The organism is Acidovorax sp., assembly GCF_046294525.1.
Lineage (GTDB): Bacteria > Pseudomonadota > Gammaproteobacteria > Burkholderiales > Burkholderiaceae_C > Acidovorax.
Genome location: NZ_JBKBKQ010000016.1, coordinates 56,077 through 112,440 on the forward strand (window position 1 = coordinate 56,077; position 56,364 = coordinate 112,440).

General features: G+C 66.8%; 51 protein-coding genes and 1 pseudogene (2 of these 52 cut by a window edge). 25 read left to right on the forward strand and 27 right to left on the reverse strand.

Features of this window, described 5'->3' with window-relative positions; all coding sequences use genetic code 11:
- Positions 1–777, reverse strand: the 5' portion of a protein-coding gene (locus ACK4HJ_RS15155; RefSeq protein ID WP_409833104.1) for a helix-turn-helix domain-containing protein. Its footprint begins 417 nt before the window's first position; only the first 777 of its 1,194 coding nucleotides appear in the window; the start codon lies at positions 775–777; its stop codon lies off the left edge, out of view.
- Between the two features lie 178 nt (positions 778–955).
- Between ACK4HJ_RS15155 and ACK4HJ_RS15160 the strand changes: the two genes are divergently transcribed.
- The 7 genes from ACK4HJ_RS15160 to ACK4HJ_RS15190 all read left to right on the forward strand — a co-directional run bounded on the left by ACK4HJ_RS15160 (position 956) and on the right by ACK4HJ_RS15190 (position 8,928).
- The gene (locus ACK4HJ_RS15160) at positions 956–1,426 is read left to right on the forward strand and encodes a (2Fe-2S)-binding protein (RefSeq protein ID WP_409833106.1); all 471 of its coding nucleotides are present in this window, start codon (positions 956–958) and stop codon (positions 1,424–1,426) included.
- Between the two features lie 46 nt (positions 1,427–1,472).
- On the forward strand, positions 1,473–3,860 hold the full coding sequence (locus ACK4HJ_RS15165; protein WP_409833108.1) for a xanthine dehydrogenase family protein molybdopterin-binding subunit: 2,388 nt from the start codon (positions 1,473–1,475) through the stop codon (positions 3,858–3,860).
- Between the two features lie 15 nt (positions 3,861–3,875).
- Complete coding sequence (locus ACK4HJ_RS15170) at positions 3,876–4,673, forward strand: FAD binding domain-containing protein (RefSeq protein ID WP_409833110.1); 798 nt, start codon at positions 3,876–3,878, stop codon at positions 4,671–4,673.
- Positions 4,674–4,849: 176 nt separating this feature from the next.
- On the forward strand, positions 4,850–5,758 hold the full coding sequence (locus ACK4HJ_RS15175) for an AAA family ATPase (RefSeq protein ID WP_409833112.1): 909 nt from the start codon (positions 4,850–4,852) through the stop codon (positions 5,756–5,758).
- 10 nt (positions 5,759–5,768) lie between these two features.
- Entirely contained in the window at positions 5,769–6,983 is a 1,215-nt protein-coding gene (locus tag ACK4HJ_RS15180) for a vWA domain-containing protein (protein WP_409833113.1), read from the forward strand.
- A gap of 39 nt (positions 6,984–7,022) precedes the next feature.
- Positions 7,023–7,661: a CoxG family protein gene (locus ACK4HJ_RS15185; RefSeq protein ID WP_409833115.1), complete on the forward strand. Its 639-nt coding sequence runs from the start codon at positions 7,023–7,025 to the stop codon at positions 7,659–7,661.
- A 181-nt stretch (positions 7,662–7,842) separates the two neighbouring features.
- Complete coding sequence (locus ACK4HJ_RS15190) at positions 7,843–8,928, forward strand: XdhC family protein (RefSeq protein ID WP_409833117.1); 1,086 nt, start codon at positions 7,843–7,845, stop codon at positions 8,926–8,928.
- 51 nt (positions 8,929–8,979) lie between these two features.
- Here ACK4HJ_RS15190 and ACK4HJ_RS15195 read toward each other — a convergent pair whose 3' ends face one another.
- The 4 genes from ACK4HJ_RS15195 to ACK4HJ_RS15210 all read right to left on the reverse strand — a co-directional run bounded on the left by ACK4HJ_RS15195 (position 8,980) and on the right by ACK4HJ_RS15210 (position 11,782).
- Entirely contained in the window at positions 8,980–9,498 is a 519-nt protein-coding gene (locus tag ACK4HJ_RS15195) for a low molecular weight protein-tyrosine-phosphatase (RefSeq protein WP_409833119.1), read from the reverse strand.
- 3 nt (positions 9,499–9,501) lie between these two features.
- Positions 9,502–10,191: a glutathione S-transferase family protein gene (locus tag ACK4HJ_RS15200; protein ID WP_409833121.1), complete on the reverse strand. Its 690-nt coding sequence runs from the start codon at positions 10,189–10,191 to the stop codon at positions 9,502–9,504.
- 176 nt (positions 10,192–10,367) lie between these two features.
- Positions 10,368–11,102 carry a response regulator gene (locus ACK4HJ_RS15205; protein WP_409833123.1) on the reverse strand — a complete coding sequence of 245 codons (735 nt, stop codon included), beginning with the start codon at positions 11,100–11,102 and terminating at the stop codon, positions 10,368–10,370.
- Positions 11,099–11,782, reverse strand: a complete 684-nt coding sequence (locus tag ACK4HJ_RS15210) for a response regulator (protein ID WP_409833125.1) — start codon at positions 11,780–11,782, stop codon at positions 11,099–11,101. The genes ACK4HJ_RS15205 and ACK4HJ_RS15210 overlap by 4 nt, the downstream gene beginning before the upstream one ends.
- 148 nt (positions 11,783–11,930) lie before the next feature.
- Between ACK4HJ_RS15210 and ACK4HJ_RS15215 the strand changes: the two genes are divergently transcribed.
- From ACK4HJ_RS15215 to ACK4HJ_RS15230, 4 genes are all read left to right on the forward strand, one after another.
- A complete protein-coding gene (locus ACK4HJ_RS15215) occupies positions 11,931–12,302 on the forward strand; it encodes a response regulator transcription factor (protein WP_409833127.1) in 372 nt (123 codons plus the stop codon).
- An 80-nt stretch (positions 12,303–12,382) separates the two neighbouring features.
- The gene (locus tag ACK4HJ_RS15220; RefSeq protein ID WP_409833205.1) at positions 12,383–13,078 is read left to right on the forward strand and encodes an HD-GYP domain-containing protein; all 696 of its coding nucleotides are present in this window, start codon (positions 12,383–12,385) and stop codon (positions 13,076–13,078) included.
- A gap of 38 nt (positions 13,079–13,116) precedes the next feature.
- Positions 13,117–13,926, forward strand: coding sequence for an ABC transporter substrate-binding protein (locus ACK4HJ_RS15225; RefSeq protein WP_409833129.1), 810 nt, complete (start codon positions 13,117–13,119; stop codon positions 13,924–13,926).
- Between the two features lie 2 nt (positions 13,927–13,928).
- Positions 13,929–16,460, forward strand: coding sequence for a PAS domain S-box protein (locus tag ACK4HJ_RS15230; RefSeq protein WP_409833131.1), 2,532 nt, complete (start codon positions 13,929–13,931; stop codon positions 16,458–16,460).
- A 108-nt stretch (positions 16,461–16,568) separates the two neighbouring features.
- On the opposite strand, the gene ACK4HJ_RS15235 is transcribed toward ACK4HJ_RS15230, so the two are convergent.
- From ACK4HJ_RS15235 to ACK4HJ_RS15260, 6 genes are all read right to left on the reverse strand, one after another.
- On the reverse strand, positions 16,569–16,739 hold the full coding sequence (locus ACK4HJ_RS15235; protein ID WP_409833132.1) for a hypothetical protein: 171 nt from the start codon (positions 16,737–16,739) through the stop codon (positions 16,569–16,571).
- Between the two features lie 36 nt (positions 16,740–16,775).
- The gene (locus ACK4HJ_RS15240) at positions 16,776–17,825 is read right to left on the reverse strand and encodes a transglutaminase-like domain-containing protein (protein WP_409833134.1); all 1,050 of its coding nucleotides are present in this window, start codon (positions 17,823–17,825) and stop codon (positions 16,776–16,778) included.
- Between the two features lie 164 nt (positions 17,826–17,989).
- Positions 17,990–18,613 carry a histidine phosphatase family protein gene (locus ACK4HJ_RS15245; RefSeq protein WP_409833136.1) on the reverse strand — a complete coding sequence of 208 codons (624 nt, stop codon included), beginning with the start codon at positions 18,611–18,613 and terminating at the stop codon, positions 17,990–17,992.
- Complete coding sequence (locus ACK4HJ_RS15250) at positions 18,588–19,565, reverse strand: MBL fold metallo-hydrolase (protein ID WP_409833138.1); 978 nt, start codon at positions 19,563–19,565, stop codon at positions 18,588–18,590. The genes ACK4HJ_RS15245 and ACK4HJ_RS15250 overlap by 26 nt, the downstream gene beginning before the upstream one ends.
- A gap of 140 nt (positions 19,566–19,705) precedes the next feature.
- A complete protein-coding gene (locus ACK4HJ_RS15255) occupies positions 19,706–20,074 on the reverse strand; it encodes a hypothetical protein (protein WP_409833140.1) in 369 nt (122 codons plus the stop codon).
- Positions 20,075–20,122: 48 nt separating this feature from the next.
- Positions 20,123–20,887: an IclR family transcriptional regulator gene (locus ACK4HJ_RS15260; protein WP_409833142.1), complete on the reverse strand. Its 765-nt coding sequence runs from the start codon at positions 20,885–20,887 to the stop codon at positions 20,123–20,125.
- An 89-nt stretch (positions 20,888–20,976) separates the two neighbouring features.
- Between ACK4HJ_RS15260 and ACK4HJ_RS15265 the strand changes: the two genes are divergently transcribed.
- From ACK4HJ_RS15265 to ACK4HJ_RS15295, 7 genes and pseudogenes are all read left to right on the forward strand, one after another.
- Positions 20,977–21,822 (forward strand): SDR family oxidoreductase, encoded by an 846-nt coding sequence (locus ACK4HJ_RS15265; RefSeq protein WP_409833144.1) that lies wholly within the window; start codon positions 20,977–20,979, stop codon positions 21,820–21,822.
- Entirely contained in the window at positions 21,819–23,162 is a 1,344-nt protein-coding gene (locus ACK4HJ_RS15270) for a flavin-containing monooxygenase (protein WP_409833146.1), read from the forward strand. Before ACK4HJ_RS15265 ends, ACK4HJ_RS15270 begins: the two co-directional genes overlap by 4 nt.
- Before the next feature lie 4 nt (positions 23,163–23,166).
- Positions 23,167–24,093 (forward strand): bile acid:sodium symporter family protein, encoded by a 927-nt coding sequence (locus ACK4HJ_RS15275; RefSeq protein ID WP_409833147.1) that lies wholly within the window; start codon positions 23,167–23,169, stop codon positions 24,091–24,093.
- Positions 24,090–25,106 (forward strand): NAD-dependent epimerase/dehydratase family protein, encoded by a 1,017-nt coding sequence (locus tag ACK4HJ_RS15280; protein ID WP_409833149.1) that lies wholly within the window; start codon positions 24,090–24,092, stop codon positions 25,104–25,106. The genes ACK4HJ_RS15275 and ACK4HJ_RS15280 overlap by 4 nt, the downstream gene beginning before the upstream one ends.
- Complete coding sequence (locus ACK4HJ_RS15285) at positions 25,103–26,014, forward strand: EamA family transporter (protein ID WP_409833151.1); 912 nt, start codon at positions 25,103–25,105, stop codon at positions 26,012–26,014. Before ACK4HJ_RS15280 ends, ACK4HJ_RS15285 begins: the two co-directional genes overlap by 4 nt.
- Positions 26,015–26,023: 9 nt before the next feature.
- Positions 26,024–26,659: an ATP-binding cassette domain-containing protein gene (locus ACK4HJ_RS15290; protein WP_409833153.1), complete on the forward strand. Its 636-nt coding sequence runs from the start codon at positions 26,024–26,026 to the stop codon at positions 26,657–26,659.
- A gap of 30 nt (positions 26,660–26,689) precedes the next feature.
- Positions 26,690–26,890: pseudogene (locus ACK4HJ_RS15295) on the forward strand (hypothetical protein); the annotation flags it as partial.
- 12 nt (positions 26,891–26,902) lie between these two features.
- Here ACK4HJ_RS15295 and ACK4HJ_RS15300 read toward each other — a convergent pair.
- From ACK4HJ_RS15300 to ACK4HJ_RS15345, 10 genes are all read right to left on the reverse strand, one after another.
- Complete coding sequence (locus ACK4HJ_RS15300; RefSeq protein ID WP_409833154.1) at positions 26,903–28,045, reverse strand: ankyrin repeat domain-containing protein; 1,143 nt, start codon at positions 28,043–28,045, stop codon at positions 26,903–26,905.
- A gap of 30 nt (positions 28,046–28,075) precedes the next feature.
- Positions 28,076–28,912 (reverse strand): LytR/AlgR family response regulator transcription factor, encoded by an 837-nt coding sequence (locus ACK4HJ_RS15305; RefSeq protein ID WP_409833155.1) that lies wholly within the window; start codon positions 28,910–28,912, stop codon positions 28,076–28,078.
- On the reverse strand, positions 28,909–29,967 hold the full coding sequence (locus ACK4HJ_RS15310; RefSeq protein ID WP_409833157.1) for a sensor histidine kinase: 1,059 nt from the start codon (positions 29,965–29,967) through the stop codon (positions 28,909–28,911). Before ACK4HJ_RS15310 ends, ACK4HJ_RS15305 begins: the two co-directional genes overlap by 4 nt.
- Before the next feature lie 17 nt (positions 29,968–29,984).
- Positions 29,985–30,287, reverse strand: coding sequence for a 2TM domain-containing protein (locus tag ACK4HJ_RS15315; RefSeq protein ID WP_409833159.1), 303 nt, complete (start codon positions 30,285–30,287; stop codon positions 29,985–29,987).
- A 237-nt stretch (positions 30,288–30,524) separates the two neighbouring features.
- Positions 30,525–31,520 (reverse strand): alpha/beta hydrolase, encoded by a 996-nt coding sequence (locus ACK4HJ_RS15320; protein ID WP_409833161.1) that lies wholly within the window; start codon positions 31,518–31,520, stop codon positions 30,525–30,527.
- A gap of 82 nt (positions 31,521–31,602) precedes the next feature.
- Positions 31,603–32,673 carry an alpha/beta hydrolase gene (locus tag ACK4HJ_RS15325; RefSeq protein WP_409833162.1) on the reverse strand — a complete coding sequence of 357 codons (1,071 nt, stop codon included), beginning with the start codon at positions 32,671–32,673 and terminating at the stop codon, positions 31,603–31,605.
- Positions 32,674–32,684: 11 nt separating this feature from the next.
- The gene (locus ACK4HJ_RS15330; RefSeq protein ID WP_409833164.1) at positions 32,685–33,749 is read right to left on the reverse strand and encodes an alpha/beta hydrolase family protein; all 1,065 of its coding nucleotides are present in this window, start codon (positions 33,747–33,749) and stop codon (positions 32,685–32,687) included.
- A gap of 18 nt (positions 33,750–33,767) precedes the next feature.
- Entirely contained in the window at positions 33,768–34,073 is a 306-nt protein-coding gene (locus tag ACK4HJ_RS15335) for a 2TM domain-containing protein (RefSeq protein ID WP_409833166.1), read from the reverse strand.
- A gap of 54 nt (positions 34,074–34,127) precedes the next feature.
- Positions 34,128–34,709, reverse strand: coding sequence for a DUF6622 family protein (locus ACK4HJ_RS15340; protein WP_409833168.1), 582 nt, complete (start codon positions 34,707–34,709; stop codon positions 34,128–34,130).
- Between the two features lie 54 nt (positions 34,710–34,763).
- Positions 34,764–35,174, reverse strand: a complete 411-nt coding sequence (locus ACK4HJ_RS15345; RefSeq protein WP_409833170.1) for a DUF2306 domain-containing protein — start codon at positions 35,172–35,174, stop codon at positions 34,764–34,766.
- A gap of 308 nt (positions 35,175–35,482) precedes the next feature.
- Here ACK4HJ_RS15345 and ACK4HJ_RS15350 point away from each other — a divergent pair, with 308 nt between their 5' ends.
- From ACK4HJ_RS15350 to ACK4HJ_RS15380, 7 genes are all read left to right on the forward strand, one after another.
- On the forward strand, positions 35,483–36,811 hold the full coding sequence (locus ACK4HJ_RS15350) for an efflux RND transporter periplasmic adaptor subunit (RefSeq protein ID WP_409833172.1): 1,329 nt from the start codon (positions 35,483–35,485) through the stop codon (positions 36,809–36,811).
- Between the two features lie 9 nt (positions 36,812–36,820).
- Positions 36,821–39,925, forward strand: coding sequence for an efflux RND transporter permease subunit (locus tag ACK4HJ_RS15355; RefSeq protein WP_409833174.1), 3,105 nt, complete (start codon positions 36,821–36,823; stop codon positions 39,923–39,925).
- Positions 39,922–43,104 (forward strand): efflux RND transporter permease subunit, encoded by a 3,183-nt coding sequence (locus tag ACK4HJ_RS15360; protein WP_409833176.1) that lies wholly within the window; start codon positions 39,922–39,924, stop codon positions 43,102–43,104. The genes ACK4HJ_RS15355 and ACK4HJ_RS15360 overlap by 4 nt, the downstream gene beginning before the upstream one ends.
- A 100-nt stretch (positions 43,105–43,204) precedes the next feature.
- Entirely contained in the window at positions 43,205–44,569 is a 1,365-nt protein-coding gene (locus tag ACK4HJ_RS15365) for an efflux transporter outer membrane subunit (protein ID WP_409833206.1), read from the forward strand.
- Positions 44,570–44,676: 107 nt separating this feature from the next.
- Entirely contained in the window at positions 44,677–45,501 is an 825-nt protein-coding gene (locus ACK4HJ_RS15370) for an undecaprenyl-diphosphate phosphatase (protein WP_409833178.1), read from the forward strand.
- A gap of 383 nt (positions 45,502–45,884) precedes the next feature.
- Complete coding sequence (locus ACK4HJ_RS15375) at positions 45,885–46,388, forward strand: MipA/OmpV family protein (RefSeq protein WP_409833180.1); 504 nt, start codon at positions 45,885–45,887, stop codon at positions 46,386–46,388.
- A 139-nt stretch (positions 46,389–46,527) separates the two neighbouring features.
- Complete coding sequence (locus tag ACK4HJ_RS15380; protein ID WP_409833182.1) at positions 46,528–47,862, forward strand: diguanylate cyclase domain-containing protein; 1,335 nt, start codon at positions 46,528–46,530, stop codon at positions 47,860–47,862.
- Between the two features lie 42 nt (positions 47,863–47,904).
- Here the strand turns inward: ACK4HJ_RS15380 and ACK4HJ_RS15385 are convergent, their stop codons facing one another.
- The 6 genes from ACK4HJ_RS15385 to ACK4HJ_RS15410 all read right to left on the reverse strand — a co-directional run.
- Complete coding sequence (locus tag ACK4HJ_RS15385; RefSeq protein WP_409833184.1) at positions 47,905–49,389, reverse strand: FAD-binding oxidoreductase; 1,485 nt, start codon at positions 49,387–49,389, stop codon at positions 47,905–47,907.
- Positions 49,390–49,500: 111 nt separating this feature from the next.
- Positions 49,501–51,264 (reverse strand): diguanylate cyclase domain-containing protein, encoded by a 1,764-nt coding sequence (locus ACK4HJ_RS15390; protein WP_409833186.1) that lies wholly within the window; start codon positions 51,262–51,264, stop codon positions 49,501–49,503.
- 97 nt (positions 51,265–51,361) lie between these two features.
- A complete protein-coding gene (locus ACK4HJ_RS15395; RefSeq protein ID WP_409833187.1) occupies positions 51,362–53,149 on the reverse strand; it encodes a diguanylate cyclase domain-containing protein in 1,788 nt (595 codons plus the stop codon).
- Positions 53,150–53,172: 23 nt separating this feature from the next.
- Positions 53,173–54,711: an oxygenase MpaB family protein gene (locus ACK4HJ_RS15400; protein WP_409833189.1), complete on the reverse strand. Its 1,539-nt coding sequence runs from the start codon at positions 54,709–54,711 to the stop codon at positions 53,173–53,175.
- Positions 54,708–55,532: a carotenoid biosynthesis protein gene (locus tag ACK4HJ_RS15405; protein ID WP_409833191.1), complete on the reverse strand. Its 825-nt coding sequence runs from the start codon at positions 55,530–55,532 to the stop codon at positions 54,708–54,710. Before ACK4HJ_RS15405 ends, ACK4HJ_RS15400 begins: the two co-directional genes overlap by 4 nt.
- A gap of 128 nt (positions 55,533–55,660) precedes the next feature.
- On the reverse strand, positions 55,661–56,364 hold the 3' portion of the coding sequence (locus ACK4HJ_RS15410) for an alpha/beta hydrolase (protein WP_409833193.1). The gene runs 169 nt beyond the window's last position; the window shows 704 of its 873 coding nt (coding positions 170–873); its start codon lies beyond the right edge, outside the window; the stop codon is at positions 55,661–55,663.

The following is a 56,364-nucleotide window of genomic DNA, read 5'->3' on the forward strand; positions in this document are numbered from 1 at the left end:
CACCAGCTGGCGGGCCATGCTGTTCGCGCCCACCACACAGCCATCGGCGTCGAGTGTGAGCAGGCCATCGCCTTCACCGCCCAGCGTGCTGCCAGGCCAGTTCATGCGCAGCAGCAGGGCGTGGGGGCGCTGCAGCAGCAGTGCGTCTTCCATGGCGCGGGCCGAGCGTGCCACCAGGTGCCGCAATTCTGGCCGCTCGGGTACGTCGATGCCGGTCAGATCCAGCATGCCCACGCAGACACCTTGGGGGTCGAACAGCGGCGCGCCCGCGCAGCTGTAGCTGCCGTTGTCGTCCAGGAAGTGTTCTCCCCGGTGCAGCCACACCGGCTGCAGCTCGGCCAATGCCGCGCCGATGGCCGTGGTGCCCACGGCGGCTTCCGAGAGGTCGATGCCCACGCGGCCAATGCTGCCGGCCCGTGGGTCGCTATGGTCGCAATGGCCCTGCACGTCGACCACGGTGCCATGGGCGTCCGTCAGGATGGCGAAGTAGCGCATGCCTGCGATGGCGCGCGTGAGTTGCTCCAGCACGGGGCGGGCTGCACACAGCAGGGCCTGGTTTTTCTCCAGGCTGTGGCGCAGCGCCGGGGCACTGACGGCCTCGAACACCACACGCTGAGTGGGGTCCATGCCCTGCGCCAGGCAGCGTTGCCACGATCGCGCAATCCAGGGCTCGACTTCCGCGCGCAGGGGCGCTGCGCCATCCGTCAGCAGCGTCTGGCGGGCCTGCGCAATCAACGCGTGGCGGTGGGCGGCGGAAGCGGGAGCAGTGGGCAGCATGGTGAACCGAATCCTTGGACTGCGCATGATGCGCCGGTGTGCGCTGCAACATGTTTCATTTTGAGAATATCCGGTGAGGGTCCCCTGAAATCTAGGGTTGTCCCTAGGGATGGGTGGTGGGGTGCGGCAGAAGATGCGCGAGGTCAGTCCAGCCAAAACCTATTCAGGAGACAGCCAGATGCAAGTCCAGTTCACGGTCAACGGGCGCGCTGCCAGTGTTGACGTCCCTCCCAACACCCTGCTTGTCCATGCGCTGCGAGAGCACCTGATGCTTACCGGCACCCATGTGGGCTGCGACACCAGCCAGTGCGGCGCCTGCACCGTGCATGTGAACGGCCGCGCAGTCAAATCCTGCGCCATGCTGGCCGTGCAAGCCCAGGGGGCCGAGGTGACCACTATCGAGGGCATGGCCGCCGCAGATGGCACCATGCACCCCATGCAGGCGGCGTTCAAGGAGTGCCACGGCCTGCAGTGCGGCTTCTGCACCCCCGGCATGGTGATGAGCGCCGTGGACCTGTGCAAGAACCACCCCAACGCCAATGAAGGCGAGATCCGCGAGCTGCTCGAAGGCAACATCTGCCGCTGCACCGGCTACCAGAACATCGTGCGCGCAGTGCAGGTTGGCCAGAAGGCCATGGCCGGCGCCTGAGCGCGCCCGCCGTCCCTACGCCAGAACAATCCAAGGAGACAAGACCATGGGTGCATCCGACTTTTCCAAGCTGCCGCACATTGGCGAATCGCTCAAGCGAAAGGAAGACTACCGCTTCCTGACCGGGGCGGGCCAATACACCGACGATGTGGTGCTGGCTGCGCAAAGCCACGCGGTGTTCGTGCGCTCGCCGCACGCGCACGCCAAGATCAACAGCATCAACACCAGCGCCGCCAAGGCCGCACCGGGTGTGCTGGGTGTTTTTGTGGGCGCCGATGTGGCTGCCGACAACATCAACGGCCTGCCCTGCGGCTGGCTCATCACCAGCACCAATGGCGAGCCCATGAAGGAGCCGCCGCACCCCATCCTGGCGCAAGGCAAGGTGCGCTACGTGGGCGACCATGTGGCCATGGTGGTGGCCCTCACGCAGCAACAGGCGCGCGATGCGGCCGAGCTGGTGGAGGTGGACTACGACGTGCTGCCCGCCGTGGTCAGCGTGACCGATGCCGCCGCTGGAAGCGTGGCGGGCGCGGCCCTGCACGACATCGCCCCCGACAACCACTGCTACAAGTGGGCCATCGGCGACAAGGGCGCTGTCGATGCCGCGTTTGCCAACGCCGCGCACGTCACCAAGCTCGACCTGGTCAACAACCGCCTCATCCCCAACGCCATGGAGCCGCGCGCGGCCATCGGCAGCTACAACCGAGCGAGCGACGAGTACACGCTGTACGTCAGCAACCAGAACCCGCACGTGGAGCGGCTGCTCATGACGGCCTTCGTGCTGGGCCTGCCCGAGCACAAGGTGCGCGTTATCGCGCCGGACGTGGGCGGCGGCTTCGGCTCCAAGATCTTCTTGTACGCGGAGGACGTGTGCCTGACCTGGGCCGCGAAGAAGCTCAACCGCAACATCAAATGGGTGGCCGACCGCAGCGAGGCGTTCTTGAGTGACGCGCACGGCCGCGACCATGTGAGCCATGCCGAGATGGCCATGGACAAGGATGGCAAGTTCCTGGCCCTGCGCGTGCACACCGACGCGAACCTGGGCGCGTACCTCAGCACCTTCTCGACCGCGGTGCCCACCATCTTGTACGCCACGCTGCTCGCAGGCCAATACACCACGCCGCAGATCTACGTCGAGGTCGATGCGTGGTTCACCAACACCGCGCCCGTCGACGCGTACCGGGGCGCAGGCCGGCCCGAAGCCACCTATTTGCTGGAGCGGCTGGTATCTCGCTGCGGCTGGGAAATGGGCTTGGGCCAGGACGAGATCCGCAAGCGCAACTTCATCACCCAGTGGCCCTACCAGACACCGGTGGCGCTGCAGTACGACGTGGGCGACTACCACGCCTGCATGACGCAAGCGCAGCAGCTGGCGGACGTCGCGGGCTTTGAAGCGCGCAAGGCGGCTAGCGAGGCCAAGGGCCTGAAGCGCGGCATCGGCTACAGCAGCTACATCGAGGCCTGCGGCATCGCTCCGTCCAACATCGCCGGTGCATTGGGCGCACGCGCCGGGCTGTTCGAATGCGGCGAAGTGCGCGTGCACCCCACGGGTAGCGTGACGGTGTTCACCGGATCGCACAGCCATGGCCAGGGCCACGAGACCACCTTTGCGCAAGTGGTGGCCGCACGCCTGGGCATTCCGGTGGAGAACGTGGACATCGTGCACGGCGACACGGGCCGCGTTCCGTTTGGCATGGGCACCTACGGTTCGCGCTCCATCAGCGTGGGCGGCGCGGCCATCATGAAGGCGCTGGACAAGATCGAGGCCAAGGCCAAGAAGATCGCGGCGCATTTGATGGAGGCGAGCGACGCCGACATCGACTTCAGCGGCGGCGAGTTCACCGTGCGCGGCACGGACAAGAAGATCCCGTTCGGCCAGGTGGCGCTCACGGCCTATGTGCCGCACAACTACCCGCTGGACAAGCTGGAGCCGGGCCTGAACGAAACCGCCTTCTACGACCCCACCAACTTCACCTTCCCCGCAGGCACCTACATCTGCGAGGTCGAGGTGGACCCCGCCACAGGCGCCACGCGGGTGGACAAGTTCACCGCTGTGGACGACTTCGGCACCATCATCAACCCCATGATCGTGGAAGGCCAGGTGCATGGCGGCCTGGTGCAGGGCATCGGCCAGGCGCTGCTGGAGAACTGCGTGTACGACCGTGAGACGGGCCAACTGCTCACCGGCAGCTTCATGGACTACGCCATGCCGCGCGCGGACGACTTCCCCGAATTCAAGCTGGGCCATGTATGCACCCCCTGCACGCACAACCCGCTGGGCACCAAGGGCTGCGGCGAGGCCGGGGCCATTGGCTCGCCGCCCGCGGTGATCAACGCCGTGCTCGACGCGCTGCGGCCGCTGGGCGTGAAGGAGTTCGACATGCCCGCGTCGCCGCACCGCGTGTGGGAAGCCATCCAGCAAGCCAAGGCCTGAGGAAGGAGACAGACCATGTACGCATTCACCTTTGAAGCGCCTTCGTCCACCGCTGCCGCCGCGCAGCTGATCGCCCAGGGCGGCAAGCTGCTCGCGGGCGGGCAGAGCCTGCTGCCCTCGATGCGGCTTCGCCTGGCCAACCCCGAGAAGATCGTGGATTTGAACGGCATCGCCGAGCTGGCGGGCATTCGCCGCGAGGGCAACGCGCTCGTCATCGGCGCCATGACGCGCCACATGGATGTGGCGAGCAGCGCGGAAGTGAAGGCCGCCATCCCCGCGCTGGCCGACCTGGCCGCCCACATCGGCGACCGCCAGGTGCGCGCGCGCGGCACGCTGGGCGGATCGGTGGCCAACAACGACCCCGCCGCCTGCTACCCGAGCGCCGTGCTGGGCCTGGGGGCGACGGTGGTCACCAACCGGCGCGAAATCGCGGCCGACGACTTTTTCGTGGGCATGTACACCACGGCGCTGGAAGAGGGCGAAATCATCACCGCCATCCGCTTCCCCATCCCGAAACGTGCGGCTTACATGAAGTTCAAGCAGCCCGCCTCGCGCTTTTCGCTGGTGGGCGTGTTTGTGGCGCAGACGGACGGCGGTGTGCGCGTGGCCATCACCGGCGCGGCGGCCAGCGTGTTCCGCCACGCGGGGCTGGAGGCCGCGCTGAACCAGAGCTTCACGCCCCAGTCCGCCGCTGCGGTGAAGATCGACTCCAGCGATCTGAACAGCGACATCCATGCGAGTGCGGCGTACCGCGCCAACCTCATCAGTGTGCAGACGCAGAGGGCGGTGAAACAAATGCTTGGCGCCGCGTAGCTGCATAACCCACGTAGGTCGGGTTAGCCCGAAGGGCGTAACCCGACGGGCTGTTCGCAGTGCCCCTGCAGTGGGGTCGGGTTACGCCCTGCCGGGCTAACCCGACCTACTTTTTTGAATCAAATTGGCCTCTGGCGCTTATCTGATGAACGCTGGCAGCTATAAAAGTTGAAGCAATGAATTCCCCTGCCTCTGTGGACGCCCTGCTGCAGGCCCTGCAAAACGTGGGCTACTTTGCCGACCGGCGGCTGGCCACTGCGGTGTTCCTGGCGCTCAGGCTGCAGCGCCCGCTGCTGCTGGAGGGCGAGCCCGGCGTGGGCAAGACGGCGCTGGCCAAGGCGCTGTCTGAAGTACTCTCGCGCAGCCTGATCCGCCTGCAGTGCTACGACGGCCTGGAGCAGCGCGAGGCGCTGTACGAATGGAACTACGCCGCCCAGCTCTTGCACATGCGGGCTGCGGAGGGACAGGGCAGTGCCGACATGGCGCAGGTGGAGCGCGAGGTCTATCAGGACCGCTACCTCATCCGCCGCCCCCTGCTGCAGGCCCTGCAGGCGCCTGCGCCCGGCGCCGTGCTGCTGATTGACGAGGTGGACCGCGCCGACGAGCCCTTCGAGGCCTTCCTGCTTGAATACCTGGGCGAGTACCAGGTGAGCATCCCCGAGATCGGCACGGTGCGCGCCAGCGCCACGCCCGTCACCATCCTCACCAGCAACCGCACGCGCGATCTGCACGATGCCGTCAAGCGCCGCTGCCTGTACCATTGGCTGGACTATCCCGACCGTGAGCGCGAGCTGGCCATCGTGCGCGCGCAGGTGCCGGGCGCCAGTGCGGCGCTGGCGCAGCAGGTGGCCGAGTTCGTGGGACGTCTGCGCAGCCAGCCGTTTGCCAATGCCTTCCAGCGCGCGCCGGGCATTGCCGAAAGCGTGGAATGGGCCAAGGCGCTGGTGGCGCTCGACACCCTCGTGGTCGACCCGGAAGTGGTGTCCGACACGGGCGGCATCTTGTTCAAGCAGCGCGAGGACGTGGCGGCGCTCACGCGCGACATGGCGGTGCAGCTGCTGCAGCCCGCCGACGCTGATGCATGAGAGCCGTCCCATGGCTGAGGGCGCGATGGTCTCCCAGCTCGGCGACGCCCGCACCGGCAAGCTCGCCGACAACCTGAGCGGCTTTGGCCGCACCCTGCGCCGCGCCGGTGTGCGGGTGGACGCTGCCCGCATGGCGTTGGCCCAGCAGGCCGTGATGCTGGTGGGCCTGCAGCGCGAGGATTTCAGCGCTGCGCTGGAGGCCGTGCTAGTCAGCCGCGAGCAGGACCGGCTGGTCTTTCGCGAGCTGTTCGATGCCTACTTCAAGAACCCTGACGTGGCCCAGAAGCTGCTGGCACAGATGCTGCCCGGCTCCGAGTCCAAGGCCGAGCCCGTCAAACGCCGCCCGCGCGTGAGCGAGGCGCTGGCCCCGGTGCGCGCCGCGCGCAACGCACCGCCGCCGCGCGAAGAAGACAAGGTGGACTTCGATGCCGCGATGACGGCCAGCGACCTGCAGCGCCTGCGGCAGGCCGACTTCAACCAGCTCTCGGCCAGCGAGTACCTGCTGGTGGAGCGCCTCGCGCGCGAGATTCCGTTGCCCCTGCCGCACTACGCTGCCCGCCGCACGCGCCCTGGGATGCGGGGCAGCCGCCCACACTGGCCGGGCGCCATGCACCTGGCCGCGCGCAGCGGTGGCGAGGTGCTGCGTGTGCCATTGCTGCAGCGGCGCCAGCAAGCCCTGCCGCTCTTGGTGCTGGTGGATGTGTCGGGCTCCATGGAGCGCTACGCGCGCCTGCTGTTGGCCTTCCTGCACGCCGCCACGGCGCCGCGCCATGTGGGCGCCACCGTGCGCCGCGACGTGCTTGCGTTTGGCATGGGCTTGACCGACCTCACACCCGCCTTCCGCCTCGCCGACACCGACGCCATGCTGCAGGTGGCCAGCCAGGCCATCAACGACTTTGCCGGTGGCACACGCATGGGTGACAGCCTGGCGCAGCTGCGGCAGCAGCATGCGCGGCGTCTGGTGGGGCGGCGCACGTTGGTGCTGCTGATCAGCGATGGGCTCGACACCGGCGCGCCCGAGGCGCTGACGCAGGAGCTGGCTTGGCTGCGCCGCCACGGTGGCCGCCTGCTGTGGCTCAACCCCTTGCTGCGCTTTGACGGCTATGCGCCCACGGCGCGGGGCGCTGCCGAGCTGCACCGCCAGGCCCACGGCATGCTTGCCGTGCACAACCTCAGCCGCTTGCAGGACCTGGCAGCCAGCCTGGCCAGCGTGCTGCGGCAATGACCGATTTAAGACATAACCAGACACCAGGAGCAACCCACCATGGAAATGCAAGCCAGCCGCACCCTTGCCGTGAGCCAGCAGCAGGCCTGGGAAGCGCTCAACGACCCCGAGGTCCTCAAGCTGTGCATCCCCGGCTGCGACAAGGTCGAGCCCACGGGGGACAACCAGTACGCCGTGGCCATGGCCCTCAAGATCGGCCCCGTGTCGGCCAAGTTCGCGGGCAAGATCACACTGTCGGACATCGTGCCGCCCGAGAGCTACAACATCGCCTTTGACGGCTCGGGCGGCGTGGCGGGGTTTGGCAAGGGCAGCGCCCAGGTCAAGCTGGTGCCCTTGGCTGTGGATGGGGTAGGGCAGGCCAGCTGTGAGCTGCACTACACGGTGCACGCCACCGTTGGCGGCAAGATCGCCCAACTGGGCCAGCGGCTGATCGACGGCGCGGCCAAGTCCATGGCCGAGGACTTTTTCAAGCGCTTTGATGAAGAGATGCAGCGCCGCCATCCGCGCCCCCAGGGGGAAGATGGCTCCCCAGCGCCCGCATCTGCCACGGCGGGGGATGCGCCGGTGCCTGTATTGGCGGCGGCGGCTGATGGGCCAAATCCCGACGGCGGCATACCGGTATGGGTGTGGGCTGCAGGGGCGGGCGCGCTGATCCTGCTAGCGTGGTGGTTGAATTAGAGGTCGCCCCCCTGTGTCGCTCCGCTCCTTCGCCCCCTCTCTCGCTTCGCTGCGCGGGAGGGAGGATGCCGCCAGCGCAGCGGAGCGGCCCTTGCGCGGCGGCCGCGGGCCTGCGCTGCGGCAGTATCAGAGACGGGACACTAGCAAAGGGCATCAATGAGTTGTAGTGGATGGATGAACGATGGAAAACCTGGATGTGATGGTGTTGCGCACGCTGCAGGGCTGGCGGGCCGCGGGGCGTCGGGCGCTGCTGGCCACGGTGGTGCGCACGTGGGGCTCGTCGCCACGGCCGGTGGGATCCATCATGGCGCTGTGCGAAGACGGCGCCGTGGTGGGCTCGGTGTCCGGCGGCTGCATCGAGGACGACCTGATTGACCGGCACACGCGCGCCTATGCGCAGGTGGCGGGCGCGTCGGCCCAAGACGCCACGAGCCGTCGCATCCCCAGCGGGCCGCCCACGTTCGTCAAATACGGCATTACTGCGGACGAGGCCCACCGCTTTGGCCTGCCCTGTGGCGGCACGCTGGAGCTGCTGCTGGAGTACGACCCCGACCCCGGCGCGCTGACGGATCTGATCCGCGCCCTGGAGGCCGGCCGCCTCATGCAGCGCACGGTGCGCCTGTCCGACGGCGCCGTGACGCTGCACGCTGCGGCAGCGCCCGCCGAACTGGTGGTGGACGATGTGCAGCTCACCAACACCTTCGGGCCGGAATACCGCATGCTGCTGATTGGCGCGGGCCAGCTGGCGGAGTACCTGGCCACCATGGCGCTCTTTAATGGCTTTGCGGTCACGGTGTGCGACCCGCGCGAGGAATACCGCGGCAGCTGGAACGTGCCTGCGGCCACGGTGGTCAGCGACATGCCCGATGACGTGGTGCTGGCCTTCAAGCCTGACCGGCGCAGCTGCGTGGTCGCCCTCACGCACGACCCCAAGCTCGATGATCTGGCGCTCCTTGAGGCGCTGAACACCGAGGCGTTCTATGTGGGCGGCATCGGGTCACGCCGCAACAACGAGGCGCGCCGCGCCCGGATGATCGAGCACTTCGACCAGACGGAGGCCAGCTTGGCGCGGCTTCGCGGGCCTATCGGCATCTACATCGGCAGCAAGACCCCGCCCGAGATTGCAGTGAGCGTGATGGCCGAGATCCTGGCCGTGAAGAACGGCGTAACCCTGCCGCGCGACATGGAAGTCGCACAGGCCAAAAATGACCGAGAGATGGTGCACAACGACGCTGGCGCGCTGGTGTGCGGCGTGCGTGTGGCGTAGATCCACGGCTGCACAGTTGCACCGTTGCAAAGTGGGACAGCTGCGGTGGCGCTAAGTGCGTAGCTGCGCCCGGTGCTGCAACTGCTGGCGCACGTGTTGCAACAGACCTTCGCAGGCGTCTTCCACCAGGTCCAGCACTTCGTGAAAACCAGCAGCGCCGCCGTAGTACGGGTCGGGCACCACAGGGCTGTCGAACTGCTGGCAGAACTCGGTCAAGCGCCGCACTTTGCGGGCGTGTTCGGGTGGGCACAGCGCCTGCGCCAACGCCAGGTTGTCCCAGTCCATCGCCAGCACCAGATCGTGACGTTCAAAGTCGCCGGCGAGCATCTGCCGCGCTCGCAGGTCCGACAGGTCGTAGCCCCGCAAAGCCGCATGCCGCTGCGTGCGGTGGTCCGGCGCCCTGCCCGGGTGGTAGTTGTGGGTGCCTGCCGAGTCCACGCGCACCTGGCTCTGCAGCCCGCTGAGTGCCACCTTGTGCCTGAAAACGCCGTGCGCCGTGGGGCTGCGGCAGATGTTGCCCATGCACACAAACAGCACGGAAAACGGCGCCGCCCTCACATCCATCTGCATGCCTCAGGCACCCATCACCACCGGCCCGCCCTGGGCAATGCCGCGCTGGTACGCGGGCCGCGCCTGCATGCGCTGCTGGTAGGCCTGCAGGTGGGGACAGTTGCGTGCTTGGCTGGCCCGCGATAGCACGGCCTCCACCGCAAAGCTCATCTGGAAGTCGGCCATGGTGAGGTAATCGCCCGCAAACCAGCGGTGGGTGGCCAGGTGCTGCTCCATGAAGTCGAGCGCCGTGTTCACGTTGGGGTCGATCACCTTGTCCTGCACCTTGCCGCACAGCACCTTGGCAATGGGCTTGACGAAGAACGGCATGGGCTGGGTGGGGATGGTCATGAACACCAGCTTCATCACCAGCCAGTTCATGAGCGAGCCCTCGGCGTAGTGCATCCAGAAGCGGCACTGCCGGTATTCGGGCGTGCCGCGTGCGGGCTCCAAGTGGGCCAGTTCGCCGCCGGCCTGCGCCCCGTAGGTCTCCACCAGGTATTCGATGATCGCGGCGGACTCGGCAATTACTTCGTCCCCGTCTGTGATGACGGGGGACTTGCCCAGCGGGTGGATCTTCTTGAGTTCAGGCGGCGCGAGCTTGGTCGCCTTGTCGCGCTGGTAGATCTTGAGTTCGTAGGGTACGCCCAGTTCTTCAAGCAGCCAGAGAACGCGCTGCGAGCGCGATGTTTCGAGGTGGTGGACGGTGATCATGTGCGCATGTTAGAGCCTGTTCATTAACTCTTAACTGGCGCTCAGAAGATGTGAATGGATACGGCGTGCCCGAGCAGGCCGCCAGTACGCGGCCGGTCGAGGAGCCTGTCGGACTTGGAGAGTCGAAAGCGAAATTGACCCCAGCGAGGTCAGATTTTTGCCGGGTTCGCAGGTTGTCAAAGCTGCAGCAGCCACGACCGGAGCGCGGGCCAGTGGAGGCGGCATGCTGTTGCGTCGCCCTGTGCTGCCAGCTCTTCCAGCTGACGCGCAGCACAGCTTTGTGCGGGATGACCCAGGGTGAGAAGCACGGTACCCAGGCTGTGCGCCAGCCGGCGCAGCGCCTGCCAGTCCTGGTTCGCGCAGGCTGCGTCGCCCTGGCGCACGTCGGCCGGAAACTGCTGCAGGCAACTGCTGCGGTAGGCCTCAAACAAGAAGGCATCGCCAGCAAAGTGTGTGGCGATGGCTTCGACCTGCGCGGTGCTGGGGTCCGATTGGGCCGCGCTACCTGGGGCTGCGTGGCTGCCGAGGGCACCTGAGGGCAACGCCAGCGCGTCGCGCACACACATCTCCAGGTCCGACACGGAGGCGGGCTTGGACAGCATGCGCCACACCTTCAGGGCCTGCAGCTGCTCGCGCACGGCGGGGGTGAGACCCGCGCTGAAGACCGCCACCGGCACGGCGGCGGTCGGGCCGGGTGCACAGGTCAGGCGCTGCACCAGCTCCATGCCGGACTCCCCAGGCAGCATCAGGTCGGTGATGATGAGCCGCACACCCCCCGAGCGCAGGTTCTGCAGGGCGTCGGGGACATTGGTGCAGCACACAAGCTCCATCGGCAGCTCGTCCAGAGCCATCTGCACAAACCGTGCGATGGATGCGTCGTCCTCGACCAGAAGCACCCGGGGCAGGGTCATGGTGTGGTCCCGGCGGGTTGCAGGCAGGCCGTGAGGGCGGCAGGCAGCTCGGCCACCAGACGGGGCTTATGGATCACCTTCACGCCTTGCAAGGCAAAGGCGTAGGGCTCGCGTTGCTGTTCGTCCAGCGAGGTCACCACAATGAGCTGGCTGCGCGCAAACTGAGGCTGCGAGCGCAGCGCCGTGATCAGTGTGGCCCCGTCAATGCCGGGCAGCAAAATGTCCACGATCAGCACGTCGGGCTGTGTCTGGCCATACAGCGCCAGTCCCGCAATGCCGTCGCTGGCCACGTGCAGCACCACACCCGGAAAGTGCTGCTGCACGATCAGGCCCACCAGGTTCTGGAAATGCACCGAGTCTTCGATGAGGAGGATCTGGGGCGCGCCGGCAGTCCGCTGCGACTGAGGCTTTGAAGGGCGGCCGGCAGGTCCGCCTGCCGCCAGCGGGGACGGCGCCGTGGATGGCGCTTCTGCGCCCGGGTAGCCACGTGCGTTGATCCAGCGTTCGACCGAAGCGCGCGAGATCCGGCGGTGCCCGCCGGGGGTTTTCCACGCTTCCAGCTCATTGCGGTCCACCATGAGCTGGACCGAGCGCACGGCCATGCCGAGCAACTTGGCGACTTCCAGTGTGGTGTAGTGATCAGGGAGTGTGGGATCGGGATGGTGAGAGCTTGTGAGCATGGCACTTGCATTTTCTACCGAAAAATCCTTCTTAAGCACTTGTAAGTGATAAATATGATTGATATGATTCTTCTGAAGGCAAAAATCCTTTCAAAATTTTGCGGTTTTGATTTCAACCGCCGTGAATTGCTCAGCAAGAGAAGCCCCCATGAAGAAAATATTGATCGTCGAAGACCACGTTGACATCCGAAAACTGCTCAAGATGACGCTCGAATTTGATGATTTCGTCATCCACGAGGCCGCCACCGGTGATGAAGGGTGGGCCTTGGCGCAGGAGCTGCGCCCGCACATCGTGCTGCTTGATGTGATGATGCCGGGGGCGCTGAACGGTCTGGACGTGTGCCGCCGTATCAAGGCGGACCCCAGGACCCGCCATGCCAAGGTAATCATGCTCACGGCGCGTGCGCAGGCTGCTGACCGGCAGGCAGGCGCCCTAGCGGGGGCGGACGACTACCTGATGAAACCGTTCAGCACGCTGCAGGTGCTGGAAACGATTTACCGCATGGAGGCGGCCCTGTGAGCAACGACTGCCGCTTGCGATCAGAGTGCCCTCTGGCCGGCGGCCAGGTGCGGCGCTACGAGCAAGCGGCGGGTGATCAGATGGAAATGTTCGTGGCGGACACTCGGCGCATGTACCACGAGCGCAACGAAGCCCTGAAAGAGGTGACCCGTGCGCACCATGCCGCGCTGTTGCAGTTGTCGATGGCGGCCGACCTCAAGGATGACGACACCGGGGTGCACATCGTTCGCATCGGGTATCTGGCGGAGGCCTTGGCTTTGCTGGCGGGGCAGGACGCCCGCTACGCCGGCATGTTGCGCAAGGCAGCACCCATGCACGATGTGGGCAAGATCGGGATTCCGGACAGCATCCTCAAAAAGCCCGGCCCGCTCAGCCCCGAAGAACGCCAAGTAATGAACCGCCACGCCGCCATGGGCGCGGACATTCTGGGGCGCTCCCACATCCCTGTGTTTCAGATGGCCGCCGAAGTGGCCTTGACACACCACGAACGTTTTGACGGCTCGGGCTATCCTCACGGTTTGGCCGATGCGGACATCCCCTTGTCCGGCCGCATCACTGCCGTGGTGGATTTTTTTGACGCGTTGACCATGGACCATGTGTACCGCAAAGCATTGCCAATGCAGCAGGTGCTGGAGATGATGCTGGCAGAGCGGGGGCGTGCTTTCGACCCCGATCTGGTGGATGTCTTCGTGGAGCATGCCGCCCAGATCAACCAGCTGCGCTGCAAGATCACGGATGAGCGGCCCAGCTTTGACGCGCTGGTGGATGCTCCATGAACTCAGCGACTGCGCCAAACCGACAGGGGATTGAGTCTGTGAAACCTTTGCTACGCATCTTGGGTGTGGCAACCGCCGGTGTAGCCAGCGCTGTCGCGGCACTCCTGTCCTGGCCTGCCACAGCAGGGCAGGTCCTGCAAAAGGTTCAGGCCGAATCCATTGTGAAGGTGTGCATCTGGCCCGGGTATTACGGCGTCACCTATCGCCACCCCCGCACGCAGGAGCTCGTAGGGATTGACATCGAGTTGTCGGCTGAACTGGGGCGGGACCTTAAGGCACGCGTGGATTATGTGGAGTCGTCTTTTGCCACGCTGGTGGACGACGTCACGCAAGGCCGCTGCGATGTGGCCATGTTTGCGATCGGCATCCTGCCCCAGCGTGCGGAGAGGCTGGCCTTCTCGCAGCCGTATCTGCGCAGCGACATCTACGGCGTCACCACCAAAAGCAATGCGGTGGTGAAGCAGTGGGCCGACATCGACCGGCCCGGAGTGTTGGTGGGGGTGCAGGCCGGCACGTTCATGGAGCCGGTGATGGCGCAGAACCTCAAGAAGGCCACCCTGGTGACGGTGAGGCCTCCCGCAACCCGTGAGCGCGAGCTCGTTGCCGGGCGCCTGGATGTGTTCATGACCGACTTCCCCTACAGCCGCCGCTTGCTGGACAACGCTGACTGGGCGCGCTTGGTCGAATCCCCGCAGCCCTTCTTCGTGCTGCCGTATGGATATGCCGTGAAGCCTGGCGACGCACAGTGGCTGGCCACCATCGATGCCTTTGTGGCGCGCATCAAGCGTGATGGCCGGCTCAGGGCGGCGGCGGGCCGCCACGGGCTGGAAGCCATCGTGGTGCCATGAGCATGCAGTGGTTTCCCGTGTCGTTTCCGAGTGGCCTGCGCGCGCGCTGGGGCCGTACCAGCCAACTCGTTCTGATGGGAGGCGGGCTTGCGGCCCTCGCCTCGGTGGTGGCCGTGATCGCGCTGACCGCCAATGATTTCCGCGCAGCTCGGGCACAGCACCAAGTCCAGGCGGCCATGCTGGCCCGCGTGCTGGAAGACCAGGCCACGCGCACTGTAGAGACTACCGAGCTGGCGCTGGAAGCACTATCCGCCTCTCCTGCGCTCAATGCGGTGGCAGCCGATCCGCGCAGCATGTCCGAAGCCCTGAACCAAGCACTGGCTGGGCTGTCGTTTCTGCGGGGGCTGGCAGTTTTGGAGAACGGAGGGCGGGTGATTGCCAGCACGCTGCCCAGTGACGCCGAAATTTTTGTGGACATGGAGCGGCTGGGCCCCCGGGTCATGCCCGGCCAGACGGCACTGGGCGGTTTGACCCCGGGCCGCAGCCTGCAGAGCATTCAGCTGCGTGCGCCTGCGGCGGCCGCACCGGCAGGGGTGGGCTACCTGCCGATATTGCTGGGTTACAGCAATGAGGCGGGGCACGCGCTCACCTTGGCCGCACTGATCAATCCGGATGCGCTGTCCAACTTTCAGCGGCTGACGCTGGAGTCCGAATTGTTTGAGTCGGTGGTGACCTCGTATGACGGGCAGGTTCTTGCCAGCTCGGGCGCTGCCGCGGCAATGGCGGGTCAGAGCGTGCGCCAGCTGCCCGTGTTCACCGACTACCTTCCTCGCCGAGAGCATGCCACCTACACCGGCGCGGGCGTGCTGGGGGCGCGACAGATACTGAGCTTTCGAGCATCTGCAACCAAGCCGCTGGTGGTGATCGTCGAGGAGAGCTACGAAGCCATGTTCTGGCGCTGGCTGGCCGATGCCCGTGCACTGGTGGGCATTGGTGTGGCGCTGGTCCTGATGGTAATGGGCCTCACGCTGGCCGTGTGGCGCGGCGTACGCACCCGAGAAGTCGCGCAACTGGCCGTGGAGGCCGCCCAAGCGCGCATCGCGCAGAACGAGCGCGAACTCACGGTGCTTATGCGCAGCGTGCAGGAGCTGATCTTCCGCACCGACCTGCGGGGCGTCATCACCTACGTGAACGCCCACTGGACCGCGTTCACAGGGCGCGACGTGAGCGGGGCCGTGGGGCAGCGGCTGCAGGACCTGGTGGAGCCTCAGAGCCAGCAGCGGGTTTTTGAGGCGCTAGACCCAGGCGCCGAGGAGGGCGTGCGCATCTGCGAAGTGGTGGCCCGGGTTGCCGATGGGCGCGAGCTGATGTTTCAGATGGCAGTGGTGCCGCTGCGTGTGGAAGGGCGCGTGACGGGCTTTGCCGGCAGCGCTGTGGACGTGACAGACCGCTGGGTGGCGCAGCAGCAGTTGCAGACGCAGCTGGCGTTTCAGGACCTGCTGCTGGAGACCAACCCCCTGCCGGTTTCAGTGACCGACGCCGAGGGCCGCGTCGTGCGCGTCAACCGCGCGTGGGAGGAGTGGAAGGGTATGGGCCGCGACACGCTCACAGGGCGCGAACTGACGAGCCTGTTGCCTGCGGACGAAGCCAAGGTGCATGCCGCCGCGGACTTGCAGCTGCTGCGCTGGGGAGGGCGCAACTACGTGGAGGCCAAGGTCCTGCACGCCGATGGATCGCGCCGCGACACCCGCATTGCCAAGGCGGCCATCGCGGACGAGCATGGCCGCGTGACGGGGGTGCTGAGCATTCTGATGGACGTGAGCGAGTTCCGCGAGGCGGAGCGCGCCACGCAGGAAGCGCGGGACGCCGCTGAGGAGGCGTCGCGGTCCAAGTCCGAATTCGTGGCCAACATGAGCCACGAGCTGCGCACGCCGCTGCAGTCCATTCTGGGATTTGCCGAGCTGGGCATGCTGCGCGGCAAGGCCACACCCAAGCTGGCAGCCATGTTTGAGGACATCCACGCGGCAGGCCAGCGCATGCTGACCCTTGTGAACGACTTGCTGGACGTGTCCAAGCTGGAAAGCACGGTGGGCACTTTCCACATGGAGCGCATTGACCTGCGGGGCGTGGTGCGCCCCGTGATCCAGGAGCTGGAGCCTTTGCTGGCGCGCAGCCACCTGATGATGGATGTGCAGTTGTCTGACTTGCCGCTGGTGGCCAAGGCGGATCCGCTGCGCTTTCAGCAAGTCATCCGCAATGTGGTGGCCAATGCAATCAAGTTCTCGCCTCCAGGCAGCACCATCACGCTGGAGGGGCGCATGGATGCCAAGGGACAGGCACACCTCGTCATCCGCGACGAAGGCCCAGGCATCCCCGAGACCGAGATCGATCACATTTTTGAGGCGTTTGTGCAGTCCAGCAAAACCAAGGACGGCTCGGGCGGCACGGGGCTGGGGCTGGCGATCTGCCGCAAGATCGTGGAAGCCATGGGCGGGCAGATCTATGCGCGCAATGTGCCCGCAAGCGGAGCCGCCTTTCACATCGTTCTGCCGGCCCGCGGTCAATCCGAGACCGCACCGGCGCCACTGGAATAAGGCGGCTTGGTCTGCCCGCTGTGCCGCCCTTCAACAACAAAGCCCTCGCGCGGAGGGCTTTGTTGTTGACGGGCCTGCGGGGCGGTGTGGCCCCGCAGTGCGGGCACATCAGCCGCCCTTCTTGGAGCGCTTGCCAGGGTTCTTCTTGCTGCGCGTTGCCACGCCACGCTCCAGGCTGACGCGCTGGCCACGGCCGGGGGTGCGCAGGGACACGCCTGGCAGGGGTGTGGGAGGAGGGGTGCGCTTGCGGTCTGCTTCGGTGACGATCTTGTTGCCCATGATGATCTCTGAGTGGATAGTGGAAAAGAAGCGATTTTAGGCCACACCCGATGGAGCCCTTCTGGATGAGCGGGAAGCGCCGGGTTTTGCCGCATGCGCCAAAGTGAGCGGGGCCTGCGGCAAGTACACGCCGCCATCGGTGCACAACGCGTCCATCCCATGCTGCGGCAGCACCCATCCTTGTGCTGCGTCGTCGATGGCTGTGGTGCGTATGACCGGCGCGTGGGAGCGCACACCGCCGAACATCGTGGCGAACGCCACATCGGCCGCATCGCGCCCGGTTCCAAACCGCATCAACCCCATGGGAATGGCAGTGCCCGACGGGTCGAAAAGATACCAGCGTCCACCCAGGTAGACCTCCACATAGGCATGGAAGTCGGGCGGGCCCAGGGCGGGGTCTGCGCCATAGTCGGTGCCCGTGGTGAACCGGGCCGGCAGGTTGCTAGCCCGGCACAGCGCGATCATGAGGTGCGCAAAGTCGCGGCACACGCCCACCTTTTCGATCAACGTATCCACTGCGGCTGTGGTGGAGTTGGAGGTGTTGGACGCAAAGGTGACGTGGTTGCGTACCCAGTCGCAGATTGCTTGGGCGCGGCCGTAGCCCGGGGGCAGGTTGCCGAACTCGCAGGCTGCCAGCTTCAGCAGGCGGTCAGACTGGCAGTAGCGGCTTGGGTAGATGTAGCGGAGCACGTCCAGCGGCAGATCGCGTACCGGCATCTCGGTCAATGTTGCCGGTTCCGCCCGGTGGTGGGTGATGTCCACAGTGGCGGCGTAGGAAACCTGCAGCGCACCCGTCTCGGCGTGCAGCCGAAGATAGCGGGTGCCGGTAAGCGCGTCGGTCTCAATCTGGTGCGCAATGGCCTGATTGATGCTCAGCCTCTCATGGGTGACCCGCTGGCTGGGCGTGTGCGCGGCGTGGATGTTGAACACGAAGTCCGCACCGCAGGGATCGTCCACTTCGTATGCCAGGTCGATCTGCAGCTCAATCCGAACACGGGATTGCGTTTGGGGGACGGGGCGGGAAGGAGTGCGCCGTGCACTGACCTGCGTGGGGGATGGAGTGAGCGAAAGGATGGGGGTTGCCATGGGCGACATAACGTGAGGAGCTGCGCATCAGACATCCGGCGCAGCGACGTGTACCCACAATAGCGAGCATCCAACACGCGCCCTGTAGGCAAGCTGCCATGGCGCGTGCCCGCTGGCGGCGCGGGAATGTCGCCGCGTGGACCGCCCACAGAGGGCGGTGGCGCTCAGGCGGCGATCATCAGACGTGCCAGCACATCGGCCTTGCCGTTGGCACCGGCGCGCAGGATGAGCCCCTCGCCAGAACTGGTATTGCTGCCCGCCAAGTCCGACAGCACGAACATGTGGGTGAACCACACGTCGAAAACGCCGGGTCTTGCCGACGCTGCCACCAGCGCAGCGCGCAGCTCTTGCAGATGCTGCGAACCTGTCGTCTCGGGACTGCCGCGGGGGGATCCCAATGCCGCCCACACGTGGGGAGTGCCGCCGAAGGCCAGCGTCGCACTGTCCACGCACCGGCACCAGGGGCTGGAAAGCACCTTGCCCGGTTGCAGCTGCCGCTGCCTGAACCAAGCGCCTACGCTGCGGGCCTGCGCGCGGCCAGCGTCATTCAGGTTGAGCTGGGTGCGGCAGTCGTCCAGGCGAAACCCGGGCGGGTCGAAAGTGCCGGGCGCCAGCGAATGGCGAAAGGCCGCCACGACGCCGCCCTGGCGCAGCAGCCCTTCAGCCTCGGCGTCCTGGGCTGCCCAGGTGCGCGGGTACGAAAGCGCCAGAGCCGCCCCTGCCGCGCCAGCACCCAGCAGGGTGCGGCGCGTGGGTTGGGGTTTACGCAGCGGCTGGCTCGAAGGCATAGCCTGCTCCCGATGCCGTCATGCGCCCCATGGCGGGGAACGGGAAGTGGAACCCGCCCAGCATGGCGTTGCTGGCGGTGATGCGTGCAAATACTTCACGGCGAACCTTGCGCGCGGCTTCTGCGTCCATGTCGAACGTCACGGCCCAGTCGGGGTTGCGTGCAAAGAGCGCGGGTACGTTGGTCAGGTCCGCCACGTAGAAAAAGGTTTGCCCGGCGGAGGTCAGCTCGAACAGTGTGTGGCCCGGAGTGTGGCCATAGGCCGCCACCGACTTGATGCCTGGCGCAATCTCGCCGCCAGCCGCAAATTGCACCAGCGAGTCGGCCGGCATGCTGGCAAACGTGCGTCGCACGTTCTCGAAGGCGCCCTTCATCCCTGCAGGCGCAGCGGCCATGCGGGCGTCATCCATCCAGAACGCGTGCTCTGCGGCTGGCACCATCACCTTGGCTTTGGGGAAGGTCAGCGCACCGGCCTTGTTGCGAATGCCGTTGATGTGGTCACCGTGGTAGTGGCTGATGAGGATGGTGTCGATGTCCGCAGCCTGCAGGCCCGCAGCGCGCAGGCTGTCAAGTAACTTGCCCGTGGTCGGGCCGCCAAACTCGCCTAGGCCCGTGTCCACCAGAATCTTGCGCGCGCCCGCCACCACCAGGAAAGGCGTGTACGGCACGTCGATGTAGTCCGTGGGCAGTCCCTGCGATGCCAGCAGGGCGCGCACCTCTGACAAGGGCGCGTTCTTCACGAACTCCTCGCCCAGCGGTCGTCGGGTGATGCCGTCGTTCAAAGCGATGACTTCCACGTCCCCCACCTTCATGCGCCGGTAGCTGGGGCTGGGCAGCGTGGGTGTGCCCAGGTTCGGCGCGTTCTGGGCCCATGCCGGAACAAAGGCACCGGTGGCGTATACGGCGGTGGTAGCGGCAAGGCCTGCACCGAGGAAGTGGCGGCGTGACAGCATGAAACTCTCCAGTCGTAAGTTGAACCAAAGAGTTGCAATGTATCTCTGGACGGCGCACTGTCGGTGGATTGGTACCTTACCTGTGTGCAACGTGGGGCTTTTGGCGCGCAATTGCGGCCAGGGGACCGTCGATATGCCGTTCAGTCCAGCCCAAAGGCATCGCGCAGCGCCGCGCAAAATTCTGCTCCTCCGCTGACTGTGAGGGTGATTGTGGTGCGGGGCGGTGCGGGGGTGCCCGCCGCTGAATGCACCTCGCCGGAGGCTTCATCAAACCGCAGTTCCAGCGGCGTGCTGACCTCCTGGACGCCTTGCAGGTCATAGTGCCACAGGCCACCTTCTTCCAGCGGTCCGCAGCTGGCGGGCAAATGCGCGTGGGCCCAAGCCAACACGGCACGGATTTCTCCATGCAGGGCATCCCACTGCGCGGGCGCAACGCTGGCCATGGCGTCGAAGGTGCCGGAGCCATCCGCGTCTTCGCTGTAGTCGAAATCCAGGAACTTGAGATACATGGTGTTGTGAATGAAAGCTCGTACAAAGCGGAAGAGATCCCGTAGACATCATGCCCAGGTGCGGCCGAGGGCCTGTGCGGCGGCGACCAGACGCGGCACCAGCTGCAGCGCCTGGGCCAACGACATGCGGGCCGCAGGGGCCTGGACGGCCACTGCGCTGCGGACCCGCGGGCTTCCCCCGGCAATCACCGGCACGGCCACACAGACCAGGCCGTCCACAAACTCTTCGGCATCGGTCGCATAGCCCTGCCGAAGGATCTGCTCCAACTCGGCCTCCAGCGCCGCGCGGTCCGTCAAGGTGGTTGCGGTGTGGCGCGTGAGGGGCAGGCCGTCCAGGATCGCCGCGCGGCGTGCGGATGACAAGTGAGCCAGAAACAGCTTGCCGCTGGCCGAGCAGTGAACCGGCACCCGCGTGCCAGGCCGCAGTTCCATGCGCAGCGGAAACGCCGACTCCACGCGGTCCAGGTAGATCACCTCGGCGCCGCTCAGCGCAGTCAGGTTGCAGCTTTCGCCAATGTCCGTCACCAGCTGGCGGAGCACGGCATGGCGCACACCGTGTTGCGTTCCAGCGCCCAGTGCGCTCTCGGCCATGCGCAGCAGCCGCGGGGCCGGGGCGTAACGCCGCCCATCCGGCTCGCGGGCCAGCAGCCCACCGCTTTCCAGCTGGCCCAGCATGCGGTGCACGCTGGGCTTGGGCCAACCTGTGACTTGCACTGCGTCGGCCAGGCTGAATGGCCGGCCACGGGCGCACAGCACCTCCAGCAGTTCAAAAAGGCGCAGGCTGGGCGGGGCGTTTGGCGGTGTTTGGGTCATGTATCTCGGAATTCGAGACGAATTCATAAAACATTTCGGGATTATTGGGCATTGTGGATAAGCTGCCAAAGCCATCCATCAGGAGTTCCATGTCCGCCACCTTTCAGAACGTTGTGCTCACTGGCGCCTGCGGCGGGCTGGGCCAGGCCATTGCGCGCCTGCTGATCCGCCAGGGCGCCCACGTGGCGCTGGTGGGCCTGCAACGGCCGGTGCTGCAGGAATTGGCGGCGCTGGCGCCCGAGCGCTGCGCCATCTACACCCCCGACGTGGCCGACAGCGCCGCCATGCAGGCGCTTGCCACCGATTGGATGCAGCGCTGTGGGCCGCCCGACCTTGTGATTGCCAACGCGGGCGTAGCGGGCGGCTTCGACACGGCCGAGGCCGACGACCTGGCCGTGATGCGCCGCATGCTGGAGATCAACCTGCTGGGTGTGGCCACCACCTTCCAGCCCTTTGTGACGGCCATGCGCACGCGGCAGCGGGGCGCGCTGGTGGGCGTGGCCAGCATCGCGGGCTGGCGCGGCATGCCGGGCAACGGCGCCTACTGCGCCAGCAAGGGCGGGCTGATCCGCTACCTGGAAAGCCTGCGCGCCGAGCTGCGCCCGGCCGGGGTGCTGGTGAGCACGGTGAGCCCTGGCTACCTGCGCACAGCGCTCACCGCAGGCAACCGCTTTGCGATGCCCGGCCTGATGGAGCCCGAGGCCGCCGCCCAGGCCCTGCTGGCGGGCGTGGCGCGTGGGCGTACGCACATCGTGCTGCCCGCACGCATTGGCTGGCTGGCACGGTTTCTGAACCTGCTGCCGGATGCCCTGCACGACCGCCTGCTGCTCGGCCAACCCCGCAAGCCGCGCGTGGGCGAGGTCGGGGCGACGGCCATTCCTGGCCTTGCGCCACCCGCTGAGACCTCCCACCAAAAAGAAAGCCCCAACGCATGACTCCGGAGACAACCCGCACGTTGCCGGGCACCCGCGAGCAGATCGCCCTGATCGGCGCCGGCCCCAGTGGCCTGGCTGCGGCGCGCAATCTGCAAAAGCTGGGGCTGCCGTTCCAGGGCTTTGAAGCGCATACCGAGGTGGGCGGGCTGTGGAACATCGACAACCCGCGCAGCACGGTGTACGAGTCGGCCCACCTGATCTCCAGCAAGCACACCACCGAGTTCACCGAATTCCCCATGCGCCCCGAGGTGGCCGACTACCCCAGCCACCGCGACATGCGGCAGTATTTTTGCGACTTCGCCGAGCACTTCGGCCTGCGCCAGCACTACCGCTTCGGCACCCGGGTGCTCAAGGTGGAGCCCGTGGGCGAGGGCGCCGCGCCGCTGTGGCGCATCACCTGGTCGGAGCACGGCGGGCCCGCGCAGACGGCGGAGTTTGCAGGCGTGGTCATTGCCAACGGCACGCTGGCCGAGCCCAACATGCCGCGTTTCGAGGGCCACTTCGATGGCGAGTTGATGCACACCAGCGCCTACAAAAGCGCGGAGGTGTTCAAAGGCAAGCGCGTGCTTGTGGTGGGCGCGGGCAACTCGGGCTGCGACATCGCGGTGGACGCGGTGCACTACGCCAGGAGCGTGGATCTGTCGGTGCGGCGCGGCTACTACTTCGTGCCCAAGTACGTGTTCGGCAAGTCGGCCGACACACTGGGCGGCAAGTTCAAGATGCCGCCCTGGCTCAAGCAGCGGGTGGACCGCATGGTGCTGCAGTGGTTTACCGGCGACCCCACACGTTTCGGCCTGCCGCGGCCCGACTACAAGATGTACGAGTCGCACCCGGTGGTCAACTCGCTGGTGCTGCACCACCTGGGCCACGGCGACATCCACGTGAAGCCCGACATCGCGCGTTTCGAAGGCCACACGGTGCACTTCAAGGGCGGCAGCGCACAGGACTATGACCTGGTGCTGTGCGCCACGGGCTACCAGCTGCACTACCCCTTCATCGATCGGGCGCTGCTCAACTGGCAGGGCATGGCGCCGCAGCTGTACCTGAACATCTTCTCGCCACGCTTCGACAACTTGGCCGTGATGGGCATGATCGAGGCCAGCGGCATCGGCTGGCAGGGCCGCTATGAGCAGGCCGAACTGGTGGCGCGCTTCTTCCGGGCCCAGGCCGAGGGCTCGCCGCGTGCCGAAGCCCTGCGCCGTGCCAAGGCCGGGCCACCGCCCGACCTCTCCGGCGGCTTCAAGTACCTGAAGCTTGAGCGCATGGCGTACTACGTGCACAAGGACACCTACCGCACCGCGGTGCGTGCTGCAGCCGCTGCCCTCGCGACAAAGGACTGATGCCATGCTGCCTGTCGATGAAATACGCCTCAACTTCAACCCCGCGTCGCTGGTGGCGCTGAACGTGGTGCTGGGTTTTCTGATGTTCGGCATTGCGCTCGATACGCGCGTGGCCGACTTCAAGCGCGTGCTGCGCATGCCGGGTGCCATGGCGGTGGGCATCGCCGCGCAATTCATCGTGCTGCCGGCCGTGACCTTTGTGCTCACGCTGCTGCTCAAGCCCGGCCCCAGCATTGCGCTGGGCATGATCCTGGTGGCATGCTGCCCGCCGGGCAACGTGAGCAACATCCTCACGCACCGCGCCGGGGGCAACGTGGCCCTGTCGGTGTCGATGACGGCGATCTCCAATGCGCTTGCCATCGTGCTCATGCCGCTGAACTTTGCGTTCTGGGGCGGCCTGCACCCCACGGCCGCGCCGCTGTTGCGCAGCATTGCGCTGGACCCGCTGGAGATGGCGGGGCACATCGTGGCCATCATCGGCGTGCCCTTTGTGTTGGGCATTCTTTGCGCCGAGAAGCTGCCGCGCCTCACGCAGCGCGTGCAAAGGCCGGTGCGCATCCTGAGCTTTGTGTGCCTGATCGGCTTCATCGTGGGCGCGGTCGCGGGCAACTGGCGCTATTTCCTCGATTACGTGGGCCTGGTGCTGCTGGCCGTGGTGCTGCACGATGCGCTGGCTTTTGGCACGGGCTATGCCTGCGCGCGCGCCAGCGGCTTGCCCGACTACGACCGGCGCGCGGTGAGCATCGAGGTCGGCATTCGCAACGCGGGCCTGGGCTTGGTGCTGATCTTCAGTTTCTTTGGCGGCTTGGGCGGCATGGCCGTGGTGGCGGGCGTGTGGGGCTTTTGGGACATCATCGCGGGCTTGGCGCTGGCCAGCTGGTGGGGGCGCCGTCCGGCTGCCGCGGGTGCTGCAACGGAGCAGCGCGCATGAGCGGCACAGCGCCGTTGAGCGGGCGCCGGATTTTCATCACGGGCGCGGATGGCTTCCTGGGCCGGGGTCTGGTGGCCGCGCTCGCACCCGAAGGGGCGGCTGCTGTCGTTGCTGCCGATGTGCGCGAGGTGCCTCCCGAGCGCCGCCTGCCGGGCGTGACCTACCTGGTGCAGGACGTGCGCGACCCGGCCCTCGCGCACACGCTAGCAGCCCACGCCATCGACAGCGTGGTGCACCTGGCCTCCGTCGTCACGCCCGGCAAACAATCCAACCGGGAGTTCGAGTATTCGGTGGACGTGCTGGGCAGCCGCAACGTGCTTGATGCCTGCTTAGCCGCAGGCGTGCAGCAACTGGTGGTCAGCTCCAGCGGGGCGGCCTATGGCTACCACGACGACAACCCCGCCTGGCTGCGGGAGACGGACGCGCTGCGCGGCAATGAAGCGTTTGCCTACGCCCACCACAAGCGGCTGGTGGAAGAGATGCTGGCGCACTATCGCGCGCAGCACCCGGCGCTGGCCCAGACCGTGCTGCGCATCGGCACCATCCTGGGCGAGCGGGTGGACAACCAGATCACCGCCTTGTTTGAGAAGAAGCGGCTGCTTGCCATTCGCGGCAGAGAGAGTCCCTTTGTGTTCATCTGGGACGAAGACGTGACCGGCGCCATCCTGCACGCGCTAAGCACGCGGCGCGCGGGCTGCTACAACCTGGCGGGCGATGGCGCGCTGCCGCTGCGCGAGATCGCCCGGCGCCTGGGCAAGCCCGTGCTGGAGCTGCCAGCGGGCCTGCTGCGCGCGGCACTGGCCGCGGGGTCTGCCCTGGGCGTGAGCCGCTATGGGCCCGAGCAGCTGGACTTTTTGCGCTACCGACCCGTGCTGCTGAACACCGCTCTTAAGGACGGGCTGGGCTACCGGCCCGCCAAGACCAGTGCCGAGGCGTTTGACGCCTTTGTGGCGGCCCGCGCTCGACAGGGGCGGCCGGTGGCGGTGGCGCCGCCGGCAGCGGCCGCAGCATGACGGCCACGGCACTGAGCCGCGGCGACCTGCTGCGCGCGCTGGCGGTGGTCGTCATCTGGGGACTGAACTTTGTGGTGATGAAGTGGGGCCTGCAAGGCCTGAGCCCCATGCTGCTGGGCGCCTTGCGCTTCATGGCCGCGTCGCTGCCGTTTGTGCTGTTCGTGCCGCGCCCTGCGCTGCCCTGGCGCTATGTGGTGGGTTACGGGCTGGCGCAGGGCCTGGGGCAGTTTGGGTTTCTGTTCCTGGGGTTGCAACTGGGCATGACGGCGGGCATGGCTTCGGTGGTGATGCAGACGCAGGCCTTCTTCACGCTGCTGCTGGCTGCGCCGCTGCTGGGCGAGCGCGCGCGGCCCTGGCAATGGTGCGGGCTGCTGCTGGCGCTGGGCGGCCTCATGGCCATTGGCCTGGCGCATGGCGAGGGCCCGGGCCAGATGACGCTGGCGGGCTTTGTCCTGACGCTGTCCGCCGCCTTCATGTGGGCCGTCTCCAACCTGGTGGCGCGCCGCGCTGCCCAGGGGGGCGCTTACGCGCCGTTTCCGTTCATCGTGTGGAGCAGCCTGGTGCCCATCGTGCCGTTCTGGGTGCTGGCCCTGCTGACGGAGGGCGCGCCGGCCGTGGGCGCGCAGCTGCGGGCATTGAACGCGGTGTCGCTGCTGGCCGTGTTGTACCTGGCGCTGCTGGCCACCTTGCTGGCCTACACGCTGTGGACGCAGCTGCTGCAGCGCCATGCGGCGGGCCGGGTCACGCCGTTTTCGCTGCTGGTGCCAGTGGCGGGTCTGTGGGCGGCACATGCCTTTCTGGGTGAGGCGCCCACACCGCTGCAGTGGGCGGGCGCGGGGGCGGTGCTGTGCGGGCTGGTGGTGAACCAGGCTGGCGGGCGGCTGTGGGGGCAGCGCCGCGGTTCCTAAAATCCGCCCGTGTTTTTCTACGCTGAAGGAATTGTGGTGGCCGAAGCTTGGATGTTGCAGGTGCAGGGCCTGCGGTTTGCGTACCCCGAATGCGCGGTGCTGCAAAGCCTGTCGTTCACCAGCCCCGCCGGCCTGGTGCTGGTGCGCGGCGACGAGAGCAGCGGCAAGACCACGCTGCTGCGCCTGCTGGCGGGTGAACTGGCCCCGCAGGGCGGGCGCATTGCACTGCAGGGCGGCACCCGCGGGGCGGGCCACACCTTCTGGGCCGACCCGCGCTCGGCCGAGTGGGACAAGCTCACCGCCCAGGCGTGGCTGGACGGCCTGCCCGCACGCTACCCAGGCTGGGATGCAACGGCGCTCACCGCGCACATCGACGGGTTTGCGCTGCAGGAGCACCTGGCCAAGCCGTTCTATGCCCTGTCCACTGGTAGCAAGCGCAAGGTGCTGATGGCCGGTGCGCTGGCGTCAGGCGCGCCGCTCACGCTGATCGACGAGCCCGTGGGGGGATTGGACAAACCGTCGGTGGCGTACTTGGCACGTGCGCTGGCTCAGGTGGCCGGTCAGTCCGGGCGGGTGGTGGTCGTCGCGCACTACGAGGCGCTGCCCGGCGTGCCCTGGAGCACGGTGGTGTACCTGCCCGGCTGAATGGGTTCGGTGCTTCCCGCAGTTCGTCGATCCCAGCCGGCGGCACGCCAGTTCCTGGTGCTGGGCGCCGTGTACCTGGGCGGCGAATTCGTGGCCACGGCGGTGGAAGCGGCAGGCGGGCGGCAGATTCGCCGCTTTGTCCGAACCCAGCGTGGGGCGGCGCGGCTGACCGAGGCTACGGGCGGGGTTCTCTACGCGGGCGGGTGGGGCGTTGCTGGTGAGCAGCGTTGACTGAAAAAGCCATCAGGGTGAACTGAGGCTCTTCAGGTACTCGGCAACCTCGGTGTGCCCCCTGGCCTCGCAATATCCGATGAGCGAGGTCTCATAAGGCAAGACACCGCGTTCCACGAGGTATTTGACGATCTCCAGATGCCCGTTCTCCGCTGCCTGGTACAGCGGGCTCAAAGGGTACTGCGCATGCCGCGTGCCCTTGGCAGCTTCGCAGGTCAGAAACTCTTTGCCGTCATAGACGTAGAAATTCGACGTGTTTTTCGCCTGGATCTCAGCGCCCATCGCCACCAGCTGCTGCACCTGCTCGAAGTCCCCCCGTCTGGCTGCGGCGCAGACCAGGGAGTCATTGTTGACAAGGAGCTGAAGGACGCGGGGTTCCTTCTCCATCAGCCGTTCGGCGATGTGGAACATCCCTCTTTCGGCCGCCCACAGGGCCATGCGGGCGGGGTAGTTGCGGGTGTCGCCGGGCTTTCTACCGGCGTGCAGCTTGTCCAGCAGGTACAGCGCAATGTCTTCCTGGTGGTATTTGACGGCCACTTCGGCGGCGTCGGCCAGTGCTGCCTTGTTCAGCTTGAACTCGACAATGAGCTTGACGATATCCAGGCGCCCCTGCCGGATGGCTTCGCCGATAGGGGTCTTCTCCAGATGAACAGGTTTGCCATCCAGCCACAGGGCGGCGGCGTGCCCCGTCTTGGCGTAGGGGTTGCACTGGCCTGAACTCAGCAGCGCCTCGCAAATGTCATATCGCCCCTTCACGACGGCATGCCAGAACGGCGGTTCCTGATACGACTTCTTGTCGGGGTCGAAGCCCTTGCCGATCATGAGCCGGACCATGTCGCTCGTGCCGTCCTGAACGGCAAAGATCAGCGCGTTTTTGGTGTCGAGGTTCCAGTTCTTGCTCAGTCGGTCAAACACGTGGTCGGCCACCTTCAGCGCATTGCGCGCTATCACCATTTGTGGAACCGTTCTTCCCTCGTTCTGTAGGGCCGTCATTGCCCACAGGCTGGTGAGCCGGTGTTCCGCAGGCATGCCTTGATCGAGCAGTTGCTTCATGCGCTCTGCATCATCGCAGTCGATGATGTCTATCAATTCGCGGTCCTGCGCCTCGGAGAGCTTTTCTTCGAGGTCGGTTTCTGGGGTGTCTTGCTTGGACATGAAGTGGTGATGGACAGGTGAGGAAAGACGCTACATCGCCTTGAACAAATGCGCGTACAGGCGGCTCACCGGCAGTTTTTCGGGCCGGCCGGCCAGCTCCAGGTGCAGCTTGCCGGCCTCGTCGCGCGTGACGGTGGTGATGCTGCTGGCGCGCACCAGGGTGCTGCGGTGCACCTGCCAGAACACCTGGGGGTCCAGCTGGGCGATCAGGTCCTTGAGGGGCGTGCGGATGAGGAATTCGCGCGCGGCGGTGAGCACACGCACGTACTTGTCGGCCGCCTCGAAGTACAGCACCTCGGCCACGGGCACCATGTGGATCTGGCTGCCGCTGCTGGCCTGGATCATGGTGAGCGGGGCAGCGCCGGGGCCGGCCGTGGCATGGGGCGGGGGCGGGGCAGACGCCACGCCGGGCGCGGCCAGCAGGTGGCGCAGCTGCGCCATGGTTGCTTCCAAACTGATAGCTGCTGGCGCTTGACTGGTAAGCGCTAGCTGCAGTTTTTGCACTGTTTTTTGAAGGCGGGGCACCTGCACGGGCTTGAGCAGGTAGTCCACCGCCTGGGCCTCGAAGGCCTGCACGGCGTACTGGTCGTAGGCCGTCACGAACACCAGGGCCGGAAAGGGCTTGCCCGCGGGCCAGGCGTCGGCCAGCTCGGCGGCGGCGTCCAGGCCGGACTGGCCGGGCATGCGGATGTCGAAGAACAGCACCTCGGGCTGCAGCGCCAGCGCCTGCTGCACGGCCGAGAGGCCATCGCCCACCGTGGCCGCAACCTGCAGCGCGGGCCAGGCCTGGGCCAGCTCGTGCTGCAGGGCGGCGGCCAGCAGGGGCTCGTCTTCGGCGATCAGGGCGCGGGGCGGGGTGGGATTCATGGCTGGGAAGAATCTAAAGGAAAAGTGACTCTGGCGCTTGTCCCACCTGCGCTGGCAGCTATCAATTCAAGAGTGCCCTGGCTGCCGTGCAGCGTGGCCAGGCGCTCGCGCACCTGGGCCAGGCCAAAGCTCTGGCCGGGCCCGGGCGTGGGCAGCGTGGCGGGCAGGCCGGCGCCGGTGTCGTTCACTTCGATGACCAGCATCGGCCCCTGTGGCCCGCTGCGCGTGCTGGCGCGCACGGTGATGTGGCCGCCCTGCACCTGGGGCTCCAGGCCGTGGCGGATGGCGTTTTCCACCAGGGGCTGCAGCAGCAGCGGCGGCACGGGCACGTCCTGCAGTGCGTCGGGCAGCTCCAGGGTGTAAGCCATGCGCGGGCCCATGCGCACGGCCATCAGTTCCAGGTAGTCGCGCAGGCGGTCAAACTCGCTGGCCAGCGGGTGCAAGGTGCTGCGCGAGGCACTGAGGGTGGCGCGCAGATAGGCGATGATGCGGTCCAGCATTTCCTGTGCACGGACGGGGTCGGTGCTGATCAGCACGCGCAGATTGGCCAGCGTGTTGAACAGCATGTGGGGTTCGAGCTGGGTTTCCAGCAGCTTGAGCTGGGCTTCGCTCGCCTGGCTGCGCATCTCGGTCATCTTGGCCTGGAGCCAAGCGCTTTTGCCCCGGCTGTAAAAAAAGTACGTCATCGCCAGCGCCGACAACACCGTGATGCCTATGGAAATGCGCAGCTGGGAGCGATCAGCCAGGTTCCAGGACGAAAAACCGAACCAGCGATCAGCAAACCATGTGCCCACCACAAAACCAAGCACATTACCGACCAGGGGCAGGGCGATGCCGGAAAAACCCTCCGGCCAGCCGGTGTCTCGGCTGGAGGGGAAAAAATGGCGTCCAAAGTCAATCAGTACCCAGGATGGCAAGCCAATGGCCAGGGAGTAGACGAGCGGGATTTCGTAGGGCTTGTGGGGCCTGAATGCGTAGTGAATGGCCGCGATGACCAGGCAAAAGGCGGTCATCTGCAGCAAATGCCGAAGCTTGGCGATCCAGTCGATGTTCATGCGGCCATCGTCACCATTCAGTGCCCGTTGCGGTCTTGCTCGCGCTGCAGCCGCTCTCGTTCTTTTTGCACCATGCGTTCACGCAAGCCATTGCCTGTGCCCAACACAAACACCGAGATACCGTGCAGCGCCAGGCCCAGTCCCCAGCCCAGCAGTGGGTACACGGACCAGGGCCGGTCGCCAAAGCCGTAGCGCGACATGCCAAAAAGTGCGAGATTGACCACGGCGAACGCCGCGGCATGGGTGTACCAGCCCAGTTTGGCGCCAGCGCGCTTGCGGGCCAGCGCTTCGATCTCTTCGGTGCTCAGGGGGGAGGGCATGGTGAAGGCTGTCCGTGGCGTTGGAATGCGCAGAAGCGCTGCAAGGATGCTAGGGATGGTCCGCGTGTCTGCGTGATAGCGAGCTCTGCAGCGAAAAATGGGGATCGCATGGTGTTGTCCGAAAAGCACAGGCACGGGCGTGGGAGCAAGAGGCAACTACGCTGGCGCCCGGTTGATCGCGCTCTGCAGCCGACGCTCCTTGCGCCGCGCGGCGCTGAGAAGATCGTACACATGTTCTTAGGCTGGACATGGATTGCCCGCCACGGTGGCGACGGCGTGGGGATCCAGAGTGAGTCCCATGTGATTTACGCGAGGTATGAGGGTGACAGGCACCTGTTTGCCGGCCTGGGAGAACACGCTGGCAAAGCGGTCAGCATAGAACAGCTCATCGTCCGCCCCCGCCACGATGCAGATCGTACCCCTGGCATTGCGGATATCGGCTTGATAGTCGTCGTGAGGGCGGAAGTTAGTCGCCACCGTGAACGAATAGGCGGGCGTGAGTGCCTCGCGCGCCTCATCGCTCAGCGCGAACTTGAGCACGGGCATGTGGTTCCATTGGGTAATGCCCATTTGGTTGATCAGCGTTATTGCAATGATGCGCGGCAATCCCACGGAGGCCCAACCCCCCGCATCAGGCCGCGATGTGGAGGCGTTGTGGTGCAGAAATGGCGAGAGCAGTACGTAGCGATCAAAGAGCCCTTGCCGCGCACTGCCTGCAAAACGCAGTGCGAACCCACCTCCCGCCGAAAAACCCATCAGCGTTTGTGCTCCAGCGTGTGGCACGGCGCGCAGAAAATCCTCGATGTCGTCCTCCATTTGGCCTATGTAGGCGGCGTGGCCGCGGGTACCGGATGCGCCATGTCCCCTCATGTCGAGGGAAGCTACGGTGTAGCCAGCATTTGCCAGTGCCTGTGCCAAGACGTGATTGGACTGGCCGCGCGCCGAAGACCCATGGACCAACACCACCCGTTGCGGTGAAGCGCCTGACTGTCCTCCATTGGGGTGGTACGCGTGCCAAGCCAGCGATGCTCCATCGCGCGCTGGGTAACGCTGCGCAGGGGGAACATTGCTGAAATCCAAGTCTTTAAATGGGTCGTTGATAGTGGCTAAAGGCGGGATGTCTTCCGGCCCGCCCCACGCAATGGCGGCGGCTATGCCTACAGGAATGGCAGTGAGGGCCGCCAGCAGGATGGCAGCGATGACAGCAGGATATCGGCGGCGGGTTTGTGTCATGGAGTCGACCCAGTTAATGATGGGTAGTGAAATGAGATGCGGGAGCATCCGGTGAGCGTTCGGGGAACCAAGGTCTCGACATTCAGCCGTCGATAGCCTCGTTCGCTTGGCAAGCGTGCCGTGCCACAGCGGCCACGGCCTGGGCATCCAGCGTGAGGCCCATGTGGTTCACGCCGGGCACGAGGGTGACGGGAACGGGCTTGCCGGCCTGGGCAAACAGCTCGGCATAGCGGTCGGCATCAAACAGTTCATCGTCCTGCCCGACCACCACGCACACACTGCCCCGGGCGTGGCGGATGTTGCTGGCGTAGTTCAGTTGGGGGCGGAAGTTCATCGCCAGGTTGTAGGAGTAGCTGGGCGTCAGGCCTGCTCGGGATGCATCGTCCAACGCAAAGCGCACCACCGGCAGGTGGTTCCACTGCGTGATGCCCGCGCGGTTGAGCAGCGTGAGTGCGATCAACCGCGGCACGCCCACCGCCGCCCAGCCGCCTGTGTTGGGGCGCGCCGTGGGGGCGTCCTGGTGGATGAAGGGCGACAACAGCACGTAGTGGTCGAACCGCGCCTGCCTGTCGTCGCCTGCAAACCGCAGCGCAAAGCCGCCGCCTGCAGAAAAGCCCATCAGCGTCTGCGGGCCTGCGTGGGGCATGGCGTTCAGAAAGTCCTCCACGTCGTCTTCCAGCTGGCCGATATACGCCACGTGCCCGCGCGGGCCGGATTCGCCATGGCCCCGCATGTCGAGCGCGGCCACTGCATGCCCCTGGGCCGCCAGGGCGCTTGCCAGCACGTGCAGCGACCGGGCGCGCGATGAGGAGCCGTGGACCAGCACCACGCGCCGTACCGGCGCACCTTCCGCAGTGGCGCCAGGTGCAGGCGCGTAGCCGTACCAGGCGAGCGGGGTGCCATCCCGCGCGGTGTAGCGCTGCGCAGGCGGGACGCGGCTGAAGTCCACCTTCTCAAACGGGTTGTTGACGCTGGCCAGCGGCGCAATGTCGCGCGGTCCGCCAAAGGCAAGGGCAGAGGCCAGCACGGCCACGAAGGCGATCAAAACCAGGGCAAAGGTCACGAGCATGGGGGTGATGCGGCGCTGCCGCAGGAGGGAGGGCCGCGCCATGGTACCGAGCAGCCCGAGGGAAATGGCGGAGATGAGCAGCATTCTTGGAGCGCTCATTGCGGTGCGGCGGACGCCGGCACCAAGTGCTGCGCGAGGAATGCAACGATGCGCTCGTCCAGCGCGGGCAGCACGGCGCGGTCAAAGCCTGGAGGGTCGGCCAGCAGGTGGCGCTCGGTGCGGCCCAGCACCTCCATGGGCGGGGCGGGCGACAGCAGCACGCTGTGGCAGGCCTCGGGCAGGTGGGCGATGCGCGTGCAGGGTGTGCAGGCGGCGGCCACGGCCTCGCTGTGCCAGCGCGGGGTCAGCCACACATCGCGGCCCGCGGTGACCAGGCCCAGCGGAATGCGCGGCTGGCGCAAGGTTTCCAGGTCGAAGTCCGCTGCTGCGGGCACGCCGGCCACGGCCACGGCGATGCGCGGGTCGTAGTGCCGCACGGGTTCGGCGTCGTCAAACCGCTGGCGCAGCACGCCCAGGGCCACCGTCTTCTTTGCGCCGTCCAGCATGCCGCCGGTCAGCAGCGTGTAGGTGCCCACGCAGGCATTGAAGTCGTCTGCGATGTGGGCCTCGCAATGGGCCAGGAAGCGGGCGGGCGACCAGGCGCCGCCCGCCAGGCTCAGGGCCGTGTGCCCGCCCGCCGACTGGCCTGCCACGCCCACCTTGTCCAGCTGCAGCAGCGGCGCCAGCTGCGGGGCAGCCGCCACAGCGTCGATGGCGCGCGACACTTCTTGGGGACGGCGCTTCCAGCTCACCGGGCCGGCGTCGGCCGCGTTGCGGGCATTGTCGCCCTGGTGCTCGGGCATGGCCACCACAAAGCCCGCGCGCACCAGCGCACGCGCCAGGTCGGTGTGAACCCAGGGGTTGCCGCCAGAGCCGTGCGAGACCACCACAAGCCGGCCATTGCCGCGCGCGGGCGCTGCCTGCGGCGCCAGCTGGACGGTGAAGGGCCCGCGCTGCACGGGTTGGTCGGCGTCGGGCGTGGGGTAGAACACGGTGACGGGGCCGTCGCCTTGCAGGCCGGGCAGCACGGCCAGGCCCATGCCGGCGTGCGCGGAGGTCGTCGCGGTGAGGGCGGACAACGCCGCCAGCAGTCCGGTGAGACGCAGCGTGGTGCAGCGCATGGCTTGTCTCCTCGTTGATCAGTGGCCGGCGCCGGGTTGCCGGGCGACACGCTCGCGTTCGGCCTGCACCATGCGGTCGTAGATACCGGCGCCGCCGGTGGTGATGAACACTACGGCGCCGTGCACGGCCAGGCCGAGGCCCCAGCCCAGCAGGGGGAACACGGCCCAGCCCCTGCCGCTGGACAGGGACAGGGTCACCAGCAGCGTGTTGACCAGCACATATACGATGGCATGGACCAGCCAGCCCAGCTTGGCGCCTGCGCGGCGGCGGGCCAGGCGTTCGGTGGCGTCGGCGGTGGTGTTGGATAGGGTGTAGGAGCGCATGGAGGATTCCTGGTGAAGATGAAACAAGAAGGAAAGGAAAAAGTGAGTGCAGGCTCAGGCCGTGGGACTGGCCCAGCGGGCGGGATCCGGCTGCGCAGCTTCGCCCCGGGCCAGCCGCCAAAGGCGCAGCGCGCGGGCGGCGAACAGGCCGTTGAACATGCCGTACAGCGTGCCGATCTGCAGGGCGAATTCGCCGCTGCCGGCCAGCGCGGGCTGCAGTGCCAGCTCCACGCCCACGAAGTACTTGGTCAAGAAGATGCCCAGGATGAGCGCCAGCGGCATGGCGCTGCCCGGCACACAGAAGCTGCGCGCTTGCGGCAGGTACTGCGTGCCGGCGGGCGCCGTGGGCTGGAACCACAGGGCCAGCGCGGCTATCGCGACGGCGGCGACCAGCCAAGTGCCCAGCGCCGCCGCGGCCTGCCCGGCCGGCGCAAAGGCCGACGCCACGCCATAGACCGACAGCACTGTCATCGCCAAGGGCGTGAGCAGCGCCCGCACCAGCCCCACTTGGCGGGCGCGCAGCTGGCTGACTCCCAGCCACAGCAGGCCGGCCAGCAGGCCCCAGACCCAGGTGGGTGTGCGTTGGATGATGGCGCCCAGCATCTGGGGCTGTTGGATCAGCAATTGCATCAGCATGGTGAAGCTCCTGAAAGAAAGGGGGCGGGGGGCAGGGGGAGAAGAGCGGCGGTGTCAGATCACACCCAGCGCGGACCACAGGGCGTGGCCCAGGTAGCGCTCGGGCAGCAGGGTGAAGGCGCCGGCCGTCACGCAGGCGCCGAAGTACAGGCCCTGCATGGTCTTGCGGTGGGCGGAGATGTTGCCCCGCGCCAGGTAGATGAACGAGCCCACCAGGCCGAATAGCGTGACGGGCACCAACAGGTGGATGACGCCAAAGCCAGCCAGCCTGGGTCCCACGCTGTTGCTGATGAACAGGGCCGATACGGCCGTGGCCGCCATCAGCGTGACCCACGCGTAGCCTGCCGCACGGTGCAGGCGCGGACGCTGCTGGCGGCCCTTGCGGGCCCACAGGGCCAGCGGGCCGAGGGCTGTGGCGGCCAGGGCCGCGGCCAGGTGGATGGCAATGGCGGGGGTGAGTTGCATGGCGGATTCCTCGGGGCGGGGTTCGGTGCGATGGGCCGGACTCTGCCGGCCGGATGCAGGTGGCGCCACCGGCGTGCGACGAAATGCGCGGCGGCATGCGCGAGATGCGGGAAGGCGGAGCGAAACGCAGCCCGGGTGAAGGGCCGTCGGCGCTGCCTTCCTCCCTTTTTTTGACCCCAAGGTTTACTTTTCTTCGCACAGGCTTCAAGGCAGAGCGCGAAATGTCACTCTACGATCCGTTTCGGCGTGCACCCCGGCCCCCACAATGCAGCCCGGGCCTGCAGCCCAGAACCCGCACCAGGACCGTCATGAACCCCCAAGAAGTCAACGCGCCCCAGCCTCCGTCTCCCGCTCCCGCCCCCTCGAACCTGCCGCCCGCGTCTCCTCCCCCGCGCAAAACCCGCTGGTTGGGCAGCTTGGTGGCCCTGGCGCTGGTGGCAGCCGTGGGCGGTGCCGCCTGGTACCTCCTTCAGCGCAGCCAGGGTGACGCAGGCGCAGGCATGGGGCGGGGCCCCGGGGGCGGCCGCCCCACGGTGACGGTCGGCGAAGCGGCAGCGCGCAAGGCGGAGCTGCCCGTGGTGATCGATGCGCTGGGCACCGTCATCCCCGCCACCACCGTCACGTTGCGCCCCCAGGTGTCCGGCACGCTCACCCAAGTGCTGTTCACCGAAGGACAGATGGTCAAAAAGGGGCAACTGCTGGCACAGATCGACCCCCGGCCCTTTGAACAGGCGCTGTTGCAGGCCCAGGGCACCCGCCAGCGCGACGAAGCCCAGCTGGAAAACGCCCGCCTGACCCTGGAGCGCTACCGAACGCTGTTGGCCCAGGACTCCATCGCCCGCCAGGACGTGGACACCCAGGCCGCGTTGGTCAAACAGCTGGAAGGCACCGTCATGACCGACCGTGCCCAGGAAGGCGTCGCCCGGTTGAACCTGGATTACACGCGCATCACGTCGCCCGCCACGGGCCGCATCGGCCTGCGCACCGTGGACGCGGGCAACTACGTCACCTCGGGCGACGCTGCGGGCATTGCCACCATTACCCAGGTCGCGCCGATCGATGTGCAGTTTGCGGTGCCGCAGGACCGGGTGGGCGACATCCTGGCGGCGCAGGCCGAGTCTGCCGCGCTGGCGGTGACGGCGCTGGACCGCACCCGCAAGGCAGAACTGGACAAGGGCCGCTTCTCGACCCTGGACAACCAGGTGGACACGACCACCGGCACGGTCAAGGCCAAGGCCCGTTTTGACAATGCGTCGGGCACGCTGTTTCCCAACCAGTTCGTGAACGTGCAGCTGCTGCTGCGCAATGTGCCCGCCGTGGTGGTGCCCGTCACGGCCGTGCGCACGGGCGCCAATGGCGACTACGTGTATGTGATCAACGAAGACCGTACGGTGTCGCTGCGCAAGGTCAAGCGCGGCCAGGCCACCGTGGGCCTGGTGGCCATTGCAGAAGGCCTGCAAGAAGGCGAGCGTGTGGTGACGGAAGGCGGCGACCGCCTGCAGGACGGCATGGCCGTGCAGTTGCCGGGCGCCGGGGGTGCCCGCGGCGCGCGCAATGGTGCATCAGCTCCCCGCGGTGGCGCGTCTGCGCCCGGTGAAGGCGGCCAGCGCCGCCAGCGCCCCGCGCAGAATCCTTGAAGGGACAGCATGAGCCCTTCGCGTCCGTTCATTGAAAGGCCGGTGGCCACCGCGCTGCTGATGGTGGCCATCGTGCTGGCAGGGGTGGTGGGTTTCAGGTTCCTGCCGCTGTCGGCCTTGCCGGAGGTGGACTACCCCACCATCCAGGTGCAGACCCTGTACCCCGGTGCCAGCCCGGAGGTGATGAGCCGCACCGTGAGTGCCCCGCTGGAGCGCCAGTTTGGCCAGATGTCGGGCCTGGAGCGCATGGCGTCCACCAGTGCATCGGGGGTGTCCATCATCACCCTGCAGTTTGGCCTGGGGCTGGCGCTGGATGTGGCCGAGCAGGAGGTGCAGGCCGCCATCAATGCGGGCAACTCGCTGCTGCCGGCCGACCTGCCCGCGCCGCCCGTGTACGCCAAGGTCAACCCAGCCGACGCGCCGGTGCTGACGCTGGCCATCAGCTCAGACACCCTGCCGCTGACCGAGGTGCAGAACCTGGTCAACACGCGCCTGGCACAGAAGATCAGCCAGGTCGGCGGTGTGGGCCTGGTGTCGCTGGCGGGCGGGCAGCGCCCGGCCATGCGCATCCAGGCGGACACCAAGGCACTGGCCTCGTATGGCATTGGCCTCGACACCTTGCGCACGGCCATCACGTCGGCCAACGCCAACAGCGCCAAGGGCAGTTTTGACGGGCCCCAGCGCTCTTACACCATCAATGCCAACGACCAGTTGCTGACGGTGGACGACTACAAGAACCTCATCGTGTCCTGGCGCAATGGCGCGCCCGTGCGCATGCTGGACGTGGCTCGCGTGGTGGAAAGCGCCGAGAACAACCGGCTGGGGGCGTGGGCGAACGAGACTCCATCGATCATCCTTAACGTGCAACGCCAGCCAGGCGCCAACGTGATCGCCACAGTGGACAACATCAAGAAGCAGCTGCCCGAGTTGCAGGCCGGTCTGCCCGCATCGCTCAAGGTTGAGGTGCTGTCAGACCGAACCAAGGGCATCCGGGCATCGGTACACCACGTCGAGATGGAGCTTGCGCTGGCCGTGCTGATGGTGGTGCTGGTGATCTTCTTCTTTCTGCACAGCCTGCGCGCCACCATCATCGCCAGTCTGGCGGTGCCCATTTCGCTTATCGGCACCTGCGGCGTGATGTACCTGCTGGGCTACAGCCTCAACAACCTGAGCCTGATGGCGCTGACCATCGCCACCGGCTTTGTGGTGGACGACGCCATTGTGATGATCGAAAACATCGCGCGTTACCTCGAAAAGGGCGAGCCGCCTTTCCAGGCCGCGCTCAAGGGAGCCACGCAGATCGGCTTCACCATCATCTCGCTCACGGTGTCGCTGATTGCGGTGCTGATACCGCTCTTGTTCATGAGCGATGTGGTGGGGCGGTTGTTCCGAGAGTTTGCGGTCACCCTGGCCATCACCATCCTGATCTCGGGCGTGGTATCGCTCACCCTGGTGCCCATGATGGCGGCCCGCTGGCTGCGGGCCGAGCCCGAGGGCGGTCCCGGCGGACTGGCCGGGCGCATCAATCGGGGCTTTGACCGCGTGATTGCCGGCTACGACCGCTGGCTGCACTGGGTGCTGCGCCACCAGGGTGCCACATTGGTGGTGGCGGTGCTCACTCTGGTGCTGACGGCATTGCTGTATTTGGTGATCCCCAAGGGCTTGTTCCCCACGCAGGACACGGGCCAGCTGCAGGCGCGCATCGAAGCCTCGCAGGATGTGTCGTACGCGCGCATGAGCGAGCTGCAGCAGGCGGCGGCGCGGGCCATCCTGCAGGACCCGGATGTGGAGTCGCTCAGCTCTTTTGTGGGTGTGGACGCGGCCAACAACACCATGCTCAATGCCGGGCGCATGCTGATCAACCTCAAGCCGCAGCGCGACGCCCAGCAGGCCATCATCGACCGGCTGCGCGAGCGGGTGCAGGCGGTGGCGGGTGTCACGCTGTACCTGCAGCCCACGCAAGACCTGACCATTGATGCGGAGACTGGCCCGACCGAATTCAGGCTGTCGCTGGGCGGTGTCGAATCTTCCCAGGTGAATGCCTGGGCGCACAAGCTGGTGGAGCGGTTGCAAACCGTGCCCCAGGTGCGCAACGCCACCACCGATGCTGGCGCGCAGGGTTTGTCCGCGTTTGTGGACATCGACCGCAACACCGCCTCGCGTCTGTCGGTCACGGCCAGCAGCGTGGACGACACGCTGTACAGCGCCTTCGGCCAGCGCATCGTGTCTACCATCTTCACCGAGACCAACCAGTACCGCGTGATCCTGGAAGCGCAGCAGGAAAACCTGAACACGCCCGAGGCCCTGGGCACCCTGCAGCTGCGCACGGGTTCCGGCGCACCCACCCCGCTGGCGGCCGTGGCCACCATCCGTGAACAGCTGGCCCCCCTGCAGGTGACGCGCGTAGCGCAGTACCCTGCGGCCACGGTAGGGTTCGACAAGGCTGCGGGCGTCTCTCTGGGCAGCGCGGTGGAGGCCATCCGTGCGGCCGCCCGGGAGATCGGCATGCCGCCGGGCCTGTCCATGGAGTTCATCGGGGCGGCCGGGGCCTACGAGAAGTCGCTGTCCAGCCAGCTGTGGCTCATCCTGGCGGCGATGGTGTGCGTGTACATCGTGCTGGGCGTGCTGTACGAGAGCTACATCCACCCGGTGACCATCCTCTCCACTCTGCCGTCGGCCGGCGTGGGTGCACTGCTGGCGCTCATGCTCACGGGCAACGACCTGGGGGTGATCGGCATCATCGGCATCATCCTGCTCATCGGCATCGTCAAGAAGAACGCGATCATGATGATCGACTTCGCCATCGACGCGGAGCGCAACCAGGGCATGGGTCCGCAGCAGGCCATCCACCAGGCGGCGCTGCTGCGCTTTCGGCCCATCCTCATGACCACGCTGGCGGCGCTGTTTGCAGCGCTGCCGCTCATGCTGGGGTGGGGCGATGGGGCCGAGCTGCGGCGGCCGCTCGGCTTGGCGATTTTCGGCGGGCTGATTCTGAGCCAGTTGCTCACGCTGTTCACCACGCCCGTGATCTATCTGGCGTTTGATCGCCTGGGCCGCCGCGTGACGGGCCGGGGCACCGCCGCTGCGCCGCTGCAGCCCGGGGAGGCGCAGTGAACCTGTCGCGCCCCTTCGTCGAGCGGCCGGTGGCCACGGCCCTCTTGACCATCGGCATGGCGCTGGCCGGCATCGCCGCTTTTTTTGTGTTGCCGGTGGCGCCGCTGCCGCAGGTGGACTACCCGGCCATTTCGGTGTCGGCCAGCCTGCCGGGAGCCAGCCCGGAAACCATGGCGACCAGCGTGGCGACGCCGCTGGAGCGGCGGCTGGGCGTGATCGCCGGGGTCAACGAGATGACCTCCACCAGCTCCAACGGCTCGGCGCGGGTCAGCCTGCAGTTTGACCTCAACCGCAACATCGACTCGGCGGCGCGTGAGGTGCAGGCCGCCATCAACGCGGCGCGGGCCGACCTGCCCGCCACCTTGCGCAGCAACCCCACCTACCGCAAGCGCAACTCGGCGGCGTCGCCGGTCATCATCCTGGCGCTCACCTCCAAAACGCGCACGCCCGGCGAGATCTACGACGCGGTGTCCAACGTCGTGAGCCAGCGCCTGTCGCAGGTGGAGGGCGTGGGCGAGGTGGAGATCGGCGGCGGCTCGCTGCCCGCCGTGCGGGTAGAGCTGCTGCCGTTTGCACTCAACCGATACGGCATCAGCACGGAGGACGTGCGCGCCGCCATCCAGGCGTCCAACGCCAACCGTCCCAAGGGCGCCATCGAAGGCGATGGCCGCCGCCTGCAGATCTACACGCCATCGCCTGCCCGCAAGGCGGCTGAATACCAGTCGCTGGTGATCGCATGGCGCAACGGCGCGGCCGTTCGGCTAGGCGACGTGGCCCGCGTGGTGGACGGCGTGGAGAACCGCCGCACCTTGGGCCTGTTCAACGGAGAGCCCGCCATCGTGGTGCTGGTGACGCGCCAGCCCGGCGCCAACATCATCGAGACCGTGGACGCCGTGCGGGCGCTGCTGCCGGAGTTGCAGGCGCAGCTGCCGCAGGACATCCAGGTGGCGGTGGCGTCCGACAGCACCAATTCCATCCGATCCTCGCTGCACGAGATCGAGCTCACGCTCATGGTTTCCATCGCGTTGGTGGTGCTGGTGGTGGGGGTGTTTCTGCGCAAGGCGCGCGCCACCGTGATCCCTGCGGTGGCCACGGTGGTGTCGCTGCTGGGCACCTTCGGGGTGATGTATTTCCTGGGATTCAGCCTGAACAACCTGAGCCTCATGGCGCTGACGGTGGCCACCGGCTTTGTGGTGGACGACGCCATCGTGGTGCTGGAGAACACCATGCGCCACATCGAGGCGGGCATGGGCCGTGTGCAGGCCGCGCTGCAGGGCGCGCGCGAGGTGGGCTTCACGGTGCTGTCCATCAGCCTGTCGCTCGTGGCGGTGTTCATCCCGTTGTTGTTCATGGACGGGCAGGTGGGCCGGCTGTTCCGCGAGTTCGCGGTCACGCTGTCGGTGGCGGTGATGATCTCGCTGGTGATCTCGCTCACCACCACGCCCATGATGTGCGCCTGGATGCTGCGCGCGCACGACCCTGCCAACGACAAACCCCCTTCGCGCCTGGCGCGCTGGGCCGAGCGCGGCTATGACGCCGTGTTGCGCGGCTACGGCCGCAGCCTGGACTGGGCACTGGCCAGCAAGGGCCTGGTGATGCTCATTTTGCTGGCGGTGATCGGCCTCAATGTGTATCTGTTCGCCAAGATTCCCAAGGGGTACTTTCCGGAGCAGGACAACGGTCAGCTCAACGCCGGTCTGCGTGCGGACCAAAGCATTTCCTCCGATGCGCTGGCGCGCAAGTTGCGCGAAGCGGTGGACATCATCCGCAAGGATCCCGCCGTGGACACGGTGGTGGGCTTTTCCGGCGGCAGCCGGGCGGGCGGAGGCTTCATGTTCGTGAACCTCAAGCCCCTCAAGGAGCGCACCGACTCCACGCCCGCCGTGATCGCGCGGCTGCGCCCGCAGCTCAACCAGATTGCGGGCCTGCGCGTGTTCTTGAACCCGGTGCAGGACCTGCGCATGGGCGGGCGGTCCAGCAACTCCACCTACCAGTACACGCTCAAAAGCGACAACATGGCCGACCTGAAGCTGTGGGCGACCCGTCTGGCGGACAGGCTGCGGGACGAGACCCTGCTCAAGGACGTGGACACCGACCAGGCGGAGAACGGCGTGGAGACGTACGTCGAGGTGGACCGCGAGAGTGCGTCGCGCCTGGGGGTGAGCGCAGCAGCCATCGACAACGCGTTGTACAACGCCTTCGGCCAGCGGTCCGTGGCCACCATCTACGGCGAACTGAACCAGTACGCCGTGATCATGGAGTGGGCGCCGGAATACACCCGCGGGCCCCCTGCGCTGAATGACATCTATGTGGCCTCCAACCTGTCGGGTGAGACAGGCACCACGGCCAACCCTGGTCAACGCGGCGCGTCCACCGGCAACGTGATCAGCACAACCCCGGCCACCATGGTGCCGCTCAGCGCCGTGGCGCGGGTGGTGGAACGGGCGTCGCCCACGTCCATCAGCCACCAGGACGGCGAGCTGGCCACCACGATCTCTTTCAACATCGACCCAGGCACCTCTCTCGATCAGGCGCAGCAGGTGATTGCGCAGGCGGAGGCCGACATCGCCATGCCCACCAATGTGCGGGGCAGCTTCCAGGGCACGGCGTTGAGCGCGCAGCAGTCGCAGGGCCAGCAGGCTTTCCTCATCTTTGCCGCCATCGTGGTGATCTACATCGTGCTGGGCGTGCTGTATGAAAGCCTCATCCATCCCATCACCGTGCTGACCACGCTGCCATCGGCTGGCGTGGGTGCCGTTCTGGCCCTGCTGCTGTTTGGCATGCAGTTCACCATCATTGCGCTCATCGGCGTGTTCCTGCTCATCGGCATCGTGAAGAAGAACGCGATCATGATCATCGACTTTGCGCTGGAGGCCGAGCGTGCCCGGGGCCTGACTGCACTGGAGGCGGTGCGCGAGGCCTGCATGCTGCGGTTCCGCCCCATCCTCATGACCACCATGGCCGCCGCGTTGGGCGCGCTGCCGCTGGCCATCGGTTTCGGCCAAGGGTTCGAGCTGCGCCAGCCCCTGGGCGTGGCCATCATCGGCGGCCTGGTCGCGAGCCAGCTCCTGACCCTGCTGACCACCCCCGTGGTGTATGTGCTGCTGGACAAGCTGCGCAAGCCCGCGCCGAATGAACAACACCTGAGCCGCGCCGGCGCTCCCGGCCCTGCGACCTGAACCGCGCACCATGACCGTTGAATTGAAAAAAACTGATCGTCGTCCGGACTCCGCCAGCAGAGCGGCCCCGGTGCAACTAGCTTGCGCCGCGCTCGCTGCGATGGTCCTGGCCGGCTGTGCGACCCAACCTGCGTACCAGCCACCCGACATGCCCGTGCCTGTGGCCTTCAAGGAGGCGGGCGCCACCTGGGCACCCGCAGCGCCTGCCGACGCGCTGGACCGCGGCCCGTGGTGGGAGTTGTTTGGCGACCCGGAACTCAACCGCCTGGCCGAGCAGGTGCAGCTGTCCAACCAGAACATCGCCGCCGCTGTGGCGGCCTACGCGCAGGCGCAGGCCGTGGTGCGCCAGCAGCGCGCGGGCCTGCTGCCGTCGGTGAGTCTGTCGGGCGGCGCCACGCGCACCGGTGGCGAGGGGGCTGCGCGCTCGGGCCTGTCCACGCAGGCGTCGCTGGGCGTGGACTGGGCGCCCGACTTGTGGGACCGCCTGCAAAGCGGCGTGAACAGCGCGCAGGCCAACGCGCAGGCCAGCGAGGCCGACCTGGCCTCGGCCCGGCTGTCGGCCGTAGGCACACTGGCGTCGGCCTACTTCCAGCTGCGCGAGGCGGACGCAGAAATCGATCTGCTGCAAGCCACCGTGGAGGGCTACGAGCGCAGCCTGCAGATTGCGCGCAACCGCTACGCGGCGGGCGTGGTGGCGCAGACCGACGTGCTGCAGGCGCAAACCCAGCTGGCCAACGCGCGGGCCGACCTGGCCACGGTGCGGCAGAACCGCGCGCGCTTCGAGCATGCCCTTGCCGTGCTGACCGGGCAGGCGCCGGCCGACTTTGCGCTGCCGCGCGCAGCGTGGGTGCCCACCGTGCCTGCCGTGCCGCTGGGCGTGCCGTCCACGCTGCTGCAGCGGCGCCCCGACATCGCCGCGGCCGAGCGCGCGGTGGCGGCCGCCAACGCGCAAATCGGCATCCAGCGTGCCGCGTACTTTCCAAGCCTGAGCTTGGGCGCATCGGCCGGCACGGGGGGCAGCAGCGTGGCCGATTTGTTCAAGGCGTCGACGCTGGTGTGGTCGCTGGGGTTGTCGGTGGCGCAGACAATCTTTGATGCCGGAGCCACGGCCGCGCGGGTGGACGAAGCCCAGGCCGCGCGCGACGGCCGTGTGGCGGCTTACCGCCAGACCGTGCTCACGGCTTTCCAGTCGGTGGAAGACCAGCTCACCGTGCTGCGCACGCTGCAGGAGCAGGAGCCTCTGCGTCGCGAGGCCGTGGCTGCGGCGCAGCGCACGGCCGAGCAGCTGCTCAACCGCTACCGCGAAGGGCAGGTGGGCTACACCGAAGTGGTGACGGCCCAGGTCTCGGCGCTGTCCGCGCAGCGCGCGCTGCTGCAGTTGCAGGTCAACCGCCAGCTGGCGGCGGTGACGCTGGTGCAGGCGCTGGGCGGCGGTTGGCAGGCGCCGTGGCAGGCCCCTGCCTGAACGCCCGTGGCGTAGCAGAGCCTATACTCCTGTTTTGATAGCTGCTAGCGCTGGTAGGACGAGCGCTAGGTGCCGATTTCATTCAAATTCTTCTCAAGGGAGTCCGCGTGGACGTTCTACTGCTGGTCAAGGCCGCCATCATGGGCGTGGTCGAGGGCCTGACCGAGTTCCTGCCCATTTCATCCACCGGCCACCTCATCCTGGCGGGCGCCTTGCTGGGTTTTGACGACGCCAAGGCCAAGGTGTTCGACATCGCCATCCAGACCGGCGCCATCTTCGCGGTGATCCTGGTGTACTGGCAGAAGATCCGCGCCACCCTGGTGGCCTTGCCCACCGAGCGTCAGGCCCAGCGGTTTGCGCTCAATGTACTCATCGGCTTCTTCCCTGCGGTGATCCTCGGGCTGCTCTTTGGCAAGGCGATCAAGGCGCATCTGTTCACGCCCGTGGTGGTGGCTACCACCTTCATCATCGGCGGCTTCATCATCCTGTGGGCCGAGCGCCGCTCGCCCGCAGCCACGCGCATCCATTCGGTGGACGACATGACGCCGCTGGATGCGCTGAAGGTGGGCCTGGTGCAGTGCCTGGCCATGGTGCCCGGCACCAGCCGCAGCGGCGCCACCATCATCGGCGGCATGCTGCTGGGCCTGTCTCGCAAGGCTGCGACCGACTACTCGTTCTTCCTGGCCATGCCCACGCTGATCGGTGCCGGCGCCTACAGCCTCTACAAGGAGCGCGCCTTGCTGTCGATGGCCGACGTGCCGATGTTTGCGGTGGGGCTGGTGTTTTCTTTCATCAGCGCATGGCTTTGCGTGCGCTGGCTGCTGCGCTACATCAGCACGCACAGCTTTGTGCCGTTTGCGTACTACCGCATTGTTTTTGGCGTCATCGTGCTGGTGACCGCCTGGACGGGATGGGTGCAGTGGGCGGATTGATAATCCGCCCATGAACCGTTTCCGCCGCCGTCTCTTATCCCCCTCGCCGCCTTGCACCCGGGCGGGCGTCGTCGCCCTGGTATGCCTGTGTACCGTGCCTGCTGTGCTGGCCGCCGAGGCAGGCGCTTCCGCGCTGGACGAAGAGACAAAGGGCGCGCGCACGCTGAATTACGCGCTGGGCGCCATCGTCAGTACCAGCCCGGACTACGCGGGCGGCGCCGGCCGCAAGACCAGCCTGCGCCCGGCCTTGGCGGTGGAGTACGGCCGGTTCCGGCTGAGCACGTTGCGCGGAAGCGCTTTCATGGGGGCACGGCCTGCGCCCGCGCGAATCTGGCGCCAGCGCCACGCTGGCAGAGAGCGACCGCTTTCAGCTGAGCGCTTCCTTGCGCATCGACAACGGCCGCGATGGCTCGGACGCACCCATCCTGGTGGGGCTGCCATCGGTGCGGTCCACGCTGCGTGCGCGGGTCAGCGCGGGGTATGCGCTGACCGACCGCTGGTCGGTGGGCGCCGGCATCTCCCAGGACATCCTGGGGCGCGATGGTGGCGCTCAGGTGTCCACCAGCCTCGGCTACACCTGGCCGGTAACCGAACAGACCCGCGTGACACTGGGCGCCGGGGCCAGCTTTGGCGACAAGACGTACCTGCGGGGCCACTTCGGGGTGCCCGCCAACAGCAGCAGTCCTCTGCCCACGGTCAGCCCGGGCGCGGGCATCTACAGCGTCGATGCCGGGGTGGAGGTGATGACCGCCATCAACCGCCATTGGGTGGTGTTTGGCGCGGCCCGTGTTTCGCGGCTGCCGGGCGATGCCCGCCGCAGTCCGCTGGTGGCGGAGCCCACGGGGTATTCCGTCTCTGCGGGCTTGGCCTACCGCTGCTGCCGCTGACCGCGCGGTCCGATGGTGATAAGCTGCCCTGACACACTGTTACCTTTCGCAGGGCGGCCGCAGCGTTAAGCAGGCACTTCAACCCAGCCACTGGCCGCCTTCCAGTTGATGACCAACGCCCCCGAGGGGCATTCGCCGCATGACGCCAGACGAGCCGGAGTTGTCGCCTTCCACCCCGCCCGCGCCACGCAAGGCCGCCTGGTCCAAGGAGGAGCTGCTGGACCTGATCTCCCGCAGCGCCGGTGCCACCATGGCCGTGCTGGACCGCGATCTGGTCATGATCTACGTGAACGAGGAATATGCGCGGTGGTTTGGCACGGTGCCCGAGCAACTGGTCGGCAAGACCCTGGTCGAGGTATACGGCGCGCAGGAGGTGGAGCGGTTCACGCCTTTTGTGCAACGCGTGCTGAACGGCGAGCGGGTGCAGTACCAGCGCATGCTGCGCACGCCTTACGGTACGGACGAGTGGCGCACCATCTGCCTGACCCCCTGGCACAACGCGCGCGGCGAAATTGACGGATTCATCACCACCGCCCTGGACGTGCACGAATTGCAGGTCACCATGAACGCGCTGCGCGCAGCCAACCAGCGCTTGTCTTCGCACATGGAAAACAGCCCGCTGGCCGTGGTGGAGATGGACCACAAGCTGCAACTGCTGCATTGCTCGCAGCGGGCTGTGCAGCTGATGGGCTGGCTCCATGTCGCCGGATTGGAGGGGCGCCTGCTGACGGAACTGCTGGCGCTGGAGCCGGACGATGACAGCCTGCCACTGGCGTTGAAGCGGCTGCAGTCCGGCGAGGAGGCGCAGAACCGGGCCGAGACCTGTTTTGTACGCGCGGATGGCACCGAAGTGCACTGCGAGTGGTTCAACTCGGCGCTGACCAACGCCGAGGGCCAGGTGACTTCCATCATGGCGCTGGTGCAGGACGTCTCCGCCAAGATCCAGATCGCGCGCCAGCAGCACTACCTGGCCAACCATGACTCCCTCACGGGCCTGCTCAACCGCGCAGCGTTTCAAAGCCGGCTGGAAAAATCGCTGCACCAGGCGCAGCACAGCGCGGGCGCCGTGGCGCTGCTGTTCATTGACCTGGACGGCTTCAAGAGCGTCAACGACACCGAAGGCCACCGGGCCGGCGACGAAGTGCTGCGCATCGTGGCGCAGCGCATTGCCAGCACGGTGCGTGCAGGCGACACGCTGGCGCGGCTGGGCGGCGATGAATTTCTGGTCATGCTGGACCGCGAGGTCACTCGCGACGTGACGGACACCATCGCCCAGCGCATCATCGATGCCCTGCACCAGCCCATGACGGTGGAGGGCCGCGACCTGCACATCGGTGCCAGCATCGGCATCGCGCTGAACCCGCCGCTGCAGATCGACATCGACGACCTCATGAGCCGTGCCGACCAGGCCATGTATGCGGCCAAGCGCGCGGGCAAAGGGCGATTGCATTACGCGCAGGTTGCCTGCGGCTGATGCCATACCGCCCCGCCCCGGTGCGGCGAAGGCCCCCGCGGGCTACGCCCCCGGCAGCGAGATGCTCTGCTGGAAGTGGAAGAAGTTCGTGGGGTCGTACTGCGCCTTGACCTGTTGCAGGCGTGGATAAGCTGGGCCCCAGTAGGCCTGGGCAAAGTCCTGCAGGCTGGCGTCCGGGTAGTTCTGGTAGACGTGGCCGTTCATGAAGCCGCCAAACTGCGACATGAACTGCGCAAGCCAGGCCTCCATCTGCGTGCGCTCCTCCGCGTTGGTCCAGAACACATCCACCACCAGGTCGGCATCCACGTTGCGGTGTATGAAGGCGCTGTCCTCCATGGGGTAGCGGTTGATGGCGCCGCCATACGGCTCCAGGTAGGCCAGCGAGTAAGTGTTGGGCGAGGTCTTGAAGAAGCTGATGATGCGCTGCCAGTCCGCGGGGGACAGCGGCGCGCTGATGTAGCCGCTGGCCTTGGTTTCCGCCACGCCGTCTGGCAGGTTGTCGGGCAGCGTGTAGGGGTGGTCTTCCAGCCACACGTTCATCTCGGGGTAGGTGCCGGTCTTGTCCACCAGCAGTTGCGCGCTGGGAATTGCGAGCAGCGGGGCAATCGCCTGCAGCCCTGCGTCGCGCGTGCCGCAGAACATGCCCTGCACCATGTACACCGGCACGCCGCTCTGAAACCCCAGGTTCATCATGTAGCCCAGCGCGTCTGGGGCGCCCGTCTTCATGAAGTCTTTCTGCATCAGCGTAAGCACCTGGGCGGCATGGGCCTCGTCCCAGCTGATGGACCAGGCCCAGACTTGGTCCAGCGGCAGCATGCGATAGGTGACCTGTAGCAGCACGCCAAAATTACCGCCCGTGCCGCCGCGCATGGCCCAGAACAGGTCGGCATGCTCCTGCGCGCTGGCCGTCACGATGCGGCCGTCGGCCAGCGCCACGCGGAACGAGTCCACCAGATCGCTCTGGATGCCGAAGGCGCGCGATGTGTAGCCATACCCGCCGCCCTGCACAAAGCCGCCCACGCGCACATTGCCGCAGGCACCGGTGGGCACATGCCAACCGGTGCCGTTCATGGCGCCGTTGAAGTGGTCGAAGTCGGTGCCGGGCCGCACGTGCACCCGCTGCGTGGCGGGGTCCAGCACCACGCCCTGGATGTCGCTCAGGTCCACCACCATGCCGTTGTTGACCGAGTACCCCGCAGTGCTATGTCCGCCGGAGCGCACAGCGACCCACAAGCCAAAGGTTCGCGCTGCCGCCAGGCATTCCAGCACATCGTTCTCGCACGCGCAGTACACGATGAGCTGGGGGTAGGACTGGAAGGCGGGGTTGGACTCCTGCCGCGCCTTGTCGTAGTCCGGGCTGCAGGGCAGCACGATGCGGCCCACCAGCCGGCTTTCGAGCTGGGCCACAGCTTCCCAGGGCATCGCATGGTGTGCGGCGGCAGGGGTCGACTTTTGAGCGGCCAGCGACCGGAAGTGCGCGACACGCGCGTCCTTGGCAATGCGGGCAGGGCTTTTGCGATGGGCCATGGATAACGATCCTTCGTGAAAAACGCGAAGCCCCGTGTGTAACCCAAGCGTTCGTTTTTGACCAGTTCGCAATCACCCGGTGCGGGTGCGGCGAGGGCGGGGCTCGGGCTCTCAGGCCGACGAGAGTGCCAGGTCGCCCGTATTGCGCCGCACGCAGAATTTGCCGCCCTGCTTGCCGCTGTACATGGCGGCGTCCGCGAGCTTGAGCAGACCCACAGCGTCATTGCTGTCATGGGGCGCAATGGCGTAGCCAATGGTTAGCCCCACCTCGACCTGCACGTTGTTGCCCAGCGAGAACGGCGAGCGGAACGCGTCCAGCAGCTTGTTGCCCAGCTCCTGCGCTTGCTGCACGCTGCTCAGGTGGCCGGTCATCACCACAAACTCGTCGCCCCCCAGGCGCGCCACCACGTCGCTTTGCCGCACGTGGCCTTGCAGACGCCGTGTCACCGCGATCAGCAGCTCGTCACCCACGTCGTGGCCATGCTGGTCGTTTACCGGCTTGAAGCCGTCGAGGTCCATCACATAGACCGCCAGCAGCTTGTCGGGGCCACAGCGAGAGAGCGCGGACGACAGCGCAATACTGAGCCCGCGCCGGTTGGGCAGGCCGGTGAGCGGGTCGGTATGGGCCAGTGAATGCATCACATCGCGTTCGCGGTTCGCGTCGAGCGCCTCGCGGCGCAGCGCCTTCGTGCGCAGGCCCAGCACGCGCATGAAGAGAAGCATGTCCAGCGTGGCGCCAAACTGGAAGGAATGCAGCGTCCAGAAGTTGACCGGCACCCAGCCGTTGATGACCCCTATGACCGTGGCGGTGGCAATGAAGTAGATCAGCCAGGCCAGCAGCAGACTCGTGCCCACACCGTCGCCCCGCACGGCCCGGCGCGCAGCGCCCGGGATGCCCATCAGCGCGGGCACCAGGCCCAGGACGCTCACGATGGCCGTGACGGCGCGCGTGGAGATGGCGTCCACCGCGTAGGCCAATGCCAGCACCGCGCACAGCACGGCGCCGCCGCGCATGATCTTCAGGAACCGGCTGCCGGGCCGGTCGCCCGCCAATGCCTGGCTGATGAACAGGAAAGACCCGCAGGTGGCCAGCAGCGCCGCCAGCCCCGCCACATGCGTCTCGTACCAAAGGTTGTCGCTCCACAGGTACTGCCGGCCCACCCCAAACAAATGCAGCGAGAACAACAGGCTGCCCGACGTGAGCAGCGCATACTGGATAAACAGCGGCTCGCGCAGGCTGAGCCACTGCGCCACGCTGTACACCAGCAGGCACAGGGCGAGGCCGGTGAGCACGCCCTGAAGCATCTGCTCGTTCACGGCCTTGCTCAGCATGGCTGCGGGCGTGTGGAAGGCGATCGGCAGGATCATCGCGCCGCGGGTCTGGATGCGGACAAGCAGTTCGTACTCCAGGCCGGGCAGCAGTTGCAGCGGCACTGCGTGCGAGCGGCTTTGCAGCGGTCGCTGTGCATACGGCTCCAGGCTTCCCAGCGTGGCGCGCTGGGCCACGCTGCCGCCGGTCGTGAGGTACACGTCGATGTGGTTCAGGTCGGCATGGTTGAGCTCCAGGATCCACTGGCTCTCCGAAGCGGCCGGAACCGCAAACGGAATGCGCAGCCAAACCGCGTCGGACCGCATTCCCAGCGTCGCTCCCACGCTGGGCGGCAGGGCAAACTGGTGGCGCCGTGCCATCACGTCTTCCACCGTCAGTGCCAGGCTGGGGTCTACCAGCAGGGTGGCCGCAGGCCAGGCGTCAATCGTGCCTCGTTCATCGTTCAGCACCAGCGGTGCCGCCTGCGCCTGGGCCACGGGGCAGGCCAGCAACGCCCACAACAGTGTGAGCCAGGTCAGGGAGCGCAGCCAGAGCCGGGTCGGCATGGAGGAACAGCAGGGAAGGCAGGTGGGTGTTGCAGGCCAGTATAGGCGGCGCGGCGCTGTGGGGACCGGGAAGGAAGGCCTCATGGATGCAACGCTTTCAGGAGGCCAGGGCCCAGGGGCTGCTGTTGCGGCGAATGCAGTGCTTGCCTTCCTGCTTGCCCGCATACATCGCGGCGTCGGCCAGGCGGATCAAGTCCTGGGGCTCGCGGCCGTCCGTGGGGGCCAGCGCGTAGCCGATCGTCAGCCCAACGCGCAGCCGCAGGTGGCTGAGGATGAAGGGCGCTTCAAACGCCCTCAGCAGGGCGCGGCCCAGCTCTTCGGCGTCCTGGGCCGTGGGCAGGTGGCGGGCCATGATGATGAACTCGTCGCCGCCGAGCCGTGCCACTACGTCGGTCTGGTGGCGCACATTAGCCTGCAGCCGGTGCGCCACGGCCACCAGCAGGTCGTCGCCGACGTCGTGCCCATGCACATCGTTGATGGGTTTGAAGCCATCGAGGTCCATGAGGTAGACCGCGACCAGGTTGTGGGGCGCACACGATTCCAACGCCTGCTGCAGCGCGTTCTGCAAGCCGCGGCGGTTGCTAAGCCCCGTCAGCGGATCGCTGTGGGCCAGCGAATGCATGAGGTCGCGTTCGCGCAGCGCCTCCTGGGCCAGCGCGCGCTGTGCGTTGGCGCGCAGCCCCATCACCCGCAGGAATAGCAGCATGTCCACCGTGGCGCCAAACTGGAACGAGTGCACCGTCCAGAAGTTGGCGGGCACCCATCCTTGTACCAGACACACCATGACGGCGGCGGCAATGCCATACGCGGCCCAGGCCGCCAGCAGGGTGGTGCCGATGGGGTCTTTCTGCCGCACGCGCCGCAGGGCGGCGGGTACGCTGAGAAGCGAGGGCAGCGGCCCCGCCAGGCTCATAAAGGCGATGGCGGCGGGCACGTTCACCCAGCCGAGCATCACACCCGCTATCACGGCGGCCGTGATGGCGGCGCCCGCACGCATGGTGCGCGCATACCGGCTGCGCGGGTCGTTCGACAGTGCAGCGCCCAGAAAGAGGAACGAGCCCGCCAGCGCCATCAGCCCCGCGATCAGGCCTGCGTACCGGGACATCCACAGATTGCCAGGCCACAGGAACTGGTCGCCAATGCCGAAGAACTGCATTGAAAATCCGGCGCTGCCCAGCACCACCAGCGCATAGAAGGCGAACAAGCGGTCCCGCTGCGTGGCCCACTGGATCAGGCTGTACATGAGCAGGAAGAAGGCCAGGCCGTTGAGCAGGCCCTGCAGCATTTGCTCCTGCAGGGCTGCGTGCATCTGCGCGGGCATTTCACCCAGTGTGACAGGCAGGATCAGCGGCCCGCTGGCCTGCACCCTGATCAACAGGTCGTATGGCTGCCCGGGTTGCAGGTCAAACGCCAGCGCGGGGGTGCGGCTTGCGATCTGCCGCTGTTCGGGCTGGCCGGCGCGCACCTGGTGCAGCACCCGTCCGCCACTCGCCAGGTAAATGTCGGCCTGCAGCGAGCTGTAGCCCAGGTCCACCATCCACGGCGTGCGCAACTTATCGCGCGCGATGAGCGGGATGTGCAGCCACATCGCCGTCTTGTGCACACCCAGCGATCCGCCACGGTGGGGAGGCGCCTCAAACTCGTCCAGCCGGTTCAGCATGTCTTCGACCGAGAGCTGGTAAGTGGGATCTGCTTTGAGCGTGATCGCCTCCCATGCATTGATCTGGGGCCTATCCGGCGTCAGCGCCAGGGGCTCCGCCGCCCGCGCGCCCCCTGACAGCCCCAGCAGAATCACCAGGCACAGCACGGCGGCAGCCTCACCCATGCGCGCGCGCAGGCGCAGGCCGCAGTGCAGGAAGAGCAGGGTGCGTGCCAGCAAATGCATGGGACGAAAGAGACCGCGCTCGCTCAGGGCGATGGGCTTGGCTGGCTGGCGTGCGGCGCTTGGGCATGTGCCGCCCGTGCTTGCGCCGCCTGCGCGTGGCCCGCCAAGTCCCTGCTCCAGCTGCCATGGGTGGTCAGGCGGTCTTCCAGTCGGTTGAGCCAGCGAGGGGCGTGGGGGTCGTCGCTCCAGCCGTGCACCACCTCGTCTACCTGGTTGAGCAGTTCGGTGGGCAGTTGCAGTGGGCGGGTCTGGCTCATCAGCACCCGGCTCATGAAGTGGTAGCCCAGCACCCGCGTGAGCGCACGCACGATGGAAAAACGCGGAAGCAGCAGGCGCACCATGGCATCCACGGCGCGGGCCAGCAGCAGCACGCCCCAGAAAAGCAGCGCCGAAAGCCAAGGCACGGGCCGGGTCAGACCCAGATCGTTTGCCGTGGCGCGCCCGCACAGGTAGCGCGTCATGAGCTCCGGGAAGGGCTTGACCACCGCCCACGGCAGGCTGTTTTCCATGGTCTGCATGAGGGCCCGCCCCAGGGCGGGGCGTGGGTCTGGCGTGACAGGCTCCGCGCGTCCGCGCGCCTGCATCCGTGCCATCAGGCGTTCTCCGTCGGCCATGGTGTCCACCATCAGCGACTTCTCGATGCCCAGGATGTGGCCCACCACGTTCCAGGCGTGCAGATACGCCTCTTCGTCCGCACGCGGCAGCGCAATGCCCAGGCGGCGCATGCTGCGCAGGAACACGTAGCCAAAGGTCAGCAGCGTGTAGGCCAGCTCTTCCTGGTTGCAGGGCAGGCCTTTGTCCTTGACGTTCCAGCCGCGGGCGTACAACGCCTTGTACAGGGCCTGGCGCCCGCTGCTCATGGCCGTGGCGTGGGGCGGCACGTGGCCGTCGCCGCCTGCCTGCAATTGCCCGACGGTGTCTTCAGGGTCGCCGCGCAGGATCAGATGGCGGATGGTGGCGTGGATGAGTCGCACCTTGAGCACCTGCGCCACGCCCGCGCCGCGCTGCGTGAGGCCGCCGTGCATCATCACCGGGAAGATCATCGCGGCGGTGGAGCGGATGCGGTATTCGGCGTTCTGCTCCAGTTGGCCCGAGGTGTGCAGCACGCTGGAGAGATCCGGCACGACATAACACTCGGGCAGGCTGGCGCAGAACAGCAGGATGCACGAGAGCGCGCCATGCTCCATGAAGATCTTCTCGGCCCTTTCGATCTTGCGCGCGTCTGCCCAGGGCGGTAGCACCTGGGTCTGCTGCACGTAGATGTTGAGCGCGTCGGCCATGGCCGTTGTCACCACGCCATCCACGGTCTTGCCGCCAATTTCGGCCTGCACCGGGCCGGGCACGGCCTTCCACTGGGCCAGGGTGGCGTTGTCCGTCCACTGCGTAAAGAGCACGCTGACGGTGTCCAGTGCGTCCCATTGCGGCTCATCGTCGGTGGCTAGCAGCGTGTTGATCGTGCGGTCGGCCAACGGGTCTGCATGCAATTGCATGGCGGCCAGTTCGCGGTCGGAGGGGGCAGCCCCCGAAACGGCGGTGGGAGATGTGCGATGGTTCGGGGTCATGCGCGGGCCTGCGTGGGTGACGAGGTCCAGCGCTGGTAGCCCGCCAGCGCGCACAGCAGCGGAATGCCCATGGCGAAGGGTGCGATCGAGCGGATTTCCACGGGGTTGCCCAGCAACATCTGAAAAATCATGTTGCTGCCATATAGCGCCAGTGGCACCAGCGCGTGCCGGCGCAAGAACGGGCTGGAGGGCTGCAGGGCGAGTTTGCGCACTGACAGGCGAAAGCCCATGATGATGACGAACGACACGAACATCCAGCCAAAAAAGCCCTGCACCGTTTCCCCGAACCAGGCGCCATCCGGTTTGGTCATGATCCAGGCCTTGAGGGTGTAGACCAGGTAGGGGTCGGCGCCCAGGTCGAACGCCGTGACGATCATCGCTGCCAGAAATGACAGCACGGCGGCATGGCCCAGGCCAGCGGTGCCGTCCACGGGGCTCTGCCAGACGATGAGGTTGGCAATAACGTAGCACGAATAGGTCAGCGAGAACCACATGAGCGGGATGACCATGGGCACATCGCCCAGTCGTGCACCCAGCACGTCGGTGTACGTGTACTCCCCGAAAAACCAACCGTGGGACGAGCCCATCTGTTCGGCGAACCAGCCAAAACACACCGCAATCACCACAAACTGCAGCGCGGGCCGCACACCCAGCAGGTGGGTGGCGCTGGCCCAGCAGCAGGCAAACATCACGACAGAAGCCACCACCAAAGCCATGGTGGTGTCGTTGTGCGTGCGAAACGCGGTGAGGATCAGGTAAACGGCCAGCAACACATAGCTCAGCTCGGGCAGGCGCGAGGCCCAACGGGACGGAGTGGACATGGTGGGTGTATCACGCTGTAACAATCCCCCAGTGTAGGGGATTGCATCGCGCGCGGCGAACACTGTTTGCGCATCTCCACACGCGAATTGACCGCACTTTTCCGGTGATCACCGTCGGTTGTTGCGTGTTAGTGGCGTTTGGTAGCTTGCGTGGATAGGCCTCCCGCAGGGTGCGGCGCCTCAGCCGCGGGTGGGTGGATGGTCGCCAGATTCAGCAGCGCCGCTTCAATGGCGGCGGCGGTGGCCTGCGGCTGCTCCATGGGAAACAGGTGGCTGCCGTCCAGCATCATGGTGCGGCCCTCGGTGATACGCAGTGTCATAGCCATGCCCACCTGCTTCATCTCGTCCGAATCCCGCCCGCCAATGAAGGCCGCGGGACACTGCAGCGGGTGCGTGCTCAGCAGCCGGCCCAGGTTGTGCGGCAGGGTGTTGTAGATGGCGGTTTCCACTGCGCGATCGAATCCCAGCACGCGTTTGCCCTCGTGGTCCTGCAGTCCGTGGGTGATGTAGTCCTGCAACACCTCCGGGTCCCACCGCGCAAAAGCCCTTTTCTTGCGGAAGTGATCCAGCGCTTCGTCGTTGTTGGCCCAGCTGAAGCGGCGCTGGCGGCTGACGCGACCCGGGGAGATGGAGCCCACCACCTGGGCCCGCTTGGCCACGCCCACCACGTTGGCCTTCCAGCCGCCAATGAGGGGGGAGTCGATCAGCAGCACGCCGCGCACCAGGTGCGGGTGGCGGGCCGCGGCCATCACGCTCAGGAAGCCGCCCAGCGAGTGGCCGACCAGGAACGCCGGCTCGCCCAGGCGCTCCACCTTCTCGGTGGCAAAGTCCG

Excerpts from the sequence above, each read along its gene's own strand:
- ACK4HJ_RS15160 (WP_409833106.1), top strand. The coding sequence starts at position 956 with ATGCAAGTCCAGTTCACGGTCAACGGGCGCGCTGCCAGTGTTGACGTC.
- ACK4HJ_RS15165 (WP_409833108.1), top strand. The coding sequence starts at position 1,473 with ATGGGTGCATCCGACTTTTCCAAGCTGCCGCACATTGGCGAATCGCTC.
- ACK4HJ_RS15170 (WP_409833110.1), top strand. The coding sequence starts at position 3,876 with ATGTACGCATTCACCTTTGAAGCGCCTTCGTCCACCGCTGCCGCCGCG.
- ACK4HJ_RS15175 (WP_409833112.1), top strand. The coding sequence starts at position 4,850 with ATGAATTCCCCTGCCTCTGTGGACGCCCTGCTGCAGGCCCTGCAAAAC.
- ACK4HJ_RS15180 (WP_409833113.1), top strand. The coding sequence starts at position 5,769 with ATGGCTGAGGGCGCGATGGTCTCCCAGCTCGGCGACGCCCGCACCGGC.
- ACK4HJ_RS15185 (WP_409833115.1), top strand. The coding sequence starts at position 7,023 with ATGGAAATGCAAGCCAGCCGCACCCTTGCCGTGAGCCAGCAGCAGGCC.
- ACK4HJ_RS15190 (WP_409833117.1), top strand. The coding sequence starts at position 7,843 with ATGGAAAACCTGGATGTGATGGTGTTGCGCACGCTGCAGGGCTGGCGG.
- ACK4HJ_RS15195 (WP_409833119.1), bottom strand. The coding sequence starts at position 9,498 with ATGCAGATGGATGTGAGGGCGGCGCCGTTTTCCGTGCTGTTTGTGTGC.
- ACK4HJ_RS15200 (WP_409833121.1), bottom strand. The coding sequence starts at position 10,191 with ATGATCACCGTCCACCACCTCGAAACATCGCGCTCGCAGCGCGTTCTC.
- ACK4HJ_RS15205 (WP_409833123.1), bottom strand. The coding sequence starts at position 11,102 with ATGACCCTGCCCCGGGTGCTTCTGGTCGAGGACGACGCATCCATCGCA.
- ACK4HJ_RS15210 (WP_409833125.1), bottom strand. The coding sequence starts at position 11,782 with ATGCTCACAAGCTCTCACCATCCCGATCCCACACTCCCTGATCACTAC.
- ACK4HJ_RS15215 (WP_409833127.1), top strand. The coding sequence starts at position 11,931 with ATGAAGAAAATATTGATCGTCGAAGACCACGTTGACATCCGAAAACTG.
- ACK4HJ_RS15220 (WP_409833205.1), top strand. The coding sequence starts at position 12,383 with ATGGAAATGTTCGTGGCGGACACTCGGCGCATGTACCACGAGCGCAAC.
- ACK4HJ_RS15230 (WP_409833131.1), top strand. The coding sequence starts at position 13,929 with ATGCAGTGGTTTCCCGTGTCGTTTCCGAGTGGCCTGCGCGCGCGCTGG.
- ACK4HJ_RS15235 (WP_409833132.1), bottom strand. The coding sequence starts at position 16,739 with ATGGGCAACAAGATCGTCACCGAAGCAGACCGCAAGCGCACCCCTCCT.
- ACK4HJ_RS15240 (WP_409833134.1), bottom strand. The coding sequence starts at position 17,825 with ATGGCAACCCCCATCCTTTCGCTCACTCCATCCCCCACGCAGGTCAGT.
- ACK4HJ_RS15245 (WP_409833136.1), bottom strand. The coding sequence starts at position 18,613 with ATGCCTTCGAGCCAGCCGCTGCGTAAACCCCAACCCACGCGCCGCACC.
- ACK4HJ_RS15250 (WP_409833138.1), bottom strand. The coding sequence starts at position 19,565 with ATGCTGTCACGCCGCCACTTCCTCGGTGCAGGCCTTGCCGCTACCACC.
- ACK4HJ_RS15255 (WP_409833140.1), bottom strand. The coding sequence starts at position 20,074 with ATGTATCTCAAGTTCCTGGATTTCGACTACAGCGAAGACGCGGATGGC.
- ACK4HJ_RS15260 (WP_409833142.1), bottom strand. The coding sequence starts at position 20,887 with ATGACCCAAACACCGCCAAACGCCCCGCCCAGCCTGCGCCTTTTTGAA.
- ACK4HJ_RS15265 (WP_409833144.1), top strand. The coding sequence starts at position 20,977 with ATGTCCGCCACCTTTCAGAACGTTGTGCTCACTGGCGCCTGCGGCGGG.
- ACK4HJ_RS15270 (WP_409833146.1), top strand. The coding sequence starts at position 21,819 with ATGACTCCGGAGACAACCCGCACGTTGCCGGGCACCCGCGAGCAGATC.
- ACK4HJ_RS15275 (WP_409833147.1), top strand. The coding sequence starts at position 23,167 with ATGCTGCCTGTCGATGAAATACGCCTCAACTTCAACCCCGCGTCGCTG.
- ACK4HJ_RS15280 (WP_409833149.1), top strand. The coding sequence starts at position 24,090 with ATGAGCGGCACAGCGCCGTTGAGCGGGCGCCGGATTTTCATCACGGGC.
- ACK4HJ_RS15285 (WP_409833151.1), top strand. The coding sequence starts at position 25,103 with ATGACGGCCACGGCACTGAGCCGCGGCGACCTGCTGCGCGCGCTGGCG.
- ACK4HJ_RS15300 (WP_409833154.1), bottom strand. The coding sequence starts at position 28,045 with ATGTCCAAGCAAGACACCCCAGAAACCGACCTCGAAGAAAAGCTCTCC.
- ACK4HJ_RS15305 (WP_409833155.1), bottom strand. The coding sequence starts at position 28,912 with ATGAATCCCACCCCGCCCCGCGCCCTGATCGCCGAAGACGAGCCCCTG.
- ACK4HJ_RS15310 (WP_409833157.1), bottom strand. The coding sequence starts at position 29,967 with ATGAACATCGACTGGATCGCCAAGCTTCGGCATTTGCTGCAGATGACC.
- ACK4HJ_RS15315 (WP_409833159.1), bottom strand. The coding sequence starts at position 30,287 with ATGCCCTCCCCCCTGAGCACCGAAGAGATCGAAGCGCTGGCCCGCAAG.
- ACK4HJ_RS15320 (WP_409833161.1), bottom strand. The coding sequence starts at position 31,520 with ATGACACAAACCCGCCGCCGATATCCTGCTGTCATCGCTGCCATCCTG.
- ACK4HJ_RS15325 (WP_409833162.1), bottom strand. The coding sequence starts at position 32,673 with ATGCTGCTCATCTCCGCCATTTCCCTCGGGCTGCTCGGTACCATGGCG.
- ACK4HJ_RS15330 (WP_409833164.1), bottom strand. The coding sequence starts at position 33,749 with ATGCGCTGCACCACGCTGCGTCTCACCGGACTGCTGGCGGCGTTGTCC.
- ACK4HJ_RS15335 (WP_409833166.1), bottom strand. The coding sequence starts at position 34,073 with ATGCGCTCCTACACCCTATCCAACACCACCGCCGACGCCACCGAACGC.
- ACK4HJ_RS15340 (WP_409833168.1), bottom strand. The coding sequence starts at position 34,709 with ATGCTGATGCAATTGCTGATCCAACAGCCCCAGATGCTGGGCGCCATC.
- ACK4HJ_RS15345 (WP_409833170.1), bottom strand. The coding sequence starts at position 35,174 with ATGCAACTCACCCCCGCCATTGCCATCCACCTGGCCGCGGCCCTGGCC.
- ACK4HJ_RS15350 (WP_409833172.1), top strand. The coding sequence starts at position 35,483 with ATGAACCCCCAAGAAGTCAACGCGCCCCAGCCTCCGTCTCCCGCTCCC.
- ACK4HJ_RS15355 (WP_409833174.1), top strand. The coding sequence starts at position 36,821 with ATGAGCCCTTCGCGTCCGTTCATTGAAAGGCCGGTGGCCACCGCGCTG.
- ACK4HJ_RS15365 (WP_409833206.1), top strand. The coding sequence starts at position 43,205 with ATGGTCCTGGCCGGCTGTGCGACCCAACCTGCGTACCAGCCACCCGAC.
- ACK4HJ_RS15380 (WP_409833182.1), top strand. The coding sequence starts at position 46,528 with ATGACGCCAGACGAGCCGGAGTTGTCGCCTTCCACCCCGCCCGCGCCA.
- ACK4HJ_RS15385 (WP_409833184.1), bottom strand. The coding sequence starts at position 49,389 with ATGGCCCATCGCAAAAGCCCTGCCCGCATTGCCAAGGACGCGCGTGTC.
- ACK4HJ_RS15390 (WP_409833186.1), bottom strand. The coding sequence starts at position 51,264 with ATGCCGACCCGGCTCTGGCTGCGCTCCCTGACCTGGCTCACACTGTTG.
- ACK4HJ_RS15395 (WP_409833187.1), bottom strand. The coding sequence starts at position 53,149 with ATGCATTTGCTGGCACGCACCCTGCTCTTCCTGCACTGCGGCCTGCGC.
- ACK4HJ_RS15400 (WP_409833189.1), bottom strand. The coding sequence starts at position 54,711 with ATGACCCCGAACCATCGCACATCTCCCACCGCCGTTTCGGGGGCTGCC.
- ACK4HJ_RS15405 (WP_409833191.1), bottom strand. The coding sequence starts at position 55,532 with ATGTCCACTCCGTCCCGTTGGGCCTCGCGCCTGCCCGAGCTGAGCTAT.